Origin of the sequence: Kitasatospora sp. NPDC057223 (genome assembly GCF_042669755.1) — a bacterium.
Taxonomy (GTDB): Bacteria; Actinomycetota; Actinomycetes; order Streptomycetales; family Streptomycetaceae; genus Kitasatospora.
Genome location: NZ_JBHUWW010000012.1, coordinates 1 through 57,671, shown reverse-complemented (window position 1 = coordinate 57,671; position 57,671 = coordinate 1). Strand labels below are relative to the sequence as shown.

Below are 57,671 nucleotides of genomic sequence, written 5' to 3'. Positions count from 1 at the left end.
CCGCTCGACGATGGTGACGAGCTCCGCCGCCGAGTAGTTGCGGAACTCCACCGTCCGGCTGAAGCGGGAGGCCAGGCCGGGGTTGGAGCGCAGGAAGTCGCTCATCTCGTCGGAGTACCCGGCGACGATCACCACCACGTCCTCGCGGTGGTCCTCCATCAGTTTGACCAGGGTGTCGATGGCCTCCTGGCCGAAGTCGGGCCCGCTGCCGCCGGAGCCGGCGGACAGCGTGTACGCCTCGTCGAGGAAGAGCACTCCGCCGAGGGCCTCCTTGAAGACCTCGGTGGTCTTGATCGCGGTGCCGCCGATGATCGCGGCGACCAGGTCGGCGCGGGCCACCTCGACCAGGTGGCCGCTGCGCAGCGCGCCGAGTTCGGCGAGGATCGCGCCGTAGAGGCGGGCCACGGTCGTCTTGCCGGTGCCGGGCGGGCCGGCGAAGACCAGGTGCCGGCTCATCGGGAGGACGGGCATCCCGGCCTGCGCGCGGCGCCGGGCCAGCTTGTTGAGGTTGACCAGGGTGGCGACCTGTTCCTTGACGCCCTCCAGGCCCACCAGGGACTCCAGTTGGGACTGCGGACCGTCCGGCTCCCGGTCGTCCGGGGGCGGCGGCGGTCCTGCGGGTACGTCGGCGGGGGCCGCACTGCCGGGCTCCGCCGCGGCGTCGGGTGCGGGATCCGTGCCGGGGGCCGGGACGGGCGCCGCGCCGGCGGTGGCGGCGCCGGTGACGTCGGCGTAGGCGTTCTCCCGGCTGGTCAGGCCCTCCACCGACAACCGGGTTCCGCTGCCGGCGCCCGTGCGGCGCAGGCCCGAGCCGCGGTTGCCGGTGGCCGCGCAGTCGGTGACCCGGACGGGCTCGTCGGTCTCGACCCGCAGGCCGTCCACGGCGTTGTCGAACAGCTCGCAGGCGTTGAGCACGGCCCGGGCGCCGGCCGCCAGCAGCACGCCGTGCCGCCGGCTGCCGTGCACCCGGGTCCTGGCCATGGCGAGTTCGCCGCCGTCCTCCACCTGGACGCCGTCGGTGCCGGAGCCGGCCACGTCGCAGTCGCGCAGCGAGACGATGCCGCCGGTACCGGCCTCGACACCGGCCGCGGCGGCGCCGTGCACCCGGCTGGCGCCGACCTGGACGTTGCCGCCGTCGGCGACCCGCAGCCCGGCCTTCCCGGTGGCGGAGATCTCGCAGGATTCGAGGCGGCCCCGGCCGTCCGCGAGCACCTCCAGCCCGTGGCCGCGCACGTCCGCGACGTCGAGGCGGCGCAGCATCGGGTTGGCGCCCTCCCGGACGCTGACCCCGGCGCCCGCCGCGTCGCGGATCTCCAGCCGGTCGAACTCGGGGGCGCAGTCGCCGGTCAGCTCGACGGCGTTCGCGCCGCTGTCGCGGACGCTGCTGCGGGTCATCGACGGGCTGGACGAGTCCTCCACCCGCAGGCCGGCGCCCTCCGCGTCGGCGACCTCGCAGTCCTCGAAGGTGCCCCGGGAGCGGCCGGTGACGTGGATGCCGTGGCCCTTGGTCCGGCTGGTGCGGCAGCGCCGGACCACCGGGTCGGTGCCGGCGGCCAGCACGATGCCGTGGCCCCTGGTGCCGCTGACGGTGCAGTCCTCCAGGGTCACCGCGGCGGCGGAGCTGACGTAGATGCCGACGGTGGTGTCGCGGACGGCGGTGCGCAGCACCCGGGTGGTGCTGTTCTCCTCCAGGGCGATGGCCGGCTTGTCGGTGGCGGAGATCTCGCAGTCCTCGACGGTGCCGCGGGCCTCGCCGTTGGCGCAGACGCCGTTGCCCCGGGCGTCGCGCATGACGCAGCCCCGGACGACCGGGTTGGCGCGCTCCCCGATCACCACGGCGGAGGTGCCGAGGTGCTCGATCACGCAGTCCTCGATGATGCTGGTGCCGCTGGAGGTCTCGACGATCCCGGCGCCGGCGGGGTTGACGATCCGGCAGCCGCGCATCGCGAGCGAGCCCTGCTGGCGGGTCAGCACGGCCGTCCAGGAGTTGCCCGCGACCTCGCAGTCCTCCAGCGCGGCCTGGCCGCGCGGGACGTCGACGGTCGGCAGGTCCTCGTCCTGTCCCTGGAGCACCAGGCCGGTGAGCTGGACGGCCTCCGCGACCACCTGGACGACGGCGCCCCGCCGGGGCGAGATGCGGACACTGCCCCGGGCCTCCGCCGCGGTGATGGTCACCATCTTGGTGACCACCAGGTTCTCCTCGTAGCGGCCGGGGCGGACGCTGATCACCGCACCACTGCGTGCCGCCTCCAGCGCCGCACCGATCGTGCGGTAGCCGCCGTCGCGCTGCTCCGCGCACACAGTGAGGACATGGCGCGTCATGCTGCTCGTTCTCCTCGGTCGTTCGTGGCTGTGCCGGCTCCCGTGCCCTGCGGCGGCGTCACCCGGTGCAGTTGGCCCGGATGGCGGACGCCGCGTGGTGGGCGTACTCCCTGGGGGTGCCCTTCCAGTCCTCGCCCCGGTCGTGCAGCATCACGGCGATCTTGCCGTCGGTCGCGGCATAGGTGCCGACCGACACCCAACTGCCGCGACTGGAAACCTGGTTGACGTTGAAGAAGCCGATCGTCCCGACGCCCGGGGCGGACTTGGTCTGGACGGTGTAGTAGGACGGCGCACCGCCGACGGCCTTGAGGTCGCTGCTGCCCGGCACGTAGACCGACAGCTGGCAGCTGCCGTTGACGACCGGGGCGGTGTTGAACGTCCAGACGATCGAGTTGCCGTTGTCCTTCGCCGCCGCGCCCGACATCGGCATCGAGGTGAACTTGCCGGTGCACCCGTCCGCCGCGTGGCCACCGGTGTTGGTGACCCAGCCGGCCTGTCCGGAGTCGAACCAGCCGTACTGCTGGGTGGTCGTGCCGGCGACGTTGCAGAACGGGCCGGCCACGACGTTGAACACCGGTTTGGCAGCCGCGGGGGCGGGCGCCGGTACGGGTGCCACAGCGGGCGGCTGGGCGGTGACGGGCGCTGCCGCGGCCGGAGCCGAGGCGGCCGGGGCCTGCGCGGCGGACGACGCCTGCGGGGCCTGCGCGGCGGCCTGCCCCTGCTGCGGCTGCGGTGCGGCGGCGGACTTGCCGGCCGGCGCGGGCGCCGCACTCTTCGCGGGCACGCCGGCGGCCGAAGGAGCGGCCCCGCCCGGGGCGGCTCCGGCGGTGGGCGCTGCGGCGGGGTCCCCGGGAGCGTCCGTCGGCGGGGCCTGGCCGGGCTCGCCGGTCGGTGCGGCGGCGGCGCTCTCGGGGGCGGGGGTGCCGACGTTGCCGTGGGCGTCGGTGCCGGGGACGAGTCCGTCCAGGCCGCCGTCCTGCTGGCTGTAGCCGGTCGGCGGCGGCCCGTCCGCACCCGGCTGCCCGCCGTCCCCGCCGCCGAACTGGGTCAGCCCCAGCGGCACCCCGATCAGCACCAGGCCGGCGACGACGGCGGCGGCCACCATCGGACGGGAGATCCGGCCCGGCCGCCCCGGGTCCTGCGACTGCGCCTGCCCGGGTTCCTCCACCGCGGCGGCGAGCGCGGTGAGCGGCTCGGCGGTCGCCCCGGCGGCCAGGGCGGGGACGGCGGGGACGGCTCCGGCGGGGACGGCTCCGGCGGGCAGCGCGGCACCCGCCGGCAGCGCCGGGGCGGTGCCCTCGACGGTGGCGGAGGCCGCGACTGCCGACTCGGCCCCGGCGGGTGCCGCGGCCGGCTCCGCCTCCACCGGCCAGGCCACGGCGGGAAGTTCGTACCCGACGGCCCCCTGGCCGTCCGGCTGCGTGCCCCGGCCGCTGCGGTCCTTGCCCACCCTGGTTACCTGCCCCTCGACGACTGCTGTTCGACAGGACGCGCCCGTCCGCACCGTCTCGCGGGCGACAGAGGCATCCACCGGTACTGACGGCCGGCAGCCCCCGGCGGGTTCAGTACTCCCTGCGGCGGGCCGGACTCCCGGGTGCCGCCTACCCGGCCCGTCCGGCACCGCCCGGCTGCCACACCGGCGCCGACGGCTCGGGCGGGTCGAGGATGAAGGCCGCCGCCCGCTCGACGGTGTCCGCGTCCGGCAGCGGACCGGGGACGCCCCGGGCCCGCAGATGGGCGAGCAGCCCCGCCTCGGGCGCCAGCGCGTAGCGCTCCAGGTAGTACGTGACGGTGTCGGTCCAGATCCACTCGCCGTCCGTACGGAAGTTCATCGGGACGCCCGCCGCGCCGGAATTGTCGAGGACGTCCGCCATCAGCGCCGGCGTCATCAGCACCGGCGCCCCGGCCCGCAGGTACGCGAGGAGCGCGGCCAGCTCGGCGCCGTCCTCGACCAGGGGGTGGTCCGGTGCGAAGCCCGGCCCGGTCACCGGGTCGACGGAGTCGAACACCGCCGCGAGGCGGAACCCCCCGTCTCGCCCACCGGCCTCCCCACTCCCGACCCCTTTGCCCGCTCCGGCCATCGCACCCAGCTCCCGTCCGTCCTCGCCCGGCGCCCGGCCACGCCCGGAGCGTCCTGCCAGCAGGAACGGGAGCCAACGGGGTTCGCGTTCAGGGTGCGCCGCCTCGCCCCGGGCAGGGACGGCCCACGTGCCGGTCCTCACCGGTGGGTGCGACCACCACCGCCGAGCGTCCATCCGAGCAGGGTCCGCTCGGCCGAGGAGAAGTCCCAGGTCTCTCCCTCTCCGGCGCGGAGACGATTGTAGTAAGCCTCCTTCATCTGTTCGAGCGTGCCGAAATCGATATGCGGATAAGCCTGTTTGACGCTGGACGCCCACTTGTTCACGAGCGCGGCCACCTCGGGATCACCGGTGATTATCCGGTTGTAGGAGGCGTACTCCTTCTCGAAATCACGGGCCGGAAGGTTTCTTCGTGTCGTCCGCGCCGAACTGGAGGATTCCTGCGCCTCGTTGAGCAGTTGGTGAATCGCCCTGGTGCGCAGCGCGTCGCCGTCGATCAAGCCGGCCGCGTACTCCATGGGGGGCAACTGGAAATCCTGGCCCTGTTCGGAGTTGTACCTTTCGAGATGGCCGTGGTGCCAGCCTTCCCCGTGTCCCTTGGCCGCGCCCAGGTCATCGGCCCCGCCGAGCATCGTCGCCAGCCCGTTGGCGTTCTTCAGGACGAGACACCCACGGACCATCATGCTCATCCATGCCGTCCAGTGGTGTGCGGGATGGTCGGACTCATCACCGCGATTACCGGGATCGTTCGCCTGCGTCAGCTGTTCCCCCAGAGCCCACCAGTCTTCCCTCTGTTCCTCCGATCCCTGGACGGGAGGATGCTTACGCGCATACTGGAGCGTCTCCGATATCCAGGCGAACCCGGCCGCCAAGGGCTTTCCCGCCATCGCCCCGACGGCCGCGGTCTTGATGAGAACCCACGAGATGGTGTGCGACTTCTGCCCGTCGGAGTACTGGGTGTGGGGCCGCTCCTTGCTGCTCAGGTCGACGCTGGTGATACCGAGCCCGCCTCCCCGCAGGTAGTCCACCTGGACATCGGCGAGGAATCCGGTCTGCAGCATTCCGAACTCCAGCGGGGTGATCGCCGGAGCCACCGGCGCCTGCAGCATCGGCAGGTAGTTCGAGTATTCACCGGCCTGCCACGGCATCAGGTTCTCCTGGGTCATCTTCTGCGCGATCCACGGAAAGGCAGTGGCCACTGTTCCCCGGAAATGCTGCTGGGCAGGAGCGAGCAGCCCTCTGTCGTTGTCGTTCGGCGGGTCGAACAGGCCCCCGACCTCTCGGGCGAGATCCGCTGCGGACATGCCCGTTGCCCGCTCCGCGAGGAAGGACTCCTCCCTCCTCAGCTTGCCCATGAGATTCCCCTCCCCTCTGCCCTTGGGTACACCCTTGGCGACGACCGCGATCGGGGAGAGCTGATACGCCTCCGTGTACAGCCGTACGAGCGCAGCCAGCGCAGTGGACCATTCGGCCACCGGAGCCCGTCCCGTTCTCATCTGCCGGAGCAGATCCGCGGCGCTCTCCATCTTTGCGACATGCTCACCGTCACCCGGGAGGGCGCTCATCCTGTCGAGCTGATGACCGATGTAGTCGGTCAGCAGATGCGCCGGCCTGTTGGAGAAGTTCATCAGCGCCTGCCGGATGAGCGTCCAGGCAGTGGTGTGCGACTTCTGCGCACCCACGTAGCGCGTCGGGGGGCGGTCGTTGTCACTGACGACGATGTTCCCCGCCCGCACCTGGTCGAGACCGACCTCATGATGCCCGGTGATCGCCTGAACGGGAGCAACCGGAACGTGGGCACGGAAATCGCTGGTGGCCCGGAAGGCACTCATGTCGAAGGTCCGCTGCCGCAGCAGGGCCGGCGGCTGGAAGCTCCAGCCACCACCGCCCGTCTGCGCGTCGCCGTCGAGGTCCATTGGCTCCGGCAAGCCGAACGGCACCGCACCCGGGAGCTGCGTCAGCTCCTCGTCCGGCCCGGCCTCGCGGTAGTTCTCCGGCAGCTCACCGGCCTCCTCCTGGTGCAGCCGCGCCCCCAGCTCGATCGGGGGATGCTGCGTGCCGTCCGCCCCCGGCCGTTCGTACTGCAGCCAGTGGGCGGGGGTGATGACCGGGCGGCCCTGCGCGTCGACGCCGACCCGCGCTGCCGCCACCAGACTCCCCTGCGCCCGGTGATCCAGCGTCGTCGACCCGACCGCCCTGGGTACGAACCACACCTGCGCGTCCGGAGCGAAGGCCTTCGTGCCCAGCCCGTGGACCGCCAACTGGCGCAACACCTCCCCCACGTAGGGCGAATCCAGCCGGCCGATCCCGCACGCCACGAACTGGAGCGGCAGCTTCCCGTCCCACTCCTGCGCCGTGCGGGCCCGCAGCAGCACCCGCACCATCTCGTCGGGCGAGACCGGCGCGCCGTTCTCACCGACGTGCATCGCCACGGTGAACACCCGCTCGTCCACCGGGAACCGCGCCAGCGTGTCCGTCAGCAGCGCCCGCTCATGCACCGGCGTCGCCGGATCGGCGATCCACAACCCCTGCTGCCCGGAGCCGTACGCGTGCAGCGGCTCACCGGCGCCCTCCGTCGGCGTGAGGTCCGCTCCCGGCGAGTCCGTCCGGAGCGCGCCGCCGCCGGCGAGGACATCGAAGACCATCTTCTCCAGGGAGGCGTCCCCGGCGACCGGTTCGGACTGCTCCGGGCGGGCTTCCCGCACTCGCGCCTGCTCGGGCACCCGCACCGGGCCGGCACCGGACGAGCGCTCCGAACCGGGCACCCCGCCGGGGACGAAGGCCCTGCCGGCCACCCGATCGGACACATGTGCCGACGCCGGCCGTTGGAGCGGCGGCACCTCCTGCACCGCCAGGGGGACCGGCTCACGCTCGGACTCCTCCTGCTTCGGCGGCTCCTCCTCCTTGGGCGGCTCCACCTTGGAAGGCTCCACCTGCTTCGGCGGCTCGTTCTCCTTGGGCGGCTCCACCTTGAGCGGCTCCACCTGCTTCGGCGGCTCGTTCTCCTTCGCCTTCACCGGCTGGTCCGTCGGGAATTCCCGGCGCGGGACGGACATCGCGAACGGGACGACGCCTTCGGCGGACCGGGACGGCGTGAACCGCCCCCCGGGGAAGGTGAAGGTGAACTTCACCTGGCCGTCGAAGTGCACCAGCTCCAAGGGGTACTTGGAGTTCGCGATCGCCCGGCCGCCCTCGGCCTGTTCGCCGCCCGTGCGCCGGCGGTAGCCGCCCCCGAGGTTGAGGAGGGCCCCGAGCTTGCCCCTGATCTTGGAGAACTCGGCGCCGACATGGGCCATCAGCTGCCAGTGTCTGGAATTGAGGGTGCGCTCGGTGCGCCGGGTCGAGGTCTCTCCGGTCAGCGACACCTCGGCGGCTGTCTCCACCCGCTGGTGGGTGAGCTCGACCACCTCCGCCCGCAGCGAGACCCGCGTCGTCACTCCGTTGACCCTGAACCCGTCGCTCTCCAGCCGGAACGGCTCGCGGTCCGGCGTCATGGGGCCCGTCAGCCGCGGCAGTTCGGCCATCAGCCGCTCGCGGCTGAAGTTCCCTCTCAGCTGTTCGGCGACCCGGGCGTTCCAGGCGCTGCCGTAGGCAGCGCTGCCCACGGTCTCCAGCAGGCTGTGCAGCGAGCCCACGTCGGGCAGGTCGCGGACGATGTGGGCGCCCGTCCAGAGAGCCTTCGGCGGCTCGAACGGCGCCGTCGGCGCCGGCGCGCGCGGCGGACGGACGACACCCTCCGGGCGGGTGATCGGCGGGGGCGCCGTGAAGACCGACCCGGTGCCTCCGGGCGGCCGGGTGTCCGCGGTCTCCACCAGCGCCTGGAAGTCGACCTCGGCACGCGCGAAGGCCCTGCGGCGGACGCCGAACCCCCGCCTCGTCATCGCGGGGAGGTCGGTCATCGCGCCGCCGGCCTTCTCCACCTTCTCGGTGACGGCTGTCCGGATCCGCTGCTGCTGCTCCGCCAGCCCCGCGTCGTAGTCGGCCCGCAGCCGCGCGATCCGCCGCTCGGTGGCGTCGTCCAGGCCCTGCTCCCTCATCAGCTCCCGTACCTGGGAAACGTGCTGGTCCAGGGCGGTGCGGGCATGCCCGAGCGGTTCGCCGGAGCCCCGCTGCGCCTCCAGCCCGGCGTGGTACTGCGCCCGCAGGTCCGCGACCGTGTTGTGCCAGGTCGTGCGCTCCGCCTCGGAGGTCGCGGTGTTCCGCACGTCGTCCGACGAGGTCAGCTCGCTGATCTGCTCCTGGATGCGGTCCAGCCGGCGCTGCTGGGCGGGCGCCGCCTCGTGGACGGCTTGGTTCACCGTCCGGCCGCGGAAGCGCCAGTTCCGGCTGAACTCCAGGTGCAGGACGGCGGTTCCGTCGAACACGCTGCCGGGCACCTTGGACTTCGTGCCGCTGCCCGTCCGGGCCGCGCCCGAGGTCTCCGCGATCTGGTCCTGGCCGCCGACGTGGGTCAGCGTGCCGCCCGCCACCACGGCAGCGGGCAGCAGGCCGACCGGATCCGTCGTGGCGACCACCCGGAGGGCGGTGGCCTGACTGCTGCCCCGGGTGTACGCGGTCAGACCGTCCGTACCGCCCTGGGAAACCCCGGTCACCACACCGCTGTTGAACTCGGTGGCGGAGGTGGCGGCCACCTGCGTCATCGTCGCGACACTGGCGCGGACCCGCACGGTGCCCTGCGGCAGCCTGATGGTCAGCCGTTCACCGGCCATCAGCCCCTTCAGTCGCGGCTGGAGTGCGTCGCCCGTGAAGCTCGGCTCCAGCAGACGCTTGACGCCGTCCCAGTTCGCGCCGGGCCCGAAGACGTCCCGGCCGACCGTGTCGACCTGGTCCAGGAGCTTGGCGGGCACCGCCCGGGTGCGGCCGACCGGCATCAAGGGGACGGATCCCGGCGGTTGGCGAACCGGTACCGGCACCGTCCCGGTCGCTCGGTCGCGCGGCTGCGGTGCCGTCACGTGCAGCACGATGTCGGTACTGCCGAGGGTGTGGGAGCGGGCGATCCGCTCCGGCACCTGGCGCCGGTCCTGGGGCTCGGTCCTCGTGGCGGTCGCCAGGTCACGCGCCGGGAAGGCGAACTCGGCCGGGGTACGGACGATGACCGACGGCTCCGTCACGGGGTGGCGTGCCCCCGGCAGCGCGAGCAGGCGCATCACCCTGATGTCGAGCCGGAAGGCCAGCTCGCCGTTGAAGATCGCCGCCGGCTCGACCGTCTTCCCCTTGGAGACCGCGGTGCTCGGAGCGTCCAGGGTCGCGCCGCGCACGGTGTCGACGTTCCGCGCGTGGCTCAGCGCCAACGCCACGTGCGGCAGTCGGGCCCCGAGCGTGGCGGCTCCGGTCCGCCTGATCCTGCGGTCGTTCATCGACCCGTGGGCGGCGGTGGACTCGGTGCCGCTCTCGAACTCGAAGCTCTTGACGATCTTGTGCGGCCCCCCGGCAGCGCCGGCCGTCGCAGCCACGATCCGGATCCGGGCCTCGACGAAACCGACGGTGACCCTGGCCGTCCAGGTCCGGCCGGAGGTCAACGCCGAGGCGAGCGACCGCAGGGCGACCGGGCCGAAGTACGGCATCAGACTCGTCTCCGCCCCGTCCCAGTCGGCCCCGAACACCGGGTGCAGCCGCTGGCGCAGTTCGTTCATCACCACCAGGCCGTTGCCCAGGCCGAGCACGATGTCGGAGGCGCCGAGCTGCCCGAGTTCGGTCACCCGGGCCGGTGCGGCGTGCGCCGGTTCCCCCGTCTTCCGCACCGGAGCGGCGGGCACCGGTTCCGTGGCCTTAGGGACCGGTGCGACGGCATCCTGCTCCACCTTCGCGGGCTTGTCGTCCCGGTCGTAGACCCGCCGCTGCGCCGCATCGAGCGGCTTCTCCTCGACCGTGTGGTGCTGCGGCACCGCCACCATGAAGCGCACTTGGGCCGTGCCCGGGGTGTGCGGCAACCCGCCCTGCTCGCGGATCTGCAGCGTCAGATCCGCGGTGGCCAGGTAGACCACCATCGGCTCCGGGTACTTGGCGCTCGCCACCGTACTGGAGCCCTCGCTCGCCCGGTCGCCCGTGCGCCAGCGGGCGTTGAGGCCACCGCCGGCCGTACCCGACAGGGACTGGTCCGCGGAGAAGGCGTACTGCGGCCCGCCCTGGCCCTGGAGGGCGACGGACCTCGCCGAGACGTTCCGTGCCGAGCTGCTCTCCGCACGCTCGCTGAGGACGTTCAGCTCCGCCTTGTCGATGACGCGGACGAACTCCATCCGCTGCATCCGGGCGACGCCCAGCACGTGGGCGTCCGGGTACCTCGGCCGGGTGAGCAGCGGGCTCTGCAGCGGCACGTTCCGGGTCATCGCGGGCAGCAGCGCGGCCAGCCGCTCCCGGCGGAAGGTGCTGCGGACGGCCGGGCGCAGCTCCGCCCAGCCCTTCGCTCCGAAGACCTCCCGGCCCAGCCTGTCGAGCACGGCGCGCAGGTCCTCGACGGGCCGGTCGCCGTCCCGCAGGGTCTGCCCGGCGAAGACGTCCAGCACGACCGAGCTCTCCGGCAGTCCCGTCCGGCCGCCCTCGGAGCCGCGGCCCCAGATGTCCGGCCCGGGCGCCCACGCGACGGCGCCCGCCGTGAGTTCGGGAGCCTGGACCGGCAGTGGGGCGTCGGCGGCCGTGAAGGTGCCGCGCTCGCCCACGACCTCCGACTCGGCCGCCTCGACGACCACCTGGAAGCCGAGCCGGGCGGTCGCCGGGGCCGGGGCCGGGCGGACGGCCCCGGGCGGTGCGGGGGCAGTGCCACCGGGGGCGGGTGCCACGGCCGTCGGCCTGGACGTGGTGAGCGTGCCCGCGGCGGTTCGGTGGTCGAACGTCAGGGCCGCCACGCCCTCGAAGATCACGGCGTCGGCCTTGACCTTGACGGCGTTCCCGGACCGCAGGGTGACCTGGTCGATGGCGCTGCGGTCGCGCCCCGCCTGACCGGTGAGACCGAGGCCGGCGCCGGCGGACAGGAGGCCGGGGGCATCGCCGAGGGGCTGGTTCCCGATGCCGGACTGCCGCCCGGACAGCAGCGCCGAGACGGTCACGCTGTCCGTGACGGAGTTGGTGATGGCCAGGGTCAGGTCCGTACCGGTGTTGAACTCGGTCGTCCCGGCGTTGCGCAGGTGCGACATCGACAGGACGTGCGCGGAGACGAACAGGCTTCCCCGACCGCCGGAGAGCGGGATCTCGACGGGTTCGCCGGCCATCATCGACTTGAGTTCGGCGTGCAGCGTCACCAGGTCGAGATGGCCGAGGATCTCGGAGCGCACCGCCGGCCAGTCCCTGCCGAAGATCCTCGGCCCGAGGGCCTCCAGCGAGCCCGGTGTGTCGGCGCGGCCGAGGAGGGAGGAGGCACCGGACGAGGTCCGGGCGCCGTCCCCGTCCACCGTGTAGACGTCCTTGACGACGTCCGTCGCTCCGAGCGCCAACGACTGCCGCACGCGCGGCGGCGGCAGGTAGTGCGTCGCCGGGAGACCGGCGTCGGCGTGCTCGGCCTGCGGCACCACGACCGTGACGGGCAGTTCGACGGTGACGGGCGGACCGGCCGGCGGGGTGTGCTGCCCGCCGTCGAGACCCGCCGCGAACGCCATCGCCCCGCCGACGGCGCGGCTCGCGGAGGCGTCGCGGAGGTCGGTGAGGTCGACGTCGAGCCGGAGGGTCGCGTCGACCACCAGCGCCGCCTCGGGAAGCTTGCTCCGGCTGAACATCCGGCCGCTGGTGGCAGCCGTCCGTGCGCTGCTCCGGTCGCTCACCCCGCCGAGTTGTCCGGCCGCGTTGGTGTCGGCGGCCGCCTTTCCGCTCAGACTCAGGCCGCCGGCGATCCGCCGGCGGCCCTCACGGAAGGAACCGGCGGTGGCGAACGAGTCGCTGCCGTCCTCGAACTCGAACTTCGCCATCGACTCCCTGGCCACCGGACCGACGAGCCGGGCACCGACCCGGATCCCGCCCTTCCACCCCGCGATGTCCAACGGCACCACCAGGCTGTCGCCCCTGGTCATCGCCGACAGCAGCGGCTGCAGCACCCGTACGCCCAGCCCGTCGAGGAGTTGGGCGCGGGCCGCCGCCAGGTCCTCCTTGCCGAGCTTCACCGGCGACCCGGCGAGGCTCTCCAGTACGGCCCGCACGACCTTGTCGTCGGGGCCGGCGATCGGCAGCAGGCGGTCGCCCGCCCCGACCTGGCCGGCGGAACTGAGCCTGGTCGGCGGCGCCGGCAGCGTCTTCGCCGCAGTCTTGGCTTCGACGGGCACCAGCGGCAGCGCGGGGGCGTCCAACACAGGGGTGTCCAGCACAGGGGTGTCCAGCACGGGAACGTCGTCCAGTACGGGAACGTCGTCCAGCACCGGCGCTTCCAGCGTGTGCGGGCGCAGCGCCGAATAGTGCGCCGTCGGCCCCTCACCCTCGCGGTAGAGGTTCAGGACACGACGGCCCGGCGTGCCGTCGAGGTGGCCGCCGGGGGTGCTGGTGACCCCGCCGGCTCCGCCGATCACCAGGTCGAACCCGAGGAGCGAGGCCGTCACCTGGGGCACCCGCTCGAAGTACGGCGTGGACCACAGCGGGGTCAGCCGGATGGCGTGGCTCACCATGGTGCTCATCGGTGTCCGGTGCAGCACCGCCAGGTCGACCGGGCCGCCGGGCGCGGTCCGGAACTGCGCCGGCAGCGCCTCGGCGAGGGCCGGGTAGTAGCCGAGGAGGCGTTCGCCGATCCCGGGCACCGGCCGGCCTTCGGCGAGGGGGGTGATCAGCAGGCGGTAGGCCTCCTCGCGCAGCGCGTACTGCTCCTGCGCCGCGACGTCGGGGTTCCACGTCCCCCGGACCACGTGGTGGAGCTGGCGCACGTTCAGGTCCGCGATCAGCGTGCTCACCGGGTCCTGGATGTTCGTCGCCGCCCGCAGGTCCAGGCCCGCGGGCCCGTCGAAGCGCTGCGCCGCGGTCCGGCGCAGCGCCGCGACGTCGAGGTTCTGGTACGGCCAGTCCGTGAGCTGGTGGCGTGCGCTGACCGACACCGACGCGAAGAAGCAGTCGCCGTCGCCCCGGATCGCGAGCTGTTCGAAGTCCGCTCCGCCGATCCTCACCACTTCGCCCGCCTGCTGTCCCGCGGACTGCCCGCCGCCTTCGCCGAAGGCCACGATGTCGGGCGAGACGCGTACGGCCTCGTCCCGCTCCACCTCCCGGAGGTGCGTCGGGAGGGCGGTGTCCCCGGTGCCCTCCGGCGGGAGGTAGGAGCCGCGCGGGCGTCGGACGGCGTCGGCGGAGCCGTCCTGCGGCCTGCTGTACTCGATCCAGTTCCCGCCGGCCTCGACCACCGGACGGCCCAGCGCGTCGAAGCCGGCCCGGGCGGTGACCACGAGGTGGCCTGCGCCGCTCGCGCCGTCGTTCCCGGGCAGGAAGTACACGGCCCGGTCGGGCGCCAGGGCCGGGGCGAGGACACCCCGGGCCCAGAGGATCTCCATCACCCTGGGCACGTAGGCGGCGTCGAGCGCGCCGGCCAGCCCGCACGCCACGAACTGGAGCGGGTCCACGCCGTTCCAGCCGTCGTCGCCGTCCCGCAGCCCGTCCAGCAGCTCGGCCATCTCCTCCGGCGGCACCGCTCTCCCGTCCCACCGGGGCAGGCCGTCGGCGCCCGTGTGGACGGCCACCAGGAAGCGGCCGTCACCGCCGGGCAGCCGCGCGAGCGCCCCCTCCAGGGCGAGCCGCACCGGGGTGGACATGGCGGGGTCGCTGATCCAGTGCCCCCGCACGCCCGGCGCCAGCTCGCCCAGCGGGCGTCCCGTGACAGGGACGGGCGGCGCGGCCGGCCTCTCCGAGTAGAACTCCGAGTCGGCCTCGGAAGCAGTCTCGGAAGCAGTCTCGGACGCGGTCTCGGACGCGGTCTCGTCACCACCGAGCGCATTCCGCGACCAGCCGCCACCACCCCGCCACGAACCGACGGAGTCGGAACCGTCCGAGTCCGAGTCCGACTCAGGGCCGGAGTCGGAACGGAACTCGGACGCGGAGTCGTCGTCACCCAACCCGTTCCCGCCGCGCCGACGGCCGCCCGCATCCCGCGAGTCGGCGGAGTCGTGCTCCCGGTCCGGCCCCGGCAGCCGGTCGAGCGCTGCCTCCAGACCCTGGAGTACCAGGTCGTTGCGGGGGTCACGCCCGTCCTCGTCGAGGCGCTCGAAGTAGCGGGACAGCTCGGAGGAGGGGTCCAGGAACTGCCCGAAGCCGTCCGCAAGGGCGGCGAGGGACTCCTCGTCGAGGGGAAAGCCGTCGCGGAACAGGTCGGCCGCCTCGGCGTCGAGGGCACTTCCCCGCCGCAGGAGCGCCGTGCTCCAGGCGTCGATGTCCGACCTGGACGGGCTCCCGCGCTCGCTCCAGAGCTGCGGGAGGCCCTCGCCGGCCCCGGTCAGCCTCTCCAGATCCCCGCGGAGCCACCTGTCCCGGAACGACGGCCCGTCCCACCCGGCGAGGTCCGCGAGCAGCTTGTTGTTCTTCGCGACCGTGTCCAGGAGGGTGCGGTCGCCGACGGGGCCCGTCAGCAGTCCCGTCGTTATCGCCTCCAGGATGGCGCGGGCGGGGCCGTCGAACTCCGCTCCGGTCAGCGGGTGCAGCGAAGCGTCCGGGTTCGAGTCCAGCGTGACGAAGGGGCGCCCGAGGACGCGCACCACGTTGGCGGCCCCGTTGGCCATCACCAGTGCGGGCAGCGAGGCCTGGGCGAACAGCCAGTCGAATGCGGTCGCGGGCAGCGAACCGGTGTCCAACAGCAGCACATCACCGTCCGCCAGCCCGCCGAGGACGGTGGCGAGGTCCTCGTCGAGCAGGTTCGCCGTGCGCAACGGCGGGAGGGCGGCGCCCTCGGGGAGCGTCGCCCGCTGCGCGTCGTGCCAGCGCTCGGTACCGCTGCCGACCACCGCGATCACCGTCGGACGGGACGCGCCCTCCATGCCTGCCATGGCCCGCCCCAGGCCGTGTGCGGCGTAGGCGAGCACGGTCCGGTTCGGCACCTCGTCCAGCTGGTGGAGTCCGTAGACGGGCATCAGGTGGACCCGGCTCAACGCGTCCTGCACGGCCCGCAGGCCGACCAGTTGCGCGAGCTCCGTGGGCGACACCGGATCCGGGTGTCCGGCCGGGTCGAAGTCGCTCCGCCCGATACCCCGGTACATCGCCCCGACCGGGATGACGGCATCGGCCAGCCCGGCCTCGCCCAACTCCCCCTGGTTTTCCCAGGCGGGAGTGAGCACGGTGACATCCACGCCTTCGTCCGAGTCGCTGCGGACGATCAGTTCGCGCTGGTTCTGGTGCATGTACGGCTGGAGCACCAGCAGGGCATCGGTGTGGAAGTGGTCCAGTGCCAGGCGCCGCTGGCGGAGGTAGCGGGAGACGTCATCGCTGTCCGGCGTCAGTCCGTCGAAGGCCCCGAGGACGACCAGGCGCTGCCGGGGGACGCGGGCGGGCGGCGACGGCGGGTTGTCGGCGAAGGGGTCGAACTCGCTCGCCATGGGCGCCGTCCGCCACGGCCCGAGCGGGTCGGCGTCCGCTGCGTAGCCGTCGCCGTCCGCACCCGGCAACAGCCGGTGGACGGTGGCGCCGGTCTCCGGCGAGTGCGCGATCACCACCTCGCCCTCGAAACCGAGCCTGCGAAGCCCCCGCAGAACCGACACGGCGGAGGCCTGATGACCGGATCCCGGACCGGCACCCACCGCGACGGTGAGGGTGGCCAGGCCCGACAGGTAGGTCCGTACCCGCAGCTCCTCCGGGGGGTGCACCGTGACGGGAGGGCTTCCGGGCTCCTCGGAACCGGTGTCGGTCACGGAGGACGCGTCGTCTCCACCGGTCTCCGGCAGCTCGTCCCGGTGGGGCGTGACCGAACGGGAGGAGCCGTTCGGGGCATCCGAGGCATGCGAAGGGTCTGAGGTTTCCTCCTCACGCGGCTCGGCGGACCGGTCGGGTTCTCCGTCCCCACGGGCCGCGGTGCCGGACTGGAGCCTCCTGGTCTGCTCCACCGACGGGTCGAACTCGAAGTGGTCACCGCGGAGAGTGAGGCCGAAGTCGGCCGGGCCCACCTCCTCGGCCCGGGCGAGCGGACGGACCTGGTAGGTGTACTCGGTCTGGCCCGAGCCGGGACGCGGGATGTTGCGGATCTGTAGGACGACGTTCAGCGCGGACGCCACCACCACCGGGACGATGTCCCCGGCCGTGACGTCCCACACCCCGTCCGTCTCCACCGTCGTGCGCAACTGCTCGAAGCCGATGAGGAATCCCCCGACGTGCTCCCTGAGCTGCTGCTCGTTCGCCGGGACCCGCAGCCAGTCGGCCACGGTCCGACGGATCGCCCCCGCCCTTGCGGGGTCGATCACTTCGGTGGGCCGCGTCGCCCACCCGACCGCGTGGTACAGGCAGTCGCCGTCGGCGTCGATTTTCGGCAGCGGGAAGCGGATCCCCTGCTCGGTGGTCCGGGGGGAACCGGGGTTCTCCTCGGGGGCTCGTGGCGGGGTGCTCGTACTCGCGAGAGGAGCGACCGAGCCGGCGCCGCCGTTCGACTCCCGGTCGAGCTCACGCTCGGGCTCGGCCTCACGCTCGGACTCACGCTCGGGCTCATGTTCACTCTGGGACTCACGGAGCGGGCCGTCCTCGGGCGTCGGCCCGGCCGGCCCGTCCCCGGCGGTCCGGTCCGGGGCCGCGTCCTGTGCCGGGGGCGGCCAGGTGGTGCCCCCCTGCTCCTCCGGGGTGAAGTGGAACCGGGTGCCTGCCGGGGCCTTGGCCGAGGTCGTGACCAGCTCCTGCGGGACGGAGACCGAGACCGGCACCACCCCGGACGCCCTGCGCGCACCGGCGTCCGCTGCCACACCCGTCCCGTGGTGGAAGGTGAAGTGGAGCTTCACGTGGCCGTCGAAGTGCACCAGCGGTGTGCGGATCTTCGAACCGGCGATGACCCGGCCGCCTGCGGACTCCTCGACTCCCGTGCGCCTACCGCCGCCACCGCTGAGGTTGAGGACGGTGTTCGGCTTGCCCGGGACCTTCGACAGTTCGAATCCGACCTGCACGGCGCCCTGCAGATTCCAGAACTTGATCTTCCGTCGGCTGTCCCGCGCGGAGGTCTCCGCGACCAGGGCGACCTCGGCGTCCGGCTCGGCGCGATGGTGGGCGAGGTCGACCAGTTCGGCGGTGACCGACACCCAGGCGGGCCGCCCGTTCAGCAGGAACTCCTGGCTGGTGAGTTCCTTCCCGGCGACCAGCTGCGGCAGGTGCGCCATCAGCCGTTCGCGGCCGAAGCTCGCCATCGCCTGCTCGGAGCGCGGCCGGCCGCCGATCGGGCCGCCGTCCCAGCGGCCCGCGTAGGCCCGCCGGCCCTCGACGGCCAGGAGCTGGCGCACCGGTCCGAGGTCGGGCAGGTCGCGGACGACGAAGGGGGGCAGGCCGTCCTTCGCCCAGACCTCCTTGGGCGGCACCGGGTGGTCCACCTGGAGCGCCTGCCGCTCGGGCGGCGCACCCCGGAGCGTCTCCGGCCGGAGATCCCCGCCCTGATCGGCCTTCGGCTCGGACACCCGGGGCTCGGGGGCCGTGAAGTGCGCCTCGTCCTTGGTGGCGACCGCCAGGGTGTCCGCCTGCTCGACCTTCACCTGGAGGCCCACCTCGGCCACGCCATAGCTGCGCTGACGTACGAAGAACGCCCTTCTGGTCATCGGGCGGATCCCGTCCAACGGGCGCAGCTCGCCGGGATTCCCGTCGGCCGGGGGCCTCGTCCACATCGTCGGCCGGGCCGCGCGCCGGATCCTGTCCTGCTGCTGGAGCAGTGCTTCGGGGATCCCCGGGACCGGTTCGTCCCCGTCCTCGCGCTGCCGCCCGAGCAGCTCGCCGAACGCCCGCTGGTCCGCCATGACGTGCCGGGGGATCCGCTGGTCCACGGCCCGGCCGAACACCTGCCGGTCGCGGCGGAACTCGAAGTGCAACCGGGCCGAGCCGTCGTAGACGCTGCCCGGCACCTTCGACTTGGTCCCGGTGCCCGACCGGACGGCGGTCGCGCTGTCCGCGATCCGGTCGGTGCCGGCGGAGTGGGTGCCCGCGACGCCGACCACGGCAGCGGCCGGCAGCCCGCCGAGCGGGTCCGTCGTCCCGGTCACCCTGACGGCCGTGGCGTGGCTGTCGCCCTGGGTGTAGGCCGTCAGGCCGTCGGCGCCCCCGGTCGCCAGGACGGCGGTGGCACCGCTGTTGAACTCGGTCTTGGCGGTGTCCGCCACATGGGTCAGCTCCCGCACGTCGGCCCGGACGAAGACCGTGCCGCCGGGCACTCCGATCTTCAGCGGCCGGTCCCCCATCATGGACCGCAGGTGGGGATGGAGCGCCGCGGGCGTCAGCTGTGGGCCCAGTGCCTTCGCCACCTTCTCCCAGCGCTTCGGGCCGAACGCCCGGACTCCGGCGTCGCGGAGCTGGGACAGCACGGAGCTCTCCGGCGGGTGCCCGGCCGGGACGGGCAGGACGTGCAACACGATGTCGGAGGCGGACAGCAGCTGCGACTTCGTGATGCGCGACGGCGCGGCACGGAACTGCGCGGGGTCCGGCGGCTGCGGCAACTCGCGGGCCGGGAAGGCGAAATCGGCCCGGACGACGACGTCGGGGGTGGCGACGGCCTTCAGCGGTTCGAGCCGCGACCCGGCCAGCTTCACATCGAGTGTGATCGTCAGCGCACCCCCGAACACGGCGGCCGGCTCGACCGTCTTGCCCTTCGACACCGCACTCGTACCGACGTCGAGCGTGCGGCCGACCAGGCTGTCGGAGTTCTCGGTCCGGGAGACCCCCACCGAGACGTACGGGAACTTGGCCGTCAACGTCCCGGTGACCGTCGAGCGACTGCGGTCGTCCGCCATCGACCCGGTGGAGGCGGTGGACTCCGTCCCCACCTCGAACTCGAACTCCTTGATGTCCCTGCGGTGTTCGCCCAGGGTGACTCGCGCCTCGGTGACGCCGATCTCCGCCGTGACGCCGTTGAGCGAGACCCGCGTCCCCCACGGTGCTCCCGCGCTGAGCCCGGATGCCATCGACCGCAGGGCGACCCGGTCGAAGAAGGGCAGCAGTTCCGCCTCCGCCCGGTGCCAGTCCTTCCCGAACTTCGCGCTGAGGGTGTCCCGGAGGACGTTCATCACCTCCGTCCCGTCGTCGAGCTTCAGGACGATGTCCGAGGCCGCGAGCCGCTGGGAGTCCAGCACCCGCGTCGGCGGGTTCTTCGGCGTCCCGGGCACGGGGGCTGCCGCCGGGACCGGCGCCGGGACCGGCGGGGACTCGACCGTCACGCAGTCGGACTTGGGTACGGCCAGCAGGAGTTGGACGGTCGTCGTGCCCTCGGCTCCTGCCTCGTCGGGCTCCCGCGGCGTCAGCCGGACATCCACCTGGACCGTGGCGCGGTAGACCACCATCGGTTCCTTGTACTTGGCGCTGGACACCGTACTGGCGCCCTCGGCCGAGCGGTCGCCGTCCCGGTGCCGGGCCGTACCGCCGCCGCCCGCCGTCAGGCCACCGCCGAAACGGCCGTCACCGGAGAGCAGTTGGCCGCCGGCCTGGGCCTGGGCGCCGTAGCCGTACCAGTCGACGGACCGGGCGGCCTCCCCGTCGGCCACCTCGTTGATGATGTTCAGTTCGGCGTTCTCGACGACCCGGACGAAGGTGAGCTCCGTCGGCACGACGCGAACCTCGAACTGCGCGTCCGAGCCCACGAGTCCGACGAACGGAGAGCCCTCGAACGGTGCGGTGGCCACGCTTCCGACGGCCTTCCCGACGACCAGTGCTGCCAGGCGCTCGCGGCCGAGGAAGCCGCTGAACTCCGAGTGCAGGGCCTGTCGGCCCTCTGCCCGGTAGGCCCTGGCGCCCACCCGTTCGAACAGGGCCCGCAGGCCCTCGTGGGGCTGCGCGCTCCCAGCCCCGTCCTCGATGGGCGACCGGTCCGGGAGGACGTCGAGGACCACCGTGTGCTCGCTCAGCACCCCCGGGCCGTCCTTCAGCCGCCAGACGGCCGCGCTCGCGGGCTGCGCCGGCGCCGGTACCGGCTGCGACTCCGCAGCCTCGGAGACCACCTGGAAGCCCACCTTCGCCCGGGCGGGCGGGGTGTCACCGGCAGTACCGGCCCGCGTCACCGCACCCGAGGTGACGCCCGCAACCGTGGTGGTACGGGTGACCACGTCCTCCATCACGTCCGGCCGGTGGCGGAAGCTCAGGACCGCCACGCCGTCGAAGATCACCCCCGGCGCCTTCACCTTGAGGGCGGTGCCCGTCCTGAGCGACACGTCGTGGAGCGCGGTGCCGTCGGCGCCGATCTGCGCCGTGCCGGAGCCGACGGCCCGCACCCCCGGGGATCCGGCGCCGGTGTAGTCCGGGGTGACCGTGGCCTGCAGGTTCTGGCTCTTCGTACGGGAGGAGACGACGCGCCGGATCTGGTCCGTACCGGTGTTGAACTCGGTCGCCGCCGTGTTCCGCAGATGGGTCATCGACTCCACGTGCGCCGAGACCAGGATGCTGCCCCGGCCGTGGGAGAGCGGCAGCTCCAGCGGCTCACCTGTCATCATCGACTTCAACCGGGTGCGCACCCGCTGCAGGTCCAGCTGTCCGAGCAGCTCCGCCCGCACGGTCGCCCAGTCGCCCTTGAACTGCCGCCGCCCCAGCGCCTCCAGTGAGTCGGCGTCGGCAGCGGAACCGAGCAGCCCGTCCGGCCGTCCGGCCGTCCGGGCCCCGGTCCGGTCGACCAGGTGGACGGTCTTCACGACATCGGTTCCGCCGAGGGCCCGGGACTGCTCGACGCGGGCCGGCGGCAGGTAGTGCACCGTGAGGGGAGCGGGGTCTCCGGTCTCCGCCTTCGGGACGGCCAGTTCGACCGTCAGGTTGACCTGTTCCCTGTGCGCGAGCCCGTCGGCCGACAGCGGGACGACCCTCGACAGCGGGACGGCCTCCGACTTCCGGCGGATCTCCGCACCGTGGACCTCCGGCACCGGGAGCGTGCGGCGGACGTCCGACAGGTCGAGGTCGAGCCGGAGGACGGCCTCCACCCGCAGGGCGGCCTCCACCGTCTTCGACCGGGAGAACATCCGCCCCGTGGTGATCACGGTGCTCTCACTGCCCGCGTCCCGCCCCACACCGGGGCCGCCGGCGACGGTGAGGTCCGCGGTGGCCTTGCCCTTCGGGGTCAGACCGGCGGCGACCTGCCAGCCGCGGCCACGGACCAGACCCGTCCCGGAGAACGAGTCGGTGCCGTCCTCGAACTCGAAGGTCTCGTACGTCCTGCCGCCGGTGGCACTCACCACCGTGGCGGTGATCTTGATCTCGCCCCGGTAGCCGCCGGCGTCGAACCACACGGCGGCCTGGTCGCCGCGGGTCAGTCCGGAGAGCAGAGGCTGCAGGCTCTGCAGACTCAGCGCATCGGACAGACCCGCCTTCACCTCGGCGAGCCCGCTGGCGTCGAGGGCGGGCACCAGCCGGGTGAGCAGGCGGTCGACGACCACGCCGTCGTGATCCGACATCCGCAGCACCCGGTCGCCGCCGTCGAGCTGGCCGAACTCGGTCAGCCGGATCGGGACCAGGGCGCCGGGAGCAGCCGGGAGGTGCGGCTGCACCGCACCGTCCGCACCCGGCGGGGCCTCGGCGAGGGGCGACGGGGTGTGCTCGACGGGTACCGCCGGCGTCGGCCCGGCGTCGGGCTCCTGCGCAGGCACTGCGGCGGGTTCGCCGTCCTCCGTACCGACGGTGCGCACGGTCGGCACGGCCGGGGGCGGGTCGTCCGTCCGGGCGGAGTCCGTCGGAACCGCGGCGGCCTCCGCCTGCTGAAGCGGCTCAGACGGCGGGACGGGCGGGAGCGGTTCGGCGCGGTGCGGGACGAGGCCGCGAGCCCCTCCCTCGACGATGGCCCGGTCGATGAGCTCGTCGATGCCGTCGATGACCCGCTGCCGCTCGCCCGGCGGGCGCTCGGCAAGCTCCCGGTGCACGAGGTCGCGTGCCCGCTTCCAGAGCGCCGAGTCCCTGCCCGCGAGCTCCCGGATCCCCCTCGGACGCTCCTCGAACGCCAGGGCCAGTCGGATCTCCACCTCTGCCGCGAGGTCGTCCCGGGGGGCGTCCTGGTGCGGCGACTCGTCCTGGTGCGGCGACTCGTCCTGGTGCGGCTGCTCCTCGTGCGGCTGCTCCTCGTGGTGCGGCTGCTCGGCGCGCTCGGGCCGCTGCCCCGCGCGGGTGTCGCCGCCGAGGATCTCGGCAATGGTCGCGGCGGTCTCCCGGGCGGCCGGTGCGGGGCGGAAGGGGACGAGGGCGTCTTCCGGCTCCTCCGGCCCTTCCGGCCGCCGGGCGGGCGGCGCAGGCTCGGGGTCAGGGGTGCGGAACGCGTCCTCGTGCGCGCTCTCGTGGGCGCGCCAGCCCGCGCTGTCCAGGTTCTCCGGGCCCCAGAACTCCCGGTACGCCTCGAAGAACTCGTCGCCGTACTGGCGCTTCAGATGGGCGATCTCCTCGCGCATCGCCGCACGGCCCTCGGCCAGCCGGTCGTAACCGGCCGCGGCCTCCGTCCGGGCCGGCAGCACGGCGTGCTCGAAGTCGAGGTGCAGGGCCAGGTCGTCGCGGAGCCTGCGGCGTTCGCGCTGCCAGTGCTCCAGCTCCTCCCGTGCGGTGGTGGCGCCCTCCCCGTCGCCGAAGGCGTCGTCGAGTGCCCGGCGCACCCGGTCGGTGTAGCCCTCGGTGACGCGCTCGGCCGAGCTCTCGGGCAGGCCGCCACGGGCCCGGATCGCCCCCTCCGCCTCGGTCTTCGCAGCCAGACCGGCCAGCTCGCGCGCCTCGTGCAGGGCCAGCGCGCGGTAGATCCGCTCCGGCGTCGTCAGCCGGTCCAGCGCCAGGCGCAGCGCGGCCGGGTCGCCGTCCCCCTCGCCGTGCTGGACGATCAGGCGGTCGGCCTCACCGCCGATCTCGCGGACGACCGCTTCGAGGTGGTGCTCCACGGTGGAGAGGGTGACCGCCCCGGCCTCGTTCGGGCGGGCGGATTCGACGGAGGCGGCCACCGAGCGCCACGGCGCCGCCGAGTCGGCGGTCCGCCAGGTCGCGACGGCCGTCCTGACCGCTTCCACCGTCCTGGCGGCGTTGGCCTCGCGGACGGCCCGGACCGCGAAGGCCCTTGGGAGCCCGCCCTCCAGTCGGCGGAACTCGGCCGCGAACTCTTCCTCCGTCAGGGAGGCCGGACGCTGCTCCAGGGCCTCGCCGGCCTCGTCCTCCAGCACCAGGACCGACTCGTGGTCGGGCCGCGCCGGTGACCGCACCACCCCGGGCACGTCGCCGAAGGAGGTCAGCAGTCGCTCGCGCAGGGTCTGCACCAGCTCGGCGCGGCCGGCCGGCGACAGCTCCCCGCCGGTGACTCCGGCGGCCTCCAGCTGCTCGCGGGTGTGCGGCGGGAGGTTCGCCCACCAGTTGGCCGCCACCCGGGCCACCGCCGCCTCGGCCTGTCCCGCCACCCGCTCGAAGGCCGTCCGGATCCGCAGGTCACGGCCGAGACCCTCGACCCGGGTCTCCAGTTCCCGCCGGGCGAGCTCGCCCTTCGCCGGGTCCGCGATGTCCTTGGGGTCGGTCAGGAGACGTGCCACATCGGCCCTGGCCTGCTCCCGGAACACCCTGGACAGGTCCTGACGGACCACCGGGTCGGCGTCCTGCTCGGTCATCAGCCGGTCGAAGCGGTCCATGGCGAGGCCGATCGCCGCCTCACGGACACCGGCCAGCTCGATCAGCTCCTGGACCCCGGCGAGGATCTCCGGCCGCTCCGTGGGACGCGCGGCCAGCTCGTCATGGATGAGGGTGCTGGCCTGCCTCCAGAACTCCGACTCCGGCAGGGTGTCCTCGCCGGTCCGCTGACGCCGCTCCTCGAACACCTCGCGGAGCCGGTCCTCCGCCTCCGGGTCGTGATGGCGCCGGTTGCTCTCGACGGCCTTCGTGAGTTCGGCGTCGGCCCGGTCGGTCAACTCGCGCTGCCGGGTGCGCCACTCGGCCGCCCGCCGTTCGTCGGCCGCCGCGTACGCGGGCGGCAGCACCTCGTGGTGGACGGGGGTGACACCGGCCGCCGGGGTCTCGTCGGTGGGCGTGGGGCTCACGGGTACGGAGACGTCGCTCCTGCCGCCGTCGTTCTCACCGTGCTCATGCACGTGGTCGTGGTCACTGACGTGGTCACTGACGTGGCCCCCGACGTCGTTGGCGCCGTCGTCGTCGTTGCTCCGGGTCGGTGGCAGCGCGGACTCGTCGGGCAGGTCTGCTCCGCCGTCTTCGTCCCCTTCCACCTCCAGGTACTCCAACTGCTCGTCGTCCTCGTTGTGGTCGACGTGCTCGACCTGCTCGTTGTGCTCGACGTGGTCGACGTGCTCGACGTGCTCCGCGGTGAGGACGGCAGGCGGTCCGGCGGGGACGGGGCCGCCCGTCGTGGACGGCCGAACCGGCTCCTCGTGGAGCTGTTCCAGGGGGTCGTCCGCGTCCCGCACGGTGACCTGTCGGGGTTCGGTCCGAGGCATCGCGCCCGCAGCGGCCGTCGCGCTCCCGGCCGCGTCCACGGCCACGTCCACGTCCTGCGCCGTCTCGCGGGCACGGGGAGTGCTGGGAGGCGGTGGCGTACCGGCTCCGCCGGACTCGGTGGAGGTCCGGACGGGCGGCTCGACCGCCGGCCCCGGACGGGACGCCGTACTGTCCGACCTGGACACCGTCGCCGGAGCGAGCTTCGGCGTCGTGGCGTCCGACGCGTCGGAACCGGCCTTCGCCGCCGAGCCGGGTGCGGGAGAACCGCTCTCCGTCCGCTGGGAGCCCGCACGGTTGGAGGGTCCGGCTCCCGCGCCGTTGTCGGACGGCGGGCCGCCGGCCGTCCTGACCGGGGCGGCGTCACCCGGGCTGCGCGGCAGGGAGCCGCCGTCCGACACCGGGTCGACGCGCACGCCGCTGCGCGGCACGGGGAACGGCGCGGGGTGGCCGGCCAGGTTGCTCGCGACGGACAGGATGGTGAGCGGGTGCAGCGGGCCGAAGTACTTGCTAGCCTCCGGGCCCACCGGCGCGTACTGGATGCTCTGGATGAAGTCCGTGTACCGGGTCATCAGCGGCGAGGCGGCGTGGTGCAGCATGTGGCTGATGCCGCCCATGAGGAAGCCCGCGCCGAAGCTCGCGCCGCTCGCCGTGAACTCGTGGTTCTCGCCCCAGATCAGGTTGTAGAAGCCCTCGCTGAGCACGTTGTTGAGGCCGTTGTTCACCTGCTCGCCCAGGGCGTGGCCCAGCAGGAAGTAGATGTTGGACTTCTGCACCCCGCCGACGACGTCCGGCAGCCCCTTCGCCAGGGCGTCGCCCACGGCCTTGAGTTCGGGCTTCAGCCCCACTCCCTCGACGACGTTCTTCATGGCCTCGCCGAAGGCCTCCTTGCCGGCCTTGCCGCCCCACTTCTCGACGAGGGCCTCGCCGACCTTCTTGCCGAACTCGCGGGCCACCCCCTCGCCGAGCGCCGGCCCGAGGTGCTTCGCGAACTGCTCCCCGAAGTCCTCCGCCAGTTTGGCCCCCGCAGCGGCGGCCCCCTTGCCGCCGGCCGAGAAGCCCTTGCCCAGGAACCGGGCGTAGTCACGGACGACGGCGCCGAGGTTGTGCGCGAGGCCCTTCGCCAGCTCCTCGCTGAACTCGTGGGCCACCCCCTTGCCGAGGGCGCTCCCGGAGGCGTCCTTCAGCCCCTTGCCGGCGGCGTTCCCGGCAGCGTCCTTCAGCCCCTTGCCGGCGGCGCTCCCCGCGACGTCCTTCAGTCCCTTGCCGGCGGCGCCGCCGGCGATGCCCGACAGCTCGTTGGCGAGTTCCTTCGTGATGAGCCGCTTGCCGACGCCCGCGCCCAGCAGCTTGCCCAGGCCCACGAAGAAGAGGTTGAGCGGGCCCGCGACGAGTCCGCTGAGCGCGCCGTTCTGCACCGCCTGCAGGGTCGCCTTCTCGTCCCACTTGTGCCGGTTGCCCTGGTTCATCTGGGTGTTCTGGATGATCGTGTCGAGCAGCAGGCCACCGGCGATGCCCATGAAGGTGTGCAGCAGGATCGTCTTGACCAGGTACTTCACCAGCTCGACCAGGACCTTGCGCACGCCCTCCTTCAGGACGGCCAGGGCGATCAGCGAGGCGCCGAAGTCGAACGGCGACCAGAAGATCGCCAGCGCGATCTCGAAGAGCAGCTGGATGAGCTGCCCGATCGCCATCCACTTCACGTACTCGACGGAGTTCGCCACCTCGCCCGCGTACTCGCCGAGTTCGGTGCACATCCCCCCGGCCAGCGTCAGGTAGTCGTCGCCGCCGCCCTCCCCGCCACCGATGAAGCGGTTCATCTCGGCGACGAAGGCCTCGGCGGCCTTCCCCTCGAACTGATTGGTGCAGAGCGCCACCAGCTCCGCGATGTACTCCCGCAGCTTCGGCAGGTCCACGGCCAGTGCCTCGAAGTCGTCCCGGACGTCGCGCATCCCGCCCTCGCTGGACTTCGGCCACGGCATCCCGGTGAGGACCGAGAAGAGCTTCGCGACACCCGGCGAGACGTTGACGGAGGGATGCGGCATGGCTGGTGCTCCTGCGGGGGGTCGGTGCTGACGGACCGGCGACGGCGGGCCCAACGACCCCCGCTGCCCTACAGCGTCAGGTCGGTGGCGTCGTTGTCGGCGGCGTCGAAGAGGTCGGCGGTGGTCGCGCCGTTGATCCCGATCACCAGCAGCTTGTTCCGCACGTTCGTCGTGAGCTCGATGAGGTTCACCGTGCCCTTGTCCGCCTGCTTGTGGTACTGCCCGCCGATCTCGTCGTCACCGGCGGCGAGGCGGTTGTTCACCTCGATCCGGTGCACCTCCTCCTTGATCTTGTCGACGAGCGCGGACATCTCCTCGAAGTGGCCGAACACCTGCTTCAGGTCGGTGAGTTTGACCAGCCGGTCAGCCATTGAAGTCCTCCTGCTTCGTGCGGGCCGGCTTGAGGCCCTCCCCGCGCTGGGGCCGCATGGCGATCAGCGGCGCCAGCACCTCGTCCAGGTCGGTCGGGCCGGTCAGCGACTCCCGGAGCAGGTCGCCGACGCCCTCGAACGCGCTCATGGACTTCATCACCTGCTCGCCCATCCGGGCCCGCGCCTCGTTCAGCACGTCCGTCAGCACGGTGGCGAGCTGGGCCGGCGCCATCGTCCGGTAGTCGGAGGTGTGGAAGGTCAGCGAGACCACCTCGCCCTGCGGGCCGACCTTGGCGGTGACCATCCGGTCCTTCGACATCGCCGAGGCGGTGGCGGCCTGCAACTCCTGCTGCGCGGCCAGCATCCTGGCCTGTTGCTCCATCATCTCGGCCATCACCGATTCGAGTTGCTCCGCGAACGAGAACGACATCTCTCCACCTCTCCTGACGGCCGCGAGCCGGCCGCCGCTCCGCTCCACTGATCGGTGCCGCCGGTCAGCGGCCGATCACACCGCTCACCGTGCCGGTGTCGGTGCCCCAGACCTCTTCGTCCTCGGACAGCCAGGTGGTCCGCTGGCGGTCCTTGTCGCCCTGGCCGCCCGCCCCGCCGCCGGCCCCGCCCATCGGCATCATCGGCGCGCCCGAGCCGCCGCTGGTGGAGACCGAGCGGCCCATCATCTGGGCCTCCTCGGCGGCGGTGGCGGAGGCGGCCCGCTGGAGGGCCGTCTTCTGGGCGGCGGCCTCGGCGGCGGCCATCTTCGCGACGGCCGGGCCGCTGTTCTCGACGGCCTTGGCACCCAGCCCGCCCCCGCTGCTGACGAGCCTGGCGCCCGAGCCGCCGCCCAGCGGCGTGATGCCGCCGCTGCCGGTCGAGCTGCCCGGCGTACCGGTGGAGCCGCTGTAACCGGTGCCGTAGCCGCCGAGCAGGCCGTACGAGGAGGAACCGGTGGACGAGGTGCCCTGGTACGAGTAGTCGCCGCCGGACGATCCGGTCACCGTGCGGCTGACCGGCGTCGACGTGGCGAGGACGTGCTCCTGGTTGGTGAGCTGCTGGTTGAGGTTCGAGATCGGCTTGCCGCTCGGGTCCAGCAGGGTCCCGTCCGCGGCGATGGTGTCACCCTTGCCGAGCACCACCGGGTTGCCGTTGACGTCCAGCACCGCCTTGCCGTCCTTGTCGACCACCGTGCCGTCCTCCCGGACGGTGGAGCCCTTGGGCACCTTGGCCGTGCCGCCGTACAGGCTGCCGCCGCTGGTGGGGGCCACGGTCGACCCCTCGGGCACGACCACCGGCTTGCCGTCCTTGGTGACCGGCTTGCCGTTGGCGTCGTACAGCTGCCCGCCCGCGCCGATGTAGCCGCCGGGCGGCAGCAGGACGGGCTTGTTGTCGGCGCCCAGGACGGGCTTGCCGTTCTTGTCCAGGACGGGGGTGCCCGTGCCCGTGCCGGAACCGCCGCCACCACCGGTGATCGAGCTCGGCAGGCCGGAGCCGCCACCGCCCGTTCCCGAACCGCCGCCACCGGTGCCCAGGTTGACCGGGCCCGGGGTCTTGACGCTGCCGCTGCCACCGCCTCCGGTGCCGCCACCGCCGGTGCCGCCGGTGCCGTCCGGGATCTTCGTGTCGGGCAGCCCCGTCTTCGGGTCGACCTTGGGCGGGTCCACCGTGGAGGTGTCGGGCTTCTCGACCGTCGGCGTCCGGATGGACACCGGGATGAAGGGCATGCCGAAGTCCGTGTGCAGCTTGTCGTAGGCGGCCTTCACCGTCGCGAAGTACGTGCTCGCCTTCAGGTCGAGCTGCTCGTGGACGTCCTTCAGCCAGATGGCCTTGGCCCTCGCCTGCAGCGCGTCGAAGAACGCCTCGCTGTGCGGGTCACCCAGCACCGTGGTGACCGTCACGGTGTCGTCGACGGTGTTCAGTACCGGCTGGCAGTCCTTCAGTACCTCTCTCATCGCCTTGAAGGTCGCCGCGGCCGGCCAGGCGTACTGCCCGTCGAACCAGTCCCGGTAGACCTGGCCCAGGCCGAAGACGGCAGGGGTGATGGAAGTGCCCGCCGCCCTCAGGTCGGTGGCGTAGTCGGGGATTTCGAGCTGGATCCCGATGCTTTCGAGTTCGCCGGCGAAGCCCTCCAGCAGCACCTTGAACTCCCCTGCCGCGCTGCCCTGCCAGCTGCTCCCCGGGGAGTCGATGTCCGCGGCCCAGTCGGCGACCGTCGTCCGCCAGCCTGCCACCTTGTCCTTCAGGCCCTTGAACGCGTCGGCGCCGTCGAGGAAGCTCCAGAGACTGACCGTGTCGTTGGCCTGCGATCCGCTGCTCAGCGGAACGAGGATCTCGGACGGCTGGTGGGTGTACTTGGACAGGACTCCGTCGGTGGCGTTCCCCCACTTCGACCAGTCCATGTTGACGGCGATGACGCAGCTCTGGTTCGCTCCGTTGCTGTCGTTCCAGTTCCACGCCCACCAGACGTCGTAACTGTCCTTGCCCGAGAGCCAGTCGTGCGCCTCGCCGGTACCCGTGTAGTGCTTGGCCTGCACCTCGCACTTCACGGTGGAGGCGAACCAGGGGGCCACGCCGGCTCCCGCGATCTCCGAACGGGTCACGATCTTCCGCTGCGTCGAGTCGGCGAGCGCCAGGAGCATTCCGTCCCAGTCCAGTTCACCGTGCTTCTCCTCCGGTGTGCTCATGGCCGTCTCGCTCCAAGCAGTGGGATGTTCGTGGTCTGTACGGAAGATGGCCCGGCGGGCTACGGGGTGGTGGTGGGTTTGGGGGCGCCGGCCCCCATCACCTTGTTGAGGATCTCCATCATCTCGGCGGCCGTGATGGCCTCCTCGTGGGCCCGCTCCATCGCGGCCAGCGCGATCTTCAGCTCCACCCGCGCCGTGCCCAACTGCTGGACGAGAGTGTCGATGCTCCCGTACAGGGCCTTGCAGAGGGCGCCGAACTCCTTCTGCACGGTGGTGGCGAGACCGAAGTTGGTGTACCCGGCCAGCAGCTTGTCGTAGTTGCTCTCGGAGCTGATGCCGCCGCCGCCGAATCCCCTGATCACCTTGTAACTCGGGTCACCCTGGAGCTCCTTGATGAAGTTCACCAGGGTGGTGTCCGCGAAGTACTTGAGGTCCTCGGAGCTGACGCTGAGCGTGCCGCCGCCGTTCGTCCCGTCACCCATCGCCGCACCCGCCGTGCCGGTGGCCGTCCGTCGCCGCCGTCACTGGCCGATCCCCTGACCGCCCTTGGCGTCCGCGTCGCGCAGCAGGCCGTGCATGGTGCGCAGCACCTCGGCGCCCTTGGCGATGTCGTCCGTCATCGCGGCGTCGCTGTTGGCCAGCGCCGTGTAGAACTCGTGGGCGGCGGTGGCGAGATCACCCTGGAGCTGGTGCTCGGCGGTCTGCACGGCCCGCAGGCAGTCCTCCATCCGGCTGTGCATGCCGGAGCTCGCCTGGGTGAGCGCGTCGGCGGCCTCGTCGATGTTCGCGTGGTTGAGCTTGATGTCCGACATGGACGGATCCTCTCGGTCGGTCGTGGCCGGGCCCGGGGCGCCGGCTCGGGGCTGTCGGCCCGGCGGCGGTGGACCGCCGGGCGGGGCGCTGCGGGGAGTCGGCGTCAGCCGCCGTTGAGCACGTTGAAGACGTTGTTGCTGCCGGGCGACCAGCCGCTGCCGAGCCCGAGTGCCTCGGTGTGGGCGTTGTTGATGCCCTGGTGCCCGCGGGCCAGGCCCGCGTGGAAGGTGTCGTAGGCCTGCTGGAGCTGGCGGTACTTCTCCTGCCAGTCCGCGATCCGCTGCTGGTAGGCGGTGCTGCAGGCGGCCTGGAAGTGCTGCTGGATCTCGCCGTTGACGGCCTCGACGTTCTGGCCCGCCGTGCGCATCGACTGCATGTGGGTTTCGAGGGTCGCCAGGACGCTCTGGACGACCGCGTCCTCTGTCTGCAAGCCGGGAGTGCTCACCGGATTCCCTTCGTCGGTACGGGCATTCGTGCGGCCGGGGCCGCACCTGGTGACCGGGCCGGGTGGCCCGTCACTTCGTTCAACGGGGCCACCGTGCCGGGTGGTTCAGCGAACGCAGGCGGGCTGTGCGGCCACCGGCGCCGGGGCGGCGCCGGTCAGCAGGGCGGGGTCGAGGCTGGGGCCGGTCGGCAGCAGGGTCAGCAGGGCGTCGGGGACGGCCGGCGGTGCGGCGGCGGCGTAGCCGAGCTGTTTCGCGACCTCGGCCGAGGCGAGCGGGAACTTCACCCCGGTGTCGGTGACCAGGTACAGCGTGGAGCCGCTGCCCGCGCCGGACAGCGCCCGGACCAGGGCCCCGCCGCCGGGCGCGACCGCGATGGCGTCGGCGCCCGCGCAGGCCGGCTCCACACCCGGCTGGGCGGCCGGCGCGAGGCCCGTCACGGCGGCGTCGGGGAGCAGCGTGACGGCGGTGGCGGGCGCCTGCTCGCCGAGCCGCAACTCGGCGCACACGCCTTTGCCCTGGGGGACGTTCAGCAGCTGCGGCGGTGCGGCGGGCAGGCCCTGGCCGGCGAGGCCGGCCGTGACGGCGGCCGGTGCGGGGTGCGCCGCCAGGTCGATCGGCCCGAGCACCACGGGGACGACGGCGGCGTCGCCGTAGGCGCCGTGCTGGGTGCGGGAGTCGCCGCGCAGCAGCTCGAACATCGTCCGGCCGAGCGGGGCCAGGCCGGACGCGGTGAGCAGGTACGGGTCGCCGCCGGGGCCGGTGAACAGCTGGCCGACCCTGGTCGGGTGGGTGGCCAGGGTCGGCCCGGGGTTGCCGCGGCCCTCGATCTCGGGGGCGCCGAGGTCGGGGCCGGCCGGGAGGGCGTTGAGGAAGGCGGTGGTGACCGGGTAGGGGGTGGCGGAGGCGTAGCCGAGGGCCTGCCGGGCGCCGGCGCGGGTGTCCAGGCGCAGCCGTCGGCCGTGCCAGAGCAGGTACTCGGCGCCGTCGGGGGCGGCGGTCAGTACGGCCTGGTCCTCCGTCAGCCGTTCGCCCGGCCGGTCGGCGCCGACGGCCAGGGCCAGGCCGGGGATCCGGCTGCCGGAGGGCGCGGGGCGGCTCTGCGCGCAGGCGTACCAGGGGGCGCCGGTGAGCCTGGCCGCCGTGGGCAGGCCGTCGGGGGCGCCCTGGATGCCTACCGGGACACCGCGCGGGGTGCCGTCCAGCGACTTCACGCTGACCTGGTCGACCACCAGTTGGTCGCCGGCCAGCAGGCGGGCACTGGCCTCGTTGAGGACGGGGTGCAGTTCGCCGTCCAGGAAGAGGTAGCGGGCGCCGCTCTCCTTGACCACCACCAGCGTGCCGGGTTTGCGCCAGCCGGTGGCGCCACCGGGCACGACCAGGCCGTACAGGGCGACGCCCACGGCGATCAGCACCGCGACGGCGAGGCCGAGCACGCTGCCCCGGGAGGTGCGGCCGGCGGGGGTGTCGACGGCGTCGGGCTCGCCCCGGAGCATGCCGGTGGCGAGCCTGCCCATCACGAACAGGTGGGCCTGCACCTGGTCGCGTTTCGATTGCATCTGGGGTTGTCTCCTCGGGGCGCGGTTCGGGGCGGTCCGGCTCAGCCGGCGATCGCCCGGAGTGCGTGGTAGACGCCGGTGACGTCGAGCATCAGCGGCAGCAGGGCGAGCGCCGTCAGGGTGTGCAGCAGGTCGGCCGCGCGGCCCCAGTAGGGCAGCAGGCGCCGGCCGGGGACGGTCCAGGCGAGGACCGCGAGCGCCCCGGCGAGGGCCAGCAGGGCGCCGAGCAGCAGCAGCCGGCCGGCGGTGCCCTGGCCGAGGGCGAAGCGCGCGGCCAGCAGGACCAGGCCGAGCACGGCCGGCAGCAGCAGGGCGAGCCGCTGCCGGATGCTGCCGACCGCCCGGCTGTGCAGCAGGAGCAGCACGGACAGCACGGCCGCCATGGTGGGCGCGGCCCAGCCCGTGCCGCCCGCCAGCAGGCCGAGGCCGAACGTGAAGACCGCGCCGAGCGCGAAGTGGAAGGCGCTCAGGAAGCCGTCGGCGAGGGCGCTGCGGGTGAGGACGGTGTCGCCGGCGAAGGCCTCGATGCCCTCCTGGAGCTCCTCGGCGTTGCGGGGCAGCGCGGGCAGCCGCAGGCCGGACAGCCGGAAGCTGATGCCGGGGACGAACGCCCCGAGCAGGACGGCCAGGACGGCGAGCACGGCGGCGGCCTCCAGGAGCGTCCGGCCGGCCAGCACCAGGACGCCGCCCACCATGGTGAACAGCCCCAGCAGCACGACGCCGAGGAACAGCGGTGCGGCGCAGCCGGCCGCGGCCAGTGCGAGGACGGCCGCGCCGGCCGCGGCCGATCCGCCGGCCAGCATCCGGACCCCGCTCCCGCCGCTCCCGCCGCCGCTCGGCAGCAGGACGCCGGCCAGGGCCAGGTAGGGCACGGCCGCCGCGCCGAACGCCGTGCCGGCGCCCGCGTCCCCGACCGCGCGGGAGGCGCTCGCGGCGCCGAACAGCAGCAGCAGTCCGGTGACGGCGGCGGCGAGGTCGCGGGTCTGCTGCGGGCCGGGGAGGAGGAGCAGCGCCAGCCCGCCGGCCAGCGCGGTCAGCGCGAGCGCCACGGCGAGGTGGTGGGTCAGTGCCGGACGCCAGGTGTCGGGCAGGGCCCGCATGCCGGTGGCGACGCCGTCCGCCAGGTCGTCGAAGTGCACGGCGGGCAGGGCTTCGCGGCGGGGGCGCAGGTAGAGGTCGTCCCCGTCGTGCAGGCCGAGGGCCTCCGTGCCGAGCTCCTCGTCCAGCGGTTCCCCGCCGAGGCGCTGGAGTACCCAGCCGTCGTGCTCGACGCCCTGCTCCTCGACGGCTGCGCCGGCGTGGCCGAGCACGGCGGGCAGCAGGTCGGCGAGCGGGACGTCCGAGGGCACCGAGAGTTCGAACAGTGCGTCTGGGGCGCGGAACCGCAGCCTGCACAGTCCTGCGACGGCACTACCGTTCAAAGCTCACTCCGCTCGACGCTGCTCTCCTCGGACGCCGCCCGGCGCGGCGGGCCGTCCTGGTCGGGATGCCCGCGGCCGGTCCGGGGCGGTCCGGGGCGGGCATCCCGCCAGGAGGTACGCGCGGCGGGCGGCGGGAGGTTCACCGGCCTGCGGTGAACCCCGGGCGGCCCGCCGCCCGTGATCCGGTGGGGACGACCCGCCCGCACCTTCCCGGTCCGGCACCGAGCGTCCCGGCCGTCCTGTGTCGCGAGGAGCTGTGCGTTGAGCGTGGTGCTGGTCAACCGTCCCGCCCGGCGTCCGGGCCCGGAGATGCCGGACGGCGAGATCCAGTTGCAGGAGCCGCCCAGCCTGCCCGAGGCGCAGAGCGGCATGTCGGGCATGATCGCGATGGCCCCGATGGCGCTCAGCTCGCTCTCGATGGTGATGATCTTCCTGCGCCCGGGCGACGGCGGCGGGATCCTGACGTACGTCGCGATGGGCATGATGGGGCTGTCCGCCGTCGGCATGCTGGTGACCCAGCTGATCCGCGGCGCCAGCGACCGCAAGGCCGCGCTGCGCGCCGAGCGGCGGGACTACCTGCGCTACCTCTCGCAGATCCGCCGTCAGGTCCGCGGCCACGTCGTGCGCCAGCAGGAGGCACTGGCCTGGCGCCACCCCCACCCGACCGCGCTGGCCTCGCTGGTGCGCACCTCGCGCCTGTGGGAGCGCCGCAGCTCGCACCCGGACTTCGGCGACGTCCGGATCGGGACGGGCCCGCAGCGCCTCGCCGTGCGGCTGGCGCCGCTGACCACCAAGCCGGTCGAGGACCTGGAGCCGCTCTGCGCACACGCCCTGCGTCGCTTCATCCACGCCTACGGCACCGTCGCGGACCAGCCGGTCGCCGTGTACCTGCGCGGCTACGCCCAGGTGCTGCTGCGCGGTGAGGACGACACCCGGACGCGGGCGCTGGCCCGCGCGATGGTGGTGCAGCTGGCGCTGTTCCACGCGCCCGACGAACTGCGGGTCGCGGTGGTCACCGACGCGGCCGGCCGCGCGCACTGGGAGTGGACGAAGTGGCTGCCGCACGCGCTGCACCCCACCGAGACCGACGGTGCGGGGCCGGTGCGGCTGGTGGCGGGCTCGCTGACCGAGGTCGAGCAGCTGCTCGGCACGGAGTTCGCCGCGCGTCCGCCGTACGAGCCGGACAGCCGGCCGAGCCGGGACGAGCCGTACACCGTCATCGTGCTGGACGGCCCGAAGGTGCCCGCCGCCGCCCGGGCCGCGCTGGCCGGCTACCGCAACGCCACCCTCCTCGACCTCGGCGACACCCTGGAGTGGAAGCCGTCCCGCTACCGGCTGCGGCTGCTGATCGAGGACGGCGCGCTCGCCATGGTCGGCGCCGACCGCAACCACCGGGACGAGAACACGGCGCTCGGCCGCCCCGACGCCCTGTCGGTGGCCGCCGCCCGCCGGACGGCCGCCCTGCTGGCGCCGCACCGGATCGGCTCGACGACCGACGCCGGCGAGCCGCTCGACGCCGACTTCGACCTCACCTCCCTGCTCGGCATCCCCGACCTGCACCGGTACGACGTCGCCGAGGCCTGGGCCCGGCGCGGCATCGCCGACCGGCTGCGGGTGCCGCTGGGGCTCGCCGCCGACGGCACACCCGTCGAACTGGACATCAAGGAGTCCGCACAGGGCGGCATGGGCCCGCACGGGATGCTGATCGGCGCCACCGGCTCCGGCAAGTCCGAGCTGCTGCGCACGCTGGTGCTGGCGCTCGCCGTCACGCACTCCTCCGAGGTGCTGAACTTCGTCCTGGTCGACTTCAAGGGCGGCGCGACCTTCCTCGGCCTGGACCGACTGCCGCACACCTCCGCGGTGATCACCAACCTGGCCGACGAGGCCTCGCTGGTCGACCGGATGCGCGACGCCCTGCACGGCGAGCTCGTCCGCCGCCAGGAGCTGCTGCGGGCGGCCGGCAACTACAGCTCGCTGTTGGACTACGAGACGGCCCGCGCGGCCGGCACCCCGCTGGAGCCGATGCCCACGTTGTTCGTGGTGGTCGACGAGTTCAGCGAACTGCTGGCCGCGCACCGCGACTTCATGGACCTCTTCATCATGATCGGCCGGCTCGGCCGCTCGCTCGGCGTGCACCTGCTGCTCGCCTCGCAGCGCCTGGACGAGGGCCGGATGCACGCGCTGGAGTCCCACCTGTCCTACCGGATCGGCCTGCGCACCTTCTCCGCGATGGAGAGCCGCGGCGTGCTCGGCGTGCCCGACGCCTACCAGCTGCCCTCGCAGCCCGGCAACGGGTTCCTGCGCAGCGACATCTCCACCCTCACCCGGTTCAAGGCCGCGTACGTCTCCGGCCCCTACCGGGCTCGGCGCCGCGCCGCCCGCCAGGAGGTGGTGGCCGGTCAGGTGCGCCCCTACGACACCGAGTACGTCGCCCCCGCCCTGCCCCCGGCCGGCGAGCAGCCGGCGGCCGAGGAGCCCGCCGCCGAGGAGAGCGGCACGCTGCTGGACATCGCGGCCGCCAAGCTGACCGACGCCGGCCCGCCCGCGTACCAGGTGTGGCTGCCCCCGCTGGACGTCCCGCCCACCCTGGACGAACTGCTGCCGCCGCTCGCCCCGCACCCCGAGCACGGCTTCACCACCGAGAGCGGCGCCGGGCGCGGCACGCTGAAGGTGCCGGTCGGCGTCATCGACCGCCCGTTCCAGCAGGTCCGCGACCTGCTCACGGCGGACCTCTCGGCCGCCGGCGGCCACATCGGCATCGCGGGCGGCCCGCAGAGCGGCAAGAGCACCCTGCTGCGCACCCTGATGACCGCCCTCGCCCTCACCCACACCCCGCGCGAGGTTCAGTTCTACTGCCTGGACTTCGGCGGCGGCACGCTCTCCTCGCTGCGCGGGCTGCCGCACGTCGGCGGCATCACCGGCCGGCACGACCCCGAGCGGGTGCTGCGCACCGTCGCCGAGGTCAACGCCGTGCTGGCGCACCGCGAGAAGCGGTTCGCCGAGCTCGGCCTGGACTCGATCGGCGCGTTCCGGCGGCGCCGGGCGGCCGGCGAACTGGCCGAGGAGCGGCACGGCGACGTCTTCCTGGTCATCGACGGCTGGAACACCGTCCGCCAGGAGTTCGCCGACCTCGCGCCCGCGCTGACCCTGATCGCGCAGCGCGGCCTCAACTACGGCATCCACCTGATCGTCGGCACCACCCGCTGGGGCGAGGTCACCAGCGCCCTGCGCGACCTGCTGGGCACCAGGTTCGAACTGCGGCTCGGCGACCCGGTCGACTCCGCCATCAACATGCGGGCGGCCGGCAAGGTCCCCAAGGCCCCGGGCCGGGGCCTGACCGGCGACGAGATGCACTTCCTCACCGCCCTCCCCCGGGCCGACGGCGGGAGCGGCACCGACGACCTCGGCGAGGGCGTGGCCGACCTGGTCGACGCGATCGCCGACCACTGGAGCGGCCCGCGCGCGCCCGAGGTCCGGATGCTGCCGCTCACCGTGGACGCCGCCACACTGCCGGCGCCCGAGGGCCGGCTGCGGATCCCGCTCGGGCTGCAGGACACCACGATCTCGCCGCTCTGGCACGACTTCGAGGAGTCCCCGCACCTGCTGGTGGTCGGTGACAGCGAGGCGGGCAAGACCAACCTGCTCAAGCTCGTCACGGCCGCCGTCACCACCGCCTACACCCCCGACCAGGCGCGGATCATGCTGGTCGACTACCGCCGCGAGCTGCAGGAGGCCGTCCCCGAGGAGTACCGGCTCGGCCACGCCGTCGCCGTGGACGTCCTGCGGCAGATCGTGGACGGCGCGGCCCGGGCGATGGCCAACCGGCTGCCGGGGCCGGACCTCACGCCGGCCCAGCTGAAGCTCCGCGACTGGTGGCAGGGGCCCGAACTGTTCATCGTGGTCGACGACTACGAGCTGGTGTCCGGCTCCCCCGGCGCGAATCACCCGTTCGCCGCTCTGCTCGACCACCTCGCGCAGGGCGCCGAACTGGGCCTGCACCTGATCGTCGCACGCAGCGCCAACGGCATCGGCCGGGCGAGCTCCGACGCCCTGCTGCGCAGGCTCCAGGAGGTCAACACCCCCGTGCTGCTGCTCTCCTGCCCGCCGAGCGAGGGATTCCTGTTCGGCAACGTCAAACCGCGCGAACTCCCCGCCGGGCGCGGCCTGTACATCACCCGGCGCCGGACCGTCCAGGTGCAGAGCGCGACGGTGGCCGCCGGGGAGGAGGCGTAGCGCCGGCCCCGGCTGAACCCCGGCCGGGGCCCCGACCGTATAGCGGGGTGGGGCCCGGCCGCGCACGCGGAGCGGGCCGGAACAGGACAGGACGATGTCGCAGGCGCAGCGGTCCTCCGGACGCGGCGCCGCAGCCGGGTCGCACCGGCCCGCGCCGGCGGCCGTAGGGAGAGCGTTGACCACACCATCGCAGGGCGACGACGGCCGGGACGGCGACAGCGGCGGCGACGGCCGGCGGTGGCGCAAGCTCGGCCGCCGGCTCGGCGGCCCCGACCGGGGTTCCGGCGCCGGGCCGGCCGAGGACGCGCCGGCCGCCCTGCACCGGGCCGGCCCGCACTTCGTGATCGCCCCGGGGGCGGCGGGCGCCGGTGCGGACCTGCCGCCGGGGCTCGCCGCCGCCCTGGCGGCACTGCGGCCGGACGCCCGCTGCTTGATCGTGCTCGCCGCCTCGCCCGGCGCCGCGACCGTGCTGCTCGACCGGCTCGCCGAACTGGCCCGGACGGCGGTCGCCCGGGGCGCCGGCACCCTCGTCCTCGCCGCCTCCGGCCTCGCCGCGCCGCCGGCTACCGGTCGCCGGCCCGCCGAACAGCTCGCCGAACTGGCCGGTCTGCCGGTCGCCGCCCCGGACGGGGTCGTCACCCTGCGCGCGGACGGCACCCTGCTGACGTCCGGGCCGAAGGACGGCCCCGCCGCGTCCTGGTGGCTCTGCCCGCCCACCGGAGGCGCCCGGCCGCTCGGCCCGCTCTGGCCGCCGCCCGCCGGGGTCGAGCGGCCCGCCCCGGTTCCCGTTCCGGCAGCGGACCCGGAACCGCAACCGCAACCGCAACCGGCGGCGGTGTTGCCGCCGCTCCCGCCGACCGGCCCCGGTGACGCCGTGGTGAGCCGGCTGCCGGGCGGCTTCTGGCTCCGGACCGGCCCGGACGGCCCCCACCCGGCGGCGCTGGACGGCGCCGCCGCCGACCATGCCACCCTGCTCCTCGTGGTCGGCCGGCCGGGAGCGCCGCTGCCCGTGGCCGGCCAACTGGCCGGCACCGTCCGCCACCTGCTCGCGGCCGCCCCGGCCGAACCGCTGCTGAGCGCCCCGTGGACGGACACCGCCTCCCTCACCAGGCTGGCCGCCGCGCTCGCGGAGGAGCTGCAGTGCGACGTCCGCGCGGCCGTCGGCCTCCCGGTACGGACCGCCGACGGCTACTCGTGCCGGCTCCTGGACGCCTTCGGCACCCCGGCCCGCGAACCGTGGCTGACCGAGTTCACCGCCTCCGCCGCCCGGCGCCGCGTGGTCGCGACCGGCTGGCGCAGCGCTCCGCCCGGCCTGGCGCCCTCGGGCCCGGCGGTCTTCGACGCCCTGCCGGGCTGGCAACTGGAGGCCGTGCCGGCCGGCCTGTGGCTGCGCCCCGAAGGCCCGCTCCGGGACACCTCGCCCCGGCACGCCACACCTGACCCGGACCGGCTCCGGCTGATCGTCGGCTGCCGGCGCGAGCCGGTGCCGTCCGACGTCTGGGCCGGCCTCGGCGAGATCCTGCGCGCCCTCGCCCTGGTCGGCGAGACCGGGCCCGCCCTGCTGGTCAACGGCGAGGCGGACGAGGTCTCCGAGGGCGTCGCCCGCTTCGTCGCGAAGTTGTACGACCTCGACTGGCTGGACCGGGAGCCCGCCGAGGCCGCGCCCGAACCCGTGCCCGGGCCGGTCGCCGAGCCCGAGCCCGAACCCGTGCCGTCGTCCGAGCCCGTATTTGAGCCGGTTCCCGAGCCGTCGCCCGTGCCCGTCCTTGAGCCGGTTCCCGAGCCGGCGCCGGTTCCCGCACCCGAACCCGCACCCGAACCCGAACCCGGCCCCGACCCCGACCCCGACCCTGTCGCCGGATCCCGGGCTGCCCGGGCGTTCGCCACCGATGCCCCCGGGGGCCCCGCCCGGCCGAGCACCGCGCAGGAGCAGGCCGCGTTCAAGGAGCTGCTGGGCGTCCACTACCAGCGGTGTGCGAGCCGGGCCGACCAGGTCGCGATGCGGCTCCCCGCGCTGCGGTCCGCCCCCCGGGAGGACCTGAGGACCGACCTGGCTGCCGTGTTCCTGCACCACGCGGACAGCGGGGTCCCGGTCTCCCGCACCGAGCTGGTCGAGGCGGCGCGCCGCCCCGGCCCGGGGCCGCTGGACTCGTTCCTCGCCTGCCTGGGCTCGGGGCTGCGCCGGCTGCCGAGCCACCACGGCGCGGTGCTGCTCGGCGCCGATCCCGGTCCGGAGGAGCTGGAGCACTACCGGCCGGGGGCCGAACTGACCGAACCGGCGCCGGTGGTGGGCCTGCCCGCCCACGACGTCGAGCTGGGCGCCGCCGTCGAGTTCGTGGTGTGGTCCGCCACCGGCCGCAGGACGGCCGCGTTCGCCGACACCGGCGAGCCCGAGGTGGTCTTCCCGCCCGGCTCCCGGTTCTCCGTCATCGACCTGCTGCCCGCGGGCGAGGGCCGCCCCACCCGGATCCTGCTCCGCGAGATCGCCCACCCCGGCGCGGAGGAGTCGGAGGCCGGCCACCTCGGTGACCGCGACCGGCAGGCCCGGCTGCGGCTGACCGCCTGGCTGGCCCGCCGGGATCTCGCCCCGGCGAACCACCGCCCGACGGACCGCCCGGAGCGCTACCTGCTCACCCCGGGCGTCGCCCTGCTCTGAGACCGGCTCCCTCAGCGCGGCGGCACCGGATCGGCCCCGCCCGCCGTCCCCGGACGGCAGCGCAGCAGCCGCCCCGCCGTCAGCCGGGCACCGCGCAGCGCACCGTGCCGGTGCAGCGCCTGCACCGCGTACGTCGAGCAGGACGGCGTGTACGGGCAGCAGGGCGCCCGGCGCGGGCTGATCCTGGCGCGGTAGTACCGCACCGCGCCGTACAGCCCGGCCGCGACGACGCCGTCCGGAACGGGCGCCGCCGGGTCGGCGGCACGGACACCCCGTCGGCCCGGGGCCGCACCGGCCGCCGCCTTCAGCGCGGCGGCGAACACCGCGGGGAGCAGTGCGATCATGCAGGGGTCGGCCAGCTCCCCGAGACAGTCGCAGCCGTCGCAGCAGTCACGGTCACGCTTCCCGGTCGGGCGCTGCCTGCTCCGCTGCCGCCAGGCACGCCGCTGCTCCTTGCGGCGCCGCCGCTCCTGCTCCGGCAGCCACCACCAGGCCGGCCCGGGCCGCCTCGACGGCCCTGCCTGCCCGCCACCGTTCACGTCGTACTGGGACACGGCTGAACGACCTCCCCCTTCGGTTCCAGCCCGGCCTGCGACAGCCACCCGGGGGCGGCACGGCCGGAACCAGCTCTCGGGCACTCGGACGACAGCGGCGGACCGGCCGGTTCCCGCCGCCCGGCCGGGGCACCGTTCACGGTCCGGACCGGGGACGAACCGGCCCGGACCGGGGCCGACGGGGGCGGACGAGCGGCATCCGCGCTCGCCCGATCCGGTGACACCACTGGAGCCTGCCGTGCATCGGGCCGCCGCTGGGCGATCGTGGGCGCAGCACCCGGCGCGACAGTGGGCAGGGCAGGACCAACGAGGAGGCTGTGTTGACGACGACCGACGACCACGCGCAGGAGCGGAGCAATCCGGCCGCCCGGCTCGGGTTCCAGCCGGGCCAGGTCGTGCAGGAGATCGGCTACGACGACGACTGCGACCTCGAACTGCGCGAGGCGATCGAGGAGGTCACCGGCCAGGACCTGGTGGACGAGGAGTACGACGACCTCGCCGACGCCGTCCTGCTGTGGTTCCGCGAGGACAACGGCGACCTCACGGACGCACTGGTGGACGCCATCGGGCTGATCGAGGACGGCGGACTGATCTGGCTGCTCACCCCCAAGACCGGACGTGAGGGCTACATCGAGGGCAGCGAGATCAGCGAGGCCGCCCAGACGGCCGGGCTGTCGCAGACCAAGTCCCTCAGCACCGGGGTGAACTGGGGCGGCACCCGCCTCGTCACGCCGCGCTCCGGGCGCCGGTAGCCCGCGCCAGGCCGTCCCGGGGCCGCCCCGCATACTGACTCCATGACCCCCGACGAGCTCAAGGCCGCCTGCCTCGCCCTCAACGGCAGCGAGGAGCAGTTTCCGTTCGGCCGGGCTCCCGAGGTGTCCACGTTCAAGGTCGGCGGCAAGATCTTCGCCCTCACCGTCCTGACCGCGCAGCCCCTGACGGTCAGCCTGAAGTGCGACCCCGACCTGGCCGTACGGCTGCGCGCGCAGCACCCGGCGATCGTCGGCGGGTACCACCTGAACAAGCGGCACTGGAACACCGTCACCCTGGACGGCTCGCTGCCCGACCGGCTGGTGCTCGACATGATCGAGGACTCCTACGACCTGATCGTCGCGGCCCTGCCCCGCTCCCAGCGCCTCGTCCTGGACTGGCCGGGCTCCCGGGCCGAGTAGTCCCGCCGCCGGCCCCGGCCGGCGCCCCGGATGCACGGGCATTGCGCCGACCAGGGCTGTTGGTACTACCGTGACCAGCCATGAGCTTCGATCTGCAGGTCGCCCTCGGCGTACCGCCGGACCGCGGGGCCCCCGGCGGACGCCTCGCCCTGCCGGCCGCACCGCACGCCACGCCGCCCGCCGCGCCGCACGCCGGCCTGCGCGGGCACACGGACCCGCGCCCCCACCCGTCCCTCGGCCACTCCCCCGTCACGTTCGTGAGCACCGAGCTGTGGGAGGCGCTGGCGGCACTCGCGATCTCACCGGACGCGATCGATGCCACCGTCCTCGCCCTGCTGGGCGCGCTCGCGGCCCAGGCCACGGACGCCGCCCTCGCGCCCGGCAACGAGAGCGCGCCGCCGGACGACCTCTACGTCGTCTCCCCCGCGCACATAGGGGCGGAGCGCCGGGAGGTCTGGTTCCAGCGGGACGGTGTCCGCGGCCCGATCACGGCACGGCTGCTCCCCCGGGCGTAGCGAGGCGTGGCAGGACTTCGTCCGAACGCGTGGCCCGCGGGCGGCCCGCGGTGGGTCGCGCACGGGTTCGGGTACAAAGCGGCGACCGGCGCGTAGCGTGAAGGGGATCGGCGAGCGCGGCCCACCCCGCGGTCGTCATGGTGCCCGTGACGGCCGCCGGAGCAGCGGCAGAGGAGGAACCGCCGTGTCGCTGCGGGCCCGATGGGTCGTTCCCGTCCTCACCCTCCTGCTGGCCTCCTGCGCCCCCGGTCCCGCACCCGTCCCGGACACGGGCACCGGCACCGGCACGGCGTCGGCCCGGCCGCATGGCTCGTCCTCGGCGGCCCCGATCCCGGAGGTGTCGCCGGTGCCGACCGCGAGCCCCAGCGCGAGCCCGCCGTCGCCGACGCCCGCGCCCGGTCCGACGGCGGACCCGCAGGCGGAGCCGACGCCCGAGCAGCTCGCGGGCCGACGGGTGGTCTACTCCTACCCGGGCCTGGTCCCGCCCCCCGCCCTGCTCGGGGAGATCCGCGCGGGGCGCGCCGCCGGAGTGATCTTCTTCGGTGAGAACGTCTCCACCCCGGAGCAGCTCGCCTCGGTGGTCGCGCAGCTGCGCGAGGCACAGCAGCAGAGCCCGGTCGGGCTGCCGCTGCTGCTGATGACCGACCAGGAGGGCGGCGTGGTCCGCAGACTGCCCGGCGCGCCGGACCTGTCGGCACGCCGGATCGGCCTCGCGGCCGATCCGGCGGCCGCGGCGGCCGCGGCCGGTACGGGCGCCGGCCGCAACCTGGCCGCCCTGGGGCTGAACGTCAACCTCGCCCCGGTCCTGGACGTGTACGACGTGCCCGGCAACTTCATCGACCGGAGCGAGCGCTCGTACAGCTCCGACCCGGCGGTCGTCTCGGCGCTGGGGAGCACTTTCATCGCCGCCCAGCAGGACACCGGCGTGGCGGCGACCGCCAAGCACTTCCCGGGGCTGGGATCCGCCCCCGCCGGGCAGAACACCGATACCGGGCCGGTGACCCTGCCGGTGGCCCTCGACAGGCTGCGCACCGTGGACGAGGCTCCGTATCCGGCGGCCGTCGACGCCGGCGTCGGGATCGTGATGCTGTCCTGGGCGGTCTACCCCGCGCTGGACCCGGACCGCCCGGCCGGGATGTCGCCCGCCGTGGTGGAGGAGGAGCTCCGCGGCCGGGTCGGCTTCGGCGGTGTCACCCTCACCGACGCCCTGGAGGCCGGTGCGCTGAGCGGCTTCGGCGACACCGGCCGGCGGGCCGTCGCCGCGGCCTCGGCGGGCATGGACCTGCTGCTCTGTTCGGCCCGGGACCCGGGGCAGGGCACGCAGGCCGCCGCCGCACTGGCCGCGGCCCTGGCGACGGGCGCTCTGGACCGCGCCGCGTTCACCGCGGCCGCCGACCGGGTGGCCGCCCTCCGGGCCGGCCTGCACTGAGGCCGTGCACTGACGCCGTGCACTGGCGCCCTGCTCTGACGCCCTGTACCCGGCCGGGCGCGCCGGCCGGGGAGTCGGGCCTCAGGCGGTGGCCTCCCGGCAGGCGGGGTGGCCCCAGCCGTCGGCGTTCTTCGCGATGGATTCACCGGCGGCGTAGGCGCGGCCGCAGCGGCACGTCCCCGGGAACTTGGCCTTGAGCGTCCGGGCACCCGCCGACGCGTTCCTGCCCGGTCCGGCCGCCCTGGATCCGCTGCGGGCGGGCCGCTGCGACGCCGGGCTCTCGGCTGCGGGGGCCGGGGCGCTGGAGCCGGCCGACGTCCCCGCGGCCCGCTGGGTGAGCGCGGCCTCGCTGGCGGCGCGGTCGGCGAAGGCGTTCAGCCGGTCGCCGTCGACCTGGTGTGCGGCGACATGGACGAAGTCCACGGTGCGGCCGGCGAGCAGCGCGTCGATGGCCGTCACCAGTTCCTTGTTGGCCACCGGGGTACCGGCGGCGGTGCGCCAGCCCCGCTTCTTCCAGCTCGGCAGCCACACGGTGACGGCCTTCATCGCGTACTGCGAGTCCATCCGCACCTCCAGCGGCACGGCCGGCTCGGTGGCCTCCAACAGGCGCTGAAGAGCCGTCAGTTCGGCGATGTTGTTGGTCGCCCGCCCGAGCGGGCCGGCCTCCCAGCGGCCCGGCTCGCCCTGGGGGTCGGCGATGACCCAGCCCCATCCGGCCGGCCCCGGGTTTCCCTTGCACGCCCCGTCACAGGCGGCGATGATGCGATCTGCCATGCACCCGATCATGCCAGCACCGGCGGCGCCGACCAGCATCGCCGGCTCGGGGCCCGGCCACCGGGGCCCGCTCCCGGCCGTACGGCGATCCTTCTCCTGTCACCGCCGGACCATCCGCACTCCGGCGACCTCCAGCAGGCCGTCGAGCTCGATCCGCCCGGTCGTCTGCTCCGGGCTCACCACCAGGCCGTCCCGGCGCACGACGTCGAGGAGCCGCTCCGCCAGCGGCATCACCAGGTGCCGCCCCCAGCAGCGCTCGCTCCCGTGGCCGAACGGGAGGTACCCGGGCTGCTGGTCGGGATCGAGGCCGTCCCACCGCTGCGGGCGGAAGGTGTCCGGGTCCTCCCAGAGCCGGGGGTCCCGGTGGCTCAGCAGGGGGAACATCAGGATGTCGTCCCGCCCGCCGATCCGGTCGTCCACGGCGGGGAACTCCGGGGAGGCCACCCGGAGGATGTTCCAGGAGGGCGGCAGCAACCGCAGGGCCTCCAGCAGGATGTCCCGGTTCGGCACACCGTCGTCGAAGGGCGACCCCAGCCAGAGCGCGTTCGTGACGAGGGCGGACACGGTGAAGCAGACCGGCGCGGCCACCCGTCGGTACAGGTACATCGCATAGCGCCGGTCGTCATAGGTACCGGCGTCCAGTACGCGTGCCGCGAGATTCGACAGCGGAATCTCCACCCCGGGCTTCCTCAGCATTGCCGTCCCGGCCGCGACGGCCGCCCAGGTCAGTTTCGGTGTGAGTTCCAGTCTGCGGTCCACCAGGATTCGGAACCGAAGACTCTCGTGGCCGAAGACGAGGTCCCGGAGATGGACGTGGGCCGCATGCGGCCATTTTCCGGCCAGGTCGACCGAATCGTCCAGGGGCCTTTTCAACGCGTTTCTGACGTCGGCGGAGACGGCCTGCATGAGTGCGGAGGCGTCGGCCCGGGTGACTGACCTCCGCCGGACGGGCTTGAAGGTCGGCCGCTCCGCGTCGTTGGCCGGACGGGCGCGGAGCAGGCGGTCCGTCAGTTCGACGCCGGCCACGCCGACGGTGTCGTCCTCCAGGCGGAAGAGGTCCGCACCGCGGTATCGGCGCAGAAGTTCGTCGATCCGCGGTGCGAAGACGGTGACCCGGGCGGTCCTGTCATTGCTGGACACAGGCATGGGTGAATGCTCCAGGAGTGAGCGGCCGGGGCCCGGGCGGGAACAACCCGCCCGGGCTCCGGCCTGGCGGCCGAACTACCCGGTCAGACCCAGCGGTACCACGCGTAGGCCTTCAGGCTCTTCTCCGGCATGACCTTCTTGACGAAATGGACGAGCTTCACGGAAATACCTCCGACTGAGGGCGGACAAGGTGAATCGTGCAATGGCCTGACGGGCTGCTGCGACAATTCCACCGAATGCGGTGACCTGCTTCCCGTCGCCGCAAAAAGTGAATCCCGGCACGAAATCAGCGTCAAGTGACGCAGCTCACCGGCAGACTGCCGGACCGACAGGTTTCACGACCGCAGCGCCCTGATTTGCGACGGAAGGAGGCGAATGACCTCACTCGGCCCGATCCTGCCGGGAAGGACGGTTGTAAGGCCTCGACGGTCACGCGACGCCCCTGGTCAGCCCGCTGCCTCGGACGAGGAGGAGGTGAACGGAGTGCGCCCGCCGACCGTCTGCCGGAGATCGCTGCGGTGGCTTCGCCGACCGACCGAACGTTAGGTCTGCCCTTTCGGGCACCCCACGCACACCGTCCCCGACCCCGGTCCGAGGAGTCCGCCCGAGCGCACGGGCGGCGCCCGGGGGCGATCACTCGGCCGGACGGGGGACGCCCCCTGCGGGGCTGGGCCCTGGTGCGGGGCGCGCTGCCTAGCGTGGAGCACCGCCATGTGTACACCGCGCCGCACCGCCCCGACCTGTCTGGAGCCCGCTATGACCGACATCCCGCTCGCCGGACTCACCGGCGACTACGTGCTCGACCCGGCCCACACCGAGATCGGCTTCGTGGCCCGCCACGCGATGGTGACCAAGGTCCGCGGCGCGTTCAAGGAGTTCGAGGGCACCGCGCACCTGGACGGCACCGATCCGACGAAGTCGTCCGCGAAGCTCATCATCAAGGCCGCCAGCATCGACACCCGCAACGAGCAGCGCGACGGCCATCTGCGCACCAACGACTTCCTGGACGCGCCGACCTTCCCGGACATCACCTTCGCCTCCACGCGCGTCGAGCAGCTCGACGCCGGCCACTACCGGCTGGGCGGCGATCTGACCATCAAGGAGACCACCCGGGCGATCAGCATCGACTTCGCCTACCAGGGCGCGGCGCGGGACCCGTTCGGCAACCTCCGGGTGGGCTTCGAGGGCTCGGTGCCGATCAGCCGCAAGGACTACGGGGTCAGCTGGAACGCGGCCCTGGAGGGAGGCGGCGTGCTGGTCGGCGACAAGGTGGTGCTGACGTTCGAGGTGTCGGCGATCAAGCAGGACTGAGCGCCGCGTGCTCCGGCCCCGGCCGGCCCGCCCCGCCGGGGGCCGGCCTGCCGGGGCCTTCGTCCGTCCGGGGCCGGGGTCAGCCCTGGGCCGGGGTCAGCCCTGGGCGGCGCCGCGCCGGCGGTACGCGCTCCGGGCGGCGGCGATGTGCCGGGCGACCACGGCGGCGGCCCGCTCGGGGTCGCCCTGCTCGACGGCGGCGACGATCTCCGCGTGCTCGCGCCAGGAGTCCTCGGCGCGGCGCGGCAGCTCGGCGGAGTACACCCAGGCGATCTTCTGGCTGAGCTGGGTGACCAGCCGGCTCAGCGTCCGGCTGCCCGAGGCGGCGGCGATCACCTCGTGGAAGCGGCTGTTCAGCCGCGCCAGCTCGTCCAGCCGGCCGGCCTCGATGGCCTCCTCGCCGAGCAGCAGCAGCTCCTTCAGCCGGCCGAGCTGCTCGGGGGTGCGGCGCGCGGCCGCCCGGCCGGCGCCCAGCGGCTCCAGCAGGGCCCGTACCTCAAGGAGGTCCTCGGCCTCGTCGTCGTCCAGCTCGACGACGACGATCCCCGCGTACGGGCGGGACTGGACGAAGCCCTCGGCCTCCAGCGTGCGCAGGGCCTCCCTGACCGGCACGCGCGAGACGCCGTAGCGAGCCGCCATCGCCTCCTCGGTGAGCCGCTGCCCCGGTCGGTGGACACCCCGGATGACGTCCTCGCGGATCGCCCGGCAGAGCGCCTGCAGCGAGAGTTTCCGCGCGGCCGCCGGTCCCGTGCCCGCGCTCTCGGTCCCCGTGTGTTCCATCGCCCACCTCGATTGAATACAATCACCGCAGAGAGGCGGCGAAGGATCGACGCCGCGAACGTACTACAGGCCGGCCCGCGGCGTTGACGACGACGACCGGGAGCGGCCGGTGCGACCACGCACGGAGAGGCGGCATCCGGTGAGGACCCTCGTCAGCCCCCTGCGCCGAACGGCCGGCCGGCTCGGGTTCGACCCGTACATCCTGGCCATCCTGGCGACGGTGGGCCTCGCCCTGCTGCTCCCGGCCCGCGGCGGCCTCGCCGGCGGGCTCACCCACGTCACCACGGCGGCCGTCGCCGTGCTGTTCTTCCTCTACGGCGCCCGGCTGTCCACCCGGGCCGCGCTGGAGGGGGCCCGCCACTGGCGGCTGCACCTGACCATCCTGCTGGCCACCTTCGCGCTGTTCCCGCTGCTCGGCCTCGCGGCGGAGGCGGCGGCCCGGCCCCTGCTCACCCCGGAGCTGGCCAAGGGGCTGCTGTTCCTGTGCCTGCTGCCGTCCACCGTGCAGTCCTCGGTCGCGTTCACCTCGATCGCCCGGGGCAGCGTCGCCGCCGCGGTCTGCGCCGCGTCGTTCTCCAGCCTGGTCGGCATCGCGCTGACCCCGGTGCTGGCCTCGCTGCTGCTCGGCGGCGGCACGGTGCGGGTGGACCCGGGATCGGTCCTGACGCTGGTGCTGCAACTGCTGCTGCCCTTCCTGCTCGGGCAGCTGTCGCGGCGCTGGACGGCCGGCTGGATCGCGGCCCACAGACCGGCGCTGTCGCTGGTCGATCGCGGTTCGATCCTGCTGGTTGTATACAGCGCCTTCAGCGAGGGCGTGGCCGCAGGAGTCTGGCACACGGTGTCGGCCCTCCAGCTGCTCGTGCTCGCCGCGTTCTGCACCGCACTCCTCGCCGTGGCCCTGGCCCTGACCGACCGGGTGGGGCGGCGGCTGCGGTTCCCCCGCGCGGACCGGATCGCCGTCGTCTTCTGCGGCTCCAAGAAGAGCCTGGCGGCCGGCCTCCCGATGGCCGCCGTACTGTTCACCGCCGGGGACGTGGCCCTGATGGTGCTGCCGCTGATGCTCTTCCACCAGATCCAGCTGATGGTCTGCACCGTGCTGTCCCGCCGCTGGGCCGCCGACGACGCACAGCCGCCGGCCGGGGCCCGGCCGTCTGCCGCCGACCCCGCCGCGCCGCAGCCCGTCGGCTGACCACCCGCCGCCCGGCCGCAGACACCAAGGCCCCGGAACGGTGTGCGCAGCCCCCGCCCGCAGGTGCGCCGACCGTACGGCCGACCGGCCCAGCCCGGCTGGACATGCCGAAACGGCCCGGTCGCGCGATGCTGGTGATCACGCCGCAGAGCGGCGCGGTGCCGGAGGCGGTCGCGGCACAGCCGGCCGCCTGCGGACATCAGCCCACCGGACGCCGCTTCCCCGGCGGCTGCCCGTACGGCCGACGGACCGGAGGACCTCGTGTTCCAACTGCTCTGGATTCTGCTGATCGGATTCGTTCTCGGCATGCTGGCCAAGCTGATCCTGCGCGGACCGCAGGCCATCCCGTGGTGGCTGACCATGCTCCTCGGCGCCGGCGGCGCGTGGCTCGGCAACGCCGTGGCCGGCTGGATCGGGGTCGCACACACCTCGGGCATCGACTGGACGCGCCACCTGCTGCAGATCGGCTTCGCCGTGCTGCTGGTCGCCGTGGTCGCACCCGCCTGGGGGCGCAGCAGAGCGACCCGCTGAACCACCGCCCGACACCGCGCTGCCCGCGCGGGGCGCACTACGCCCCGTGCGGGCCGCGCCGTCGTGCGAGTGCCGCCACCAGCCGCTGCCGGACGGCCGGCCACTCGGCGGCGGTGATGCTGAAGAGCACGGAGTCCCGGACGAAGCCGTCGCGCATCACCATGTGGCTGCGCAGCACGCCCTCCTGGGTCGCACCGAGGCGGGCGATCGCGGCACGCGAGGTGTCGTTGCGGAAGTCGGTGAGGAACTCGACGCGGTTCAGACCGAGTTCCTCGAAGGCGTGGGTGAGCATCAGCAGCTTGGCCTCGGTGTTGGCCGCCGTGCGCTGCCAGGACCGCCCGAGGAAGGTGAAACCGATCTCCAGCCGCCGGTACGGGAGGTTGACGGCCATGAACCGGGTCGAGCCGGCGACCCGGCCCGTGGCGGTGTCGACGGTCGCGAACGCCAGCTGATCGCCGGCCGCCCGCGCCTGGAGCGCCTGCTCGACGAACCCGGCGACATCGCGGGGATGCGGGACCAGGGTGACCTGGAGGTTCCAGAGTTCGCCGTCGCGGACGGCCTCGCACAGCCCGTCGTGGTGCCGCTGTTCGAGCGGCTCCAGCCGGACGTGCTCACCCTCCAGGACGACCGGCCGCAACTGCGGCACCTGCCGCACCTGCCGCACCTGCTGCACCTGCTGCACCCGCTGCCGAACGTCGTTCGTGCTCTCCGTCATGCGATCACGGTACCGGGCGGCCCGGCGGCGGACGGCGGCCGTTCAGCGGTCGGACTGGCGCTCCCGGAGCATCGCCGTCGTGTCACGCAGGGGGAGCGGCTGCTCCGCCCGGCGGGCGTGCCGGCCACCGTCCCAGCGGCGGGCGTCCGCGATCAGGGCGGCGAGCGCCTCGTCGTTCTGGGAACCCCGGGATTTGCGGCCGAACATGGATCCGCCTCTCTCTGGGCGACGCTCTTCGCCCGGTCGTACGAGTGGACTCACAAGTGTTCCCGCGGGCGACGCCCCGCACCGGCCGGCACCGCCGCGTGTCATGTCACGAGGCGGTAACGGTAAACCCGCACTCCGGCGGCCACCTGGTGACGCCGGTCAGCCGACCGGGATTCCCGGGTTCACCAGACCGTCCCCGCCGGTGACGGTGTTGTCGGCGGTCACGGTCACGGGGCACGACAGGGCGTCGTAGTTCGTGACGTCGAAGGCGTAGCGGCCCGCGCCGGTCGCGCCGGTGAGGTCGGAGACGTTGTGGCGGAAGACCGTGCCGCAGCCCCAGCCCGGGTCCTGGGTGTGGGTCTGGAAGCCGTCGTTCAGCGTGCCGATCCCCGTGTTGTTCTCGACGACGTAGTTGTTGCCCTTCACGTCGACCCAGGAGTCGTCGAAGTTCTTGTTCGTGAGACCGTCCCCGTAGAAGGTGTTGCCGGAGACCAGGCCGCCCGTCGTGCCCTCCTTCAGGTCGACGTTCTCCCCGCCGATCCGCGGGCCGATGACGTTGTCGAGGATCTGCACGTAGTCGCTACGGTCGGTCAGGGTGTTCGCGGTACCGACGTAGACGCCCTCGCCCTTGCCGTCGCCGAGGCTGCCGGTGTCACGGATGGTGGAGTTCTTCAGCACGCCGTACCTGCTGGAGTTCCGGAAGTGCACGCCCTCCATGGTCAGGTTGCGGACGGTCACGGAGTCGATCACCACGTGGTCGGCGGCGTCCGTCACGATGCCCTTCTGCGCGCCGGTGACGGTGATCCCCTTGATCGTCCAGTAGCCCGCCCCGTTGAGGTACAGGCCGTATCCGCCGCCCGTCGTCGTGGTCAGCACGGCGGCGGCGGATCCCGTCAGGGTGATCCGGCGGTCCGCCGTCCCCGGAGTGGTCGCGGTGAAGTTGCCGGTGTAGGTGCCGTCCGCGAGCTGGATCGTCTGGCCCGGTGCGGCCGCCGCCAGCGCCGCCTTGAGCTCCTTGCCGGTCGTGACCCGGACGACCCCCGGAGCGGTGGTCGGGGTGGTGGTCGGGGTGACGGTGGCGGTCGGCGAGGCGGTAGCTGTGGGCGAGGCAGAGGCTGTGGGCGAGGCGGTCGCCGTGGGGGAGGCGGATGCCGTTGCGGTGGCCGAGGCGGTCGCCGTCGGCGAGGCCGACGGGGTGCCCGGGGCTCCGGTCAGGGCGATGTCGTCCGCGGCGACGGCGCCGCTGCCGTACCAGCCGCTGAGCGTCACGGTGACCCGGGTGGTCTGCGGGCCCGCCGTGAAACTCGTGGCGAGCTGCGTCCACGCCGTGCCCGCAGTCCAGTTGGAGGCACTCACCCCGGTGCCGGCCGCCGAGAGCTGGACGTAGCCGCCCTTGACCCAGGCGCTCAGCACGTACGCCGTGCCCGGCTGCACCGCGACGCTCTGGGTGCACGGCGCGATGTCCTGGGCGCCCGGCACGGAGGTGAGCGCGTAGCCACCGCCGTGCGGTGCGCTGCTGCTCACCTGTGAACTCCCCGCGCACGTCCAGCCGCTGAGGTCTCCCGTCTCGAAGCCCGGGTTGGCCAGCAGTTGCGCCGTGGCCGCGTCGGCGAACGTGACGGGGAGCGCGGACGCGGCACCGGCCAGGCCCACGGCGGCGACGGCGGCAGCCGCCTTGAGCCGGCGGCCGGAGGAGCGCTGGGCGGTGTGCGGCATGACGGTGCTCCACGGGTGGATGAGTTCGACACTGGGCCACGGAACGAACGATCACACAATGTGGACTAGACCAACTCCGCCGTCAAGAGGCAGGCCCCGACGACCGCCGCCGCAGGGCCCGCCGCTCAGCGTTCGACGGTCAGGGCGTGGCACACCCAGGTGAGCCGGGTACCGGCCGGGCCCGACGGCCTCGGGTGGTAAGTGCCGTCACTCACCGACATGTTGACGATGAGATAGGCGTGCCAGCCGGCCCCCACACCGCGCCCGTCGGCGTAGACCCGCCGCCCGTTGACGTACCAGTCGACCGACCTCGCGCCGAACACCGTCCGCAGCTCCACCGTCGCGCCCGGCGCCACCGCGCCGGACGGGTCCCGCCAGTACAGGTGGCCGCCGGTGCCGACGTGGTTGGAGAGTTCGAGCAGGTTCGGGTTGTCGGGGTGGTACTCGAAGACGTCGACCTCGTTGCGGCCGTCCCGCCAGGTCCAGATCGCGGGCCAGGCCCCGGCTCCGACGGGCAGCGTCACCCGGGCCCGCAGGGTGTCCCCCGTGCGGAGCTGGAACGCGTCGGGGCTGCCCTCGGTGGTGAGCAGACTGCAGTCCCAGAGCGTGTCGGCGGGGCGGGCGACCGCGGCGAACACCCCGCCGGGGCAGTACTGGGCGACGAGGTGGTCCAGCTTGTGGTCACCCCGGTTGGTCGGCCCCATGTTCGGGTAGGCGCTGCTGCGCCCGGCGATCCACTGCCGCGCCGAGGTGAAGTCCGCGGTGAACACCGTCCGGGCGGCCGCAGCCGATGCGGCCCCGTCGGCCCCGTCGGCGACGGCGCTGTCGGCGACGGGGGGCGGCGTGTCCGGCGCGCCCCTCCCCCACCTGCCCGCCTGCGTGCCGAACCAGGACCGGATGTCGCGCCATCGCACCATGTCTGTCCACCCCTTCCGAGCGCCGGGCGAAGCCGGAATCCGGCCCTCCGGACTGTTGCCCGCCGTGCGCGCCCGCAACCGAGGGTGACGCCGACTCCCGGCGGGAGCGGTGGCGGCTCACTCCGGCGCGCACTCGGGCGCCACCGGCGGACAGCACCCGGGAGGCCCGCTGAACGATCATCAGTACACGTCCTTCCGGAGCCACTTGATAGTCGGGCGGATCCAGGGCAGAAAGACCGTGACACGGCGCAGCACCGGGCTCCGCCGCGAGCACTGGAGGACAACCGCGATGGCACTCCCCCGAATCGGCCGCTCCGCGCGCCGCGCCGACGCCGAGGACACCACCGGGCCGGGCCCGGAGCCCGCGCCGAGCGCCCGGAGACCGGCCCGCCGGCTGCCCTGGTACCTGAGCCTGCCGATCACGCTGGCCGCGATCCTCGCGCTGTTCCTGGTGGCAGGCCGGCTCGACCTGCTGCCCGGCCTGCCGAATCCGTTCGCCGAGCGGCAGGTCGACCGCAGCCAGCCCGTCCTGCTCAAGTCCATACAGGACATGAGCCGTTACACCGGCGCCACCGGCAACTTCCAGGTGATCATCGACCTCGACAACGACGCGAAGTTCCTGCCGTCCGCGCTGCTGGGCAACCGCACCCTGTACGTGGCGGCCGGCACGGTGGGTGCGTACACCGACCTCGGCGCGCTGAAGGCGGGGGCGGTGGACGTCTCGGCGGACCGCCGTTCGGTGACCCTCACCCTGCCGCACGCCCAGCTCGCCGACACGGCGCTGGACGTCAAGCGCTCCTACGTCTACTCGCAACAACGCGGATTCTTCGACCGGTTGGGCGATTTCTTCTCCGACAATCCGGGCAACCAGCAGCAGTTGGAGGTTCTCGCCACCGACAAGATCCAGACCGCCGCGAAGGACAGCGCACTCACCGCCTCGGCCGAGGCCAACACCAAAACCATGTTCCAGGGGCTGCTGACGTCCCTCGGATTCACCTCGGTGACCGTCACCGTCGCGGACTGAGCGAACGGAGCGCCGACCGCGCGCCCGCCGCCCACGCGTGCGGGCGGCGCGGCGGAACACGCGCGAAGATCCCGCGGCCCGGCAATCCCCCGCGGCGGCGCCGAGCCTGCTACAGTCGATTCAGTTGCGGTTTTGGTTCCCATGAAATTTGTGTGCGCCTGCTGGTTACAACCGACAGGCGCATTTTTGTTTCCCCGGTTTTCCCCCGGGCGTGGCATCATAGCAGTGACGCGAGGTCCGCAAGTGGCGGGCGTCGTACAGTTCTGAAGGAGATTTTTATATGGCTACTGGCACCGTGAAGTGGTTCAACGCGGAAAAGGGCTTTGGCTTCATCGAGCAGGATGGTGGCGGCGCTGACGTGTTCGCCCACTACTCGAACATCAACGCCCAGGGCTTCCGCGAGCTGCTCGAGGGCCAGAAGGTTGAGTTCGACGTCACGCAGGGCCAGAAGGGCCCGCAGGCGGAGAACATTCGCCCCCTCTGACTTCACTGCACCGGCATCTGCCACTGCAGCAGAGGCCCGTACCGTGTACAAGCACGGTACGGGCCTCTGGCCGTTTCCCCGTGAACGGCCCGGGCCCGCACATGGCCCGATGATTTCGTCATACCTGCGCCACCCAAGCTTCACGCGCGCTTCATGCGCGTTTTCGCATGCGCCTTTCCCCGCGCTATTGCATGACTCCGCTCCTCCCTCCCGCGATCACCGCACTCGGGCCGCGCACCAGCCGGCCCGGCCCGCGCAGACCGGCGCAGCGCCGCGCCCGGGAGGGTGCCGCAATTCGGCCACGGCCGAGCCCAGGGCCGCCAGGAGTCGCCGTACGGGGTTCCGCCGCCGCTCTCGCCGAGCGTCGGCCGCAGGTGACGTGCGGCACGGTTCTACCGCCCACGCCCCGCTCCACACCACCGGCCCGTTCTTGCGGCCTCCCGCGGCTCCATGCCGGGAGTCCTCCTCGTGACGTGCCCTCCGAGGAAGGTTCTCGCCATGACCCGCTCCGCCCGCCCGCCGTACTCCGGCTCCGCCCCCCGCTCCAGCGGCCGCCCGTCCTCCGGCCCGCGCCGCTCCGGCGGCCCCGGCTTCCGCCAGCACAGCTCCCCGCAGGGCGAGTTCAGCATGCCGGTCAGCACCACGCCGGCGCTGCCGCCCGTCGACTCGTTCGCCGAGATGGAGCTGCCGGCACCGCTGCTCGCGACCCTGGCCCGCAACGGGGTGAGCGCGCCGTTCCCGATCCAGGCCGCCACCCTGCCGAACGCGCTGGCCGGGCGCGACGTGCTCGGCCGGGGCCGCACCGGCTCCGGCAAGACCCTCGCCTTCGGGCTCGCGCTGCTGTCCAGGACGACCGGCCGGCGCGCCGAGCCGCACCGCCCGCTGGCCCTGGTGCTCGTTCCCACCCGGGAGCTCGCGCAGCAGGTCACCGAGGCGCTCACGCCGTACGCGCACTCCGTGCGGCTGCGGCTGGCGACCGTCGTCGGCGGCATGCCGATCCGCCAGCAGGCGCACCAGCTGAGCCGTGGCGCCGAGATCCTGGTGGCGACCCCCGGACGGCTGAAGGACCTGGTCGAGCGCGGTGACTGCCGGCTCGACGGGGTCTCCGTGACCGTCCTGGACGAGGCCGACCAGATGGCCGACATGGGCTTCCTCCCGCAGGTCACCGAGTTGCTGGAGCAGGTGGAGGCGGACGGCCAGACCATGCTGTTCTCGGCCACCCTGGACCGCAACGTCGACCGCCTGGTGCGCCGCTTCCTGCGCGACCCGGTGACCCACTCGGTGGACCCGTCGACCGCCACGGTCAGCACGATGGAGCACCACCTGCTGTTCGTGCAGAACCACGACAAGAACAGCGCGATCGCCCACATCGCCTCCCGCGACGGCGGGGTGATCATGTTCACCGACACCAAGGACTCCGCGGACCGCCTGGTGACGGAGCTGCTCGCCAGCGGCGTCAAGGCCGCCGCCCTGCACGGCGGCAAGTCGCAGCCGCAGCGCTCGCGCACCCTGGAGCAGTTCCGCTCCGGCGAGGTCACCGCGCTGATCGCGACCAACGTCGCGGCGCGCGGCATCCACATCGACGGCCTCGACCTGGTCGTCAACATCGATCCGCCGACCGACCACAAGGACTACCTGCACCGCGGCGGACGCACCGCCCGGGCCGGCGAGTCCGGCACCGTGGTCACCCTGGTCCTGCCCAAGCAGCGCCGCGGCACCGCCCGGATGATGGCCTCCGCCGGGATCACCCCGAACTCCGTCCAGGTGCGGTCCGGCGACGCCGAGCTGACCCGGATCACCGGCGCCAACGTGCCCACCGGCGTGCCGGTGACCGTGCCGGACCCGGTCGTGGAGCGCCCGCGCCGCCGCCCGTACGCCGGCGGTGGCCGCAGCTACTCCGGCGGCCCCTCGCGCGGCGCCACCGCCACCCGCACCTCGCAGCCGAGCCGCAGCTCGCAGGCCGGCCGCAGCGGCCAGCCGGCCCGCTCGGGCCAGCCCCCGCGCAGCAGCTCGCAGGCCTCCCGCTCCGGCGCCCCGCGCCGAAGCGGCCCCGCGGCCTAGGCCCAGCAGGGCCCCGACCGGCCGCCGCCACTCACCCGGGTGGCTG

At 73.6% G+C, this 57,671-nt stretch carries 33 protein-coding genes and 1 pseudogene (1 of these 34 running past the window's edge); 12 read left to right on the top strand and 22 right to left on the bottom strand.

All coding sequences use genetic code 11. The annotated features are described in order from the left end of the window. The 12 genes from ACFUK0_RS07385 to eccD form a co-directional block, all read right to left on the bottom strand. Window positions 1-2,322, bottom strand: partial view of a right-handed parallel beta-helix repeat-containing protein gene (locus ACFUK0_RS07385; RefSeq protein WP_380247157.1) — the 5' portion only. The gene continues 1,077 nt to the left of window position 1, outside the view; only the first 2,322 of its 3,399 coding nucleotides appear in the window; its start codon is at window positions 2,320-2,322; its stop codon lies off the left edge, out of view. 58 nt (window positions 2,323-2,380) lie between these two features. Further along, on the bottom strand, window positions 2,381-3,772 hold the full coding sequence (locus tag ACFUK0_RS07380) for a hypothetical protein (protein ID WP_380247156.1): 1,392 nt from the start codon (window positions 3,770-3,772) through the stop codon (window positions 2,381-2,383). A 151-nt stretch (window positions 3,773-3,923) separates the two neighbouring features. Continuing rightward, complete coding sequence (locus ACFUK0_RS07375) at window positions 3,924-4,331, bottom strand: hypothetical protein (RefSeq protein WP_380247154.1); 408 nt, start codon at window positions 4,329-4,331, stop codon at window positions 3,924-3,926. Between the two features lie 209 nt (window positions 4,332-4,540). Beyond that, a complete protein-coding gene (locus ACFUK0_RS07370; protein ID WP_380247152.1) occupies window positions 4,541-26,926 on the bottom strand; it encodes a hypothetical protein in 22,386 nt (7,461 codons plus the stop codon). A 68-nt stretch (window positions 26,927-26,994) separates the two neighbouring features. Further along, complete coding sequence (locus ACFUK0_RS07365; protein ID WP_380247150.1) at window positions 26,995-27,297, bottom strand: hypothetical protein; 303 nt, start codon at window positions 27,295-27,297, stop codon at window positions 26,995-26,997. Next, window positions 27,290-27,727 carry a YbaB/EbfC family nucleoid-associated protein gene (locus ACFUK0_RS07360; protein WP_380247148.1) on the bottom strand — a complete coding sequence of 146 codons (438 nt, stop codon included), beginning with the start codon at window positions 27,725-27,727 and terminating at the stop codon, window positions 27,290-27,292. Before ACFUK0_RS07360 ends, ACFUK0_RS07365 begins: the two co-directional genes overlap by 8 nt. A gap of 64 nt (window positions 27,728-27,791) precedes the next feature. Beyond that, entirely contained in the window at window positions 27,792-29,975 is a 2,184-nt protein-coding gene (locus ACFUK0_RS07355) for a hypothetical protein (RefSeq protein WP_380247146.1), read from the bottom strand. Between the two features lie 59 nt (window positions 29,976-30,034). Next, window positions 30,035-30,457, bottom strand: coding sequence for a hypothetical protein (locus ACFUK0_RS07350; RefSeq protein WP_380247144.1), 423 nt, complete (start codon window positions 30,455-30,457; stop codon window positions 30,035-30,037). A gap of 39 nt (window positions 30,458-30,496) precedes the next feature. Beyond that, complete coding sequence (locus ACFUK0_RS07345; RefSeq protein WP_380247142.1) at window positions 30,497-30,787, bottom strand: hypothetical protein; 291 nt, start codon at window positions 30,785-30,787, stop codon at window positions 30,497-30,499. 104 nt (window positions 30,788-30,891) lie between these two features. Then, window positions 30,892-31,233, bottom strand: a complete 342-nt coding sequence (locus ACFUK0_RS07340) for a hypothetical protein (protein ID WP_380247140.1) — start codon at window positions 31,231-31,233, stop codon at window positions 30,892-30,894. Between the two features lie 105 nt (window positions 31,234-31,338). Beyond that, a complete protein-coding gene (gene eccB / locus ACFUK0_RS07335; RefSeq protein WP_380247138.1) occupies window positions 31,339-32,790 on the bottom strand; it encodes a type VII secretion protein EccB in 1,452 nt (483 codons plus the stop codon). A 41-nt stretch (window positions 32,791-32,831) separates the two neighbouring features. Continuing rightward, window positions 32,832-34,211 (bottom strand): type VII secretion integral membrane protein EccD, encoded by a 1,380-nt coding sequence (eccD, locus tag ACFUK0_RS07330; RefSeq protein ID WP_380247136.1) that lies wholly within the window; start codon window positions 34,209-34,211, stop codon window positions 32,832-32,834. Between the two features lie 261 nt (window positions 34,212-34,472). Between eccD and eccCa the strand changes: the two genes are divergently transcribed. Both eccCa and ACFUK0_RS07320 read left to right on the top strand, forming a co-directional pair. After that, entirely contained in the window at window positions 34,473-38,444 is a 3,972-nt protein-coding gene (gene eccCa / locus ACFUK0_RS07325) for a type VII secretion protein EccCa (RefSeq protein WP_380247134.1), read from the top strand. A 175-nt stretch (window positions 38,445-38,619) separates the two neighbouring features. Beyond that, window positions 38,620-41,100, top strand: coding sequence for a hypothetical protein (locus ACFUK0_RS07320; RefSeq protein ID WP_380247133.1), 2,481 nt, complete (start codon window positions 38,620-38,622; stop codon window positions 41,098-41,100). An 11-nt stretch (window positions 41,101-41,111) separates the two neighbouring features. On the opposite strand, the gene yidD is transcribed toward ACFUK0_RS07320, so the two are convergent. Next, window positions 41,112-41,654: a membrane protein insertion efficiency factor YidD gene (gene yidD / locus ACFUK0_RS07315; protein WP_380247131.1), complete on the bottom strand. Its 543-nt coding sequence runs from the start codon at window positions 41,652-41,654 to the stop codon at window positions 41,112-41,114. Between the two features lie 320 nt (window positions 41,655-41,974). On the opposite strand from yidD, the gene ACFUK0_RS07310 reads away from it, so the two are divergent. The 4 genes from ACFUK0_RS07310 to ACFUK0_RS07295 all read left to right on the top strand — a co-directional run bounded on the left by ACFUK0_RS07310 (window position 41,975) and on the right by ACFUK0_RS07295 (window position 44,770). Further along, entirely contained in the window at window positions 41,975-42,406 is a 432-nt protein-coding gene (locus ACFUK0_RS07310; RefSeq protein ID WP_380247129.1) for a DUF3052 domain-containing protein, read from the top strand. 42 nt (window positions 42,407-42,448) lie between these two features. Then, window positions 42,449-42,826, top strand: a complete 378-nt coding sequence (locus ACFUK0_RS07305; RefSeq protein ID WP_380247127.1) for an MmcQ/YjbR family DNA-binding protein — start codon at window positions 42,449-42,451, stop codon at window positions 42,824-42,826. Between the two features lie 80 nt (window positions 42,827-42,906). Continuing rightward, window positions 42,907-43,341, top strand: a complete 435-nt coding sequence (locus ACFUK0_RS07300; protein ID WP_380247125.1) for a hypothetical protein — start codon at window positions 42,907-42,909, stop codon at window positions 43,339-43,341. Between the two features lie 184 nt (window positions 43,342-43,525). After that, on the top strand, window positions 43,526-44,770 hold the full coding sequence (locus tag ACFUK0_RS07295; RefSeq protein WP_380247124.1) for a glycoside hydrolase family 3 N-terminal domain-containing protein: 1,245 nt from the start codon (window positions 43,526-43,528) through the stop codon (window positions 44,768-44,770). An 81-nt stretch (window positions 44,771-44,851) separates the two neighbouring features. Here the strand turns inward: ACFUK0_RS07295 and ACFUK0_RS07290 are convergent, their stop codons facing one another. The 3 genes from ACFUK0_RS07290 to ACFUK0_RS07280 form a co-directional block, all read right to left on the bottom strand. Then, window positions 44,852-45,544 carry a ribonuclease H gene (locus ACFUK0_RS07290; protein WP_380247122.1) on the bottom strand — a complete coding sequence of 231 codons (693 nt, stop codon included), beginning with the start codon at window positions 45,542-45,544 and terminating at the stop codon, window positions 44,852-44,854. A gap of 99 nt (window positions 45,545-45,643) precedes the next feature. After that, window positions 45,644-46,690 (bottom strand): cytochrome P450, encoded by a 1,047-nt coding sequence (locus ACFUK0_RS07285; protein WP_380247120.1) that lies wholly within the window; start codon window positions 46,688-46,690, stop codon window positions 45,644-45,646. A gap of 83 nt (window positions 46,691-46,773) precedes the next feature. Continuing rightward, entirely contained in the window at window positions 46,774-46,851 is a 78-nt protein-coding gene (locus ACFUK0_RS07280; RefSeq protein WP_363555679.1) for a tryptorubin family RiPP precursor, read from the bottom strand. Window positions 46,852-47,446: 595 nt separating this feature from the next. On the opposite strand from ACFUK0_RS07280, the gene ACFUK0_RS07275 reads away from it, so the two are divergent. Beyond that, entirely contained in the window at window positions 47,447-48,001 is a 555-nt protein-coding gene (locus ACFUK0_RS07275; RefSeq protein WP_380247118.1) for a YceI family protein, read from the top strand. A gap of 96 nt (window positions 48,002-48,097) precedes the next feature. Here ACFUK0_RS07275 and ACFUK0_RS07270 read toward each other — a convergent pair whose 3' ends face one another. Further along, window positions 48,098-48,781, bottom strand: a complete 684-nt coding sequence (locus ACFUK0_RS07270) for a GntR family transcriptional regulator (protein ID WP_380247116.1) — start codon at window positions 48,779-48,781, stop codon at window positions 48,098-48,100. Window positions 48,782-48,920: 139 nt separating this feature from the next. On the opposite strand from ACFUK0_RS07270, the gene ACFUK0_RS07265 reads away from it, so the two are divergent. Both ACFUK0_RS07265 and ACFUK0_RS07260 read left to right on the top strand, forming a co-directional pair. Then, window positions 48,921-49,970 (top strand): bile acid:sodium symporter family protein, encoded by a 1,050-nt coding sequence (locus ACFUK0_RS07265; protein ID WP_380247114.1) that lies wholly within the window; start codon window positions 48,921-48,923, stop codon window positions 49,968-49,970. Between the two features lie 261 nt (window positions 49,971-50,231). Beyond that, complete coding sequence (locus ACFUK0_RS07260) at window positions 50,232-50,501, top strand: GlsB/YeaQ/YmgE family stress response membrane protein (protein WP_380247112.1); 270 nt, start codon at window positions 50,232-50,234, stop codon at window positions 50,499-50,501. Between the two features lie 37 nt (window positions 50,502-50,538). Here the strand turns inward: ACFUK0_RS07260 and ACFUK0_RS07255 are convergent, their stop codons facing one another. From ACFUK0_RS07255 to ACFUK0_RS07235, 5 genes and pseudogenes are all read right to left on the bottom strand, one after another. Then, window positions 50,539-51,216, bottom strand: coding sequence for a GNAT family N-acetyltransferase (locus ACFUK0_RS07255; RefSeq protein ID WP_380247110.1), 678 nt, complete (start codon window positions 51,214-51,216; stop codon window positions 50,539-50,541). A 42-nt stretch (window positions 51,217-51,258) separates the two neighbouring features. Then, complete coding sequence (locus tag ACFUK0_RS07250; RefSeq protein WP_380247108.1) at window positions 51,259-51,423, bottom strand: hypothetical protein; 165 nt, start codon at window positions 51,421-51,423, stop codon at window positions 51,259-51,261. 159 nt (window positions 51,424-51,582) lie between these two features. After that, window positions 51,583-52,644, bottom strand: coding sequence for a right-handed parallel beta-helix repeat-containing protein (locus ACFUK0_RS07245; RefSeq protein WP_380247242.1), 1,062 nt, complete (start codon window positions 52,642-52,644; stop codon window positions 51,583-51,585). A gap of 45 nt (window positions 52,645-52,689) precedes the next feature. Then, window positions 52,690-53,139 (bottom strand): annotated as a pseudogene (locus ACFUK0_RS07240) (carbohydrate binding domain-containing protein); the annotation flags it as partial. Between the two features lie 125 nt (window positions 53,140-53,264). Beyond that, a complete protein-coding gene (locus tag ACFUK0_RS07235) occupies window positions 53,265-54,056 on the bottom strand; it encodes a beta-glucanase (protein ID WP_380247106.1) in 792 nt (263 codons plus the stop codon). A gap of 289 nt (window positions 54,057-54,345) precedes the next feature. Here ACFUK0_RS07235 and ACFUK0_RS07230 point away from each other — a divergent pair, with 289 nt between their 5' ends. The 3 genes from ACFUK0_RS07230 (at window position 54,346) to ACFUK0_RS07220 (ending at window position 57,625) form a co-directional block, all read left to right on the top strand. Next, complete coding sequence (locus ACFUK0_RS07230; RefSeq protein WP_380247104.1) at window positions 54,346-55,080, top strand: DUF4230 domain-containing protein; 735 nt, start codon at window positions 54,346-54,348, stop codon at window positions 55,078-55,080. A gap of 280 nt (window positions 55,081-55,360) precedes the next feature. Continuing rightward, entirely contained in the window at window positions 55,361-55,564 is a 204-nt protein-coding gene (locus ACFUK0_RS07225) for a cold-shock protein (protein ID WP_034090357.1), read from the top strand. A gap of 498 nt (window positions 55,565-56,062) precedes the next feature. Continuing rightward, a complete protein-coding gene (locus tag ACFUK0_RS07220) occupies window positions 56,063-57,625 on the top strand; it encodes a DEAD/DEAH box helicase (protein WP_380247102.1) in 1,563 nt (520 codons plus the stop codon). Window positions 57,626-57,671: the final 46 nt, after the last annotated feature.

Bases quoted from the DNA above. Each gene is read 5' to 3' on its own strand.
- ACFUK0_RS07220 (WP_380247102.1), top strand. From the start codon at position 56,063: ATGACCCGCTCCGCCCGCCCGCCGTACTCCGGCTCCGCCCCCCGCTCC.
- ACFUK0_RS07275 (WP_380247118.1), top strand. From the start codon at position 47,447: ATGACCGACATCCCGCTCGCCGGACTCACCGGCGACTACGTGCTCGAC.
- ACFUK0_RS07250 (WP_380247108.1), bottom strand. From the start codon at position 51,423: ATGTTCGGCCGCAAATCCCGGGGTTCCCAGAACGACGAGGCGCTCGCC.
- ACFUK0_RS07360 (WP_380247148.1), bottom strand. From the start codon at position 27,727: ATGTCGTTCTCGTTCGCGGAGCAACTCGAATCGGTGATGGCCGAGATG.
- ACFUK0_RS07285 (WP_380247120.1), bottom strand. From the start codon at position 46,690: ATGCCTGTGTCCAGCAATGACAGGACCGCCCGGGTCACCGTCTTCGCA.
- eccB (WP_380247138.1), bottom strand. From the start codon at position 32,790: ATGCAATCGAAACGCGACCAGGTGCAGGCCCACCTGTTCGTGATGGGC.
- ACFUK0_RS07270 (WP_380247116.1), bottom strand. From the start codon at position 48,781: ATGGAACACACGGGGACCGAGAGCGCGGGCACGGGACCGGCGGCCGCG.
- ACFUK0_RS07230 (WP_380247104.1), top strand. From the start codon at position 54,346: ATGGCACTCCCCCGAATCGGCCGCTCCGCGCGCCGCGCCGACGCCGAG.
- ACFUK0_RS07290 (WP_380247122.1), bottom strand. From the start codon at position 45,544: ATGGCAGATCGCATCATCGCCGCCTGTGACGGGGCGTGCAAGGGAAAC.
- ACFUK0_RS07305 (WP_380247127.1), top strand. From the start codon at position 42,449: ATGACCCCCGACGAGCTCAAGGCCGCCTGCCTCGCCCTCAACGGCAGC.
- ACFUK0_RS07235 (WP_380247106.1), bottom strand. From the start codon at position 54,056: ATGGTGCGATGGCGCGACATCCGGTCCTGGTTCGGCACGCAGGCGGGC.
- ACFUK0_RS07350 (WP_380247144.1), bottom strand. From the start codon at position 30,457: ATGGGTGACGGGACGAACGGCGGCGGCACGCTCAGCGTCAGCTCCGAG.
- ACFUK0_RS07355 (WP_380247146.1), bottom strand. From the start codon at position 29,975: ATGAGCACACCGGAGGAGAAGCACGGTGAACTGGACTGGGACGGAATG.
- ACFUK0_RS07370 (WP_380247152.1), bottom strand. From the start codon at position 26,926: ATGCCGCATCCCTCCGTCAACGTCTCGCCGGGTGTCGCGAAGCTCTTC.
- ACFUK0_RS07300 (WP_380247125.1), top strand. From the start codon at position 42,907: ATGAGCTTCGATCTGCAGGTCGCCCTCGGCGTACCGCCGGACCGCGGG.
- ACFUK0_RS07225 (WP_034090357.1), top strand. From the start codon at position 55,361: ATGGCTACTGGCACCGTGAAGTGGTTCAACGCGGAAAAGGGCTTTGGC.
- ACFUK0_RS07345 (WP_380247142.1), bottom strand. From the start codon at position 30,787: ATGTCGGACATCAAGCTCAACCACGCGAACATCGACGAGGCCGCCGAC.
- ACFUK0_RS07255 (WP_380247110.1), bottom strand. From the start codon at position 51,216: ATGACGGAGAGCACGAACGACGTTCGGCAGCGGGTGCAGCAGGTGCAG.
- ACFUK0_RS07365 (WP_380247150.1), bottom strand. From the start codon at position 27,297: ATGGCTGACCGGCTGGTCAAACTCACCGACCTGAAGCAGGTGTTCGGC.